This window comes from Sulfobacillus sp. hq2, assembly GCF_002903155.1.
Taxonomy (GTDB): Bacteria; Bacillota; Sulfobacillia; order Sulfobacillales; family Sulfobacillaceae; genus Sulfobacillus; species Sulfobacillus thermotolerans.
Map to the genome: position 1 here is coordinate 173,015 of NZ_NWUL01000047.1, position 57,671 is coordinate 230,685.

The 57,671-nt window shown below is 53.1% G+C and carries 55 protein-coding genes, 1 tRNA gene, 2 pseudogenes, 1 CRISPR repeat array and 1 riboswitch (2 of these 60 running past the window's edge); of the genes and pseudogenes, 17 read left to right on the top strand and 41 right to left on the bottom strand.

Features of this window, described 5'->3' with window-relative positions; translation table 11 throughout:
* A CRISPR array of direct repeats spans positions 1-793; the repeat unit is 37 nt; unit sequence GTCTCCCGGCACTAACCTGTCGGGAGTGGATTGAAAC (it extends 316 nt beyond the left edge of the window).
* 136 nt (positions 794-929) lie between these two features.
* A pseudogene (locus CO251_RS18110) lies at positions 930-980 on the bottom strand (hypothetical protein); the annotation flags it as partial.
* Between the two features lie 18 nt (positions 981-998).
* On the opposite strand from CO251_RS18110, the gene CO251_RS17825 reads away from it, so the two are divergent.
* Entirely contained in the window at positions 999-1,172 is a 174-nt protein-coding gene (locus tag CO251_RS17825; RefSeq protein ID WP_158246366.1) for a hypothetical protein, read from the top strand.
* Positions 1,173-1,257: 85 nt separating this feature from the next.
* Here CO251_RS17825 and CO251_RS17830 read toward each other — a convergent pair whose 3' ends face one another.
* Together CO251_RS17830 and CO251_RS17835 are read right to left on the bottom strand one after the other, a co-directional pair.
* Positions 1,258-1,506 (bottom strand): hypothetical protein, encoded by a 249-nt coding sequence (locus CO251_RS17830; protein ID WP_103376492.1) that lies wholly within the window; start codon positions 1,504-1,506, stop codon positions 1,258-1,260.
* Complete coding sequence (locus CO251_RS17835; protein WP_103376493.1) at positions 1,503-1,808, bottom strand: transposase; 306 nt, start codon at positions 1,806-1,808, stop codon at positions 1,503-1,505. Before CO251_RS17835 ends, CO251_RS17830 begins: the two co-directional genes overlap by 4 nt.
* 86 nt (positions 1,809-1,894) lie before the next feature.
* On the opposite strand from CO251_RS17835, the gene CO251_RS14330 reads away from it, so the two are divergent.
* Positions 1,895-2,176, top strand: coding sequence for a DUF917 family protein (locus tag CO251_RS14330; protein WP_103376494.1), 282 nt, complete (start codon positions 1,895-1,897; stop codon positions 2,174-2,176).
* Positions 2,177-2,566: 390 nt separating this feature from the next.
* Here CO251_RS14330 and CO251_RS14335 read toward each other — a convergent pair whose 3' ends face one another.
* From CO251_RS14335 to CO251_RS14380, 10 genes are all read right to left on the bottom strand, one after another.
* A complete protein-coding gene (locus CO251_RS14335) occupies positions 2,567-2,953 on the bottom strand; it encodes a PTS-dependent dihydroxyacetone kinase phosphotransferase subunit DhaM (protein WP_103376495.1) in 387 nt (128 codons plus the stop codon).
* Positions 2,950-3,573 (bottom strand): dihydroxyacetone kinase subunit DhaL, encoded by a 624-nt coding sequence (dhaL, locus tag CO251_RS14340; RefSeq protein ID WP_103376496.1) that lies wholly within the window; start codon positions 3,571-3,573, stop codon positions 2,950-2,952. Before dhaL ends, CO251_RS14335 begins: the two co-directional genes overlap by 4 nt.
* Positions 3,566-4,576 carry a dihydroxyacetone kinase subunit DhaK gene (gene dhaK / locus CO251_RS14345; RefSeq protein ID WP_103376497.1) on the bottom strand — a complete coding sequence of 337 codons (1,011 nt, stop codon included), beginning with the start codon at positions 4,574-4,576 and terminating at the stop codon, positions 3,566-3,568. The genes dhaL and dhaK overlap by 8 nt, the downstream gene beginning before the upstream one ends.
* Positions 4,577-4,590: 14 nt before the next feature.
* On the bottom strand, positions 4,591-6,099 hold the full coding sequence (gene glpK, locus CO251_RS14350; protein WP_103376498.1) for a glycerol kinase GlpK: 1,509 nt from the start codon (positions 6,097-6,099) through the stop codon (positions 4,591-4,593).
* Positions 6,092-7,018: an MIP/aquaporin family protein gene (locus CO251_RS14355; RefSeq protein ID WP_103376499.1), complete on the bottom strand. Its 927-nt coding sequence runs from the start codon at positions 7,016-7,018 to the stop codon at positions 6,092-6,094. The genes glpK and CO251_RS14355 overlap by 8 nt, the downstream gene beginning before the upstream one ends.
* A gap of 261 nt (positions 7,019-7,279) precedes the next feature.
* The gene (locus CO251_RS14360; RefSeq protein ID WP_103376500.1) at positions 7,280-7,537 is read right to left on the bottom strand and encodes an HPr family phosphocarrier protein; all 258 of its coding nucleotides are present in this window, start codon (positions 7,535-7,537) and stop codon (positions 7,280-7,282) included.
* Positions 7,538-7,546: 9 nt separating this feature from the next.
* Entirely contained in the window at positions 7,547-8,161 is a 615-nt protein-coding gene (locus CO251_RS14365; RefSeq protein ID WP_369825289.1) for a glycerol-3-phosphate responsive antiterminator, read from the bottom strand.
* The gene (locus CO251_RS14370) at positions 8,142-9,344 is read right to left on the bottom strand and encodes a (Fe-S)-binding protein (protein WP_103376502.1); all 1,203 of its coding nucleotides are present in this window, start codon (positions 9,342-9,344) and stop codon (positions 8,142-8,144) included. Before CO251_RS14370 ends, CO251_RS14365 begins: the two co-directional genes overlap by 20 nt.
* Positions 9,331-10,515, bottom strand: coding sequence for a hypothetical protein (locus CO251_RS14375; protein ID WP_103376503.1), 1,185 nt, complete (start codon positions 10,513-10,515; stop codon positions 9,331-9,333). Before CO251_RS14375 ends, CO251_RS14370 begins: the two co-directional genes overlap by 14 nt.
* Positions 10,512-12,035: an FAD-dependent oxidoreductase gene (locus tag CO251_RS14380; RefSeq protein ID WP_103376504.1), complete on the bottom strand. Its 1,524-nt coding sequence runs from the start codon at positions 12,033-12,035 to the stop codon at positions 10,512-10,514. The genes CO251_RS14375 and CO251_RS14380 overlap by 4 nt, the downstream gene beginning before the upstream one ends.
* A gap of 218 nt (positions 12,036-12,253) precedes the next feature.
* Between CO251_RS14380 and CO251_RS14385 the strand changes: the two genes are divergently transcribed.
* From CO251_RS14385 to CO251_RS17265, 3 genes are all read left to right on the top strand, one after another.
* Complete coding sequence (locus CO251_RS14385; protein ID WP_103376505.1) at positions 12,254-13,852, top strand: putative PEP-binding protein; 1,599 nt, start codon at positions 12,254-12,256, stop codon at positions 13,850-13,852.
* Between the two features lie 160 nt (positions 13,853-14,012).
* Positions 14,013-14,190, top strand: a riboswitch (cobalamin riboswitch).
* A 105-nt stretch (positions 14,191-14,295) separates the two neighbouring features.
* Complete coding sequence (cobT, locus tag CO251_RS14390) at positions 14,296-16,062, top strand: nicotinate-nucleotide--dimethylbenzimidazole phosphoribosyltransferase (protein WP_103376506.1); 1,767 nt, start codon at positions 14,296-14,298, stop codon at positions 16,060-16,062.
* Between the two features lie 146 nt (positions 16,063-16,208).
* A complete protein-coding gene (locus tag CO251_RS17265; protein WP_146039099.1) occupies positions 16,209-16,892 on the top strand; it encodes a hypothetical protein in 684 nt (227 codons plus the stop codon).
* A gap of 150 nt (positions 16,893-17,042) precedes the next feature.
* Here CO251_RS17265 and CO251_RS14395 read toward each other — a convergent pair whose 3' ends face one another.
* A complete protein-coding gene (locus CO251_RS14395) occupies positions 17,043-18,626 on the bottom strand; it encodes an APC family permease (protein ID WP_103376507.1) in 1,584 nt (527 codons plus the stop codon).
* Positions 18,627-18,641: 15 nt separating this feature from the next.
* Positions 18,642-19,745, bottom strand: a complete 1,104-nt coding sequence (locus tag CO251_RS14400; protein ID WP_103376508.1) for a histidinol-phosphate transaminase — start codon at positions 19,743-19,745, stop codon at positions 18,642-18,644.
* A 488-nt stretch (positions 19,746-20,233) separates the two neighbouring features.
* On the opposite strand from CO251_RS14400, the gene CO251_RS14405 reads away from it, so the two are divergent.
* A complete protein-coding gene (locus CO251_RS14405; protein ID WP_158246367.1) occupies positions 20,234-21,967 on the top strand; it encodes a peptide ABC transporter substrate-binding protein in 1,734 nt (577 codons plus the stop codon).
* A 172-nt stretch (positions 21,968-22,139) separates the two neighbouring features.
* Here CO251_RS14405 and hutI read toward each other — a convergent pair whose 3' ends face one another.
* The 5 genes from hutI to CO251_RS14430 are packed head-to-tail and all read right to left on the bottom strand — an operon-like array spanning position 22,140 to position 28,645.
* Positions 22,140-23,396 carry an imidazolonepropionase gene (hutI, locus tag CO251_RS14410; RefSeq protein ID WP_103376510.1) on the bottom strand — a complete coding sequence of 419 codons (1,257 nt, stop codon included), beginning with the start codon at positions 23,394-23,396 and terminating at the stop codon, positions 22,140-22,142.
* Between the two features lie 51 nt (positions 23,397-23,447).
* Positions 23,448-25,151, bottom strand: coding sequence for a urocanate hydratase (gene hutU, locus CO251_RS14415; RefSeq protein WP_103376511.1), 1,704 nt, complete (start codon positions 25,149-25,151; stop codon positions 23,448-23,450).
* Between the two features lie 36 nt (positions 25,152-25,187).
* Positions 25,188-26,528, bottom strand: coding sequence for an amidohydrolase family protein (locus CO251_RS14420; protein WP_242968628.1), 1,341 nt, complete (start codon positions 26,526-26,528; stop codon positions 25,188-25,190).
* Positions 26,525-27,766, bottom strand: coding sequence for a Zn-dependent hydrolase (locus CO251_RS14425; RefSeq protein WP_103376512.1), 1,242 nt, complete (start codon positions 27,764-27,766; stop codon positions 26,525-26,527). The genes CO251_RS14420 and CO251_RS14425 overlap by 4 nt, the downstream gene beginning before the upstream one ends.
* Positions 27,767-27,784: 18 nt before the next feature.
* On the bottom strand, positions 27,785-28,645 hold the full coding sequence (locus CO251_RS14430) for a MurR/RpiR family transcriptional regulator (protein WP_173677116.1): 861 nt from the start codon (positions 28,643-28,645) through the stop codon (positions 27,785-27,787).
* A 262-nt stretch (positions 28,646-28,907) separates the two neighbouring features.
* Here CO251_RS14430 and CO251_RS14435 point away from each other — a divergent pair, with 262 nt between their 5' ends.
* Together CO251_RS14435 and CO251_RS14440 are read left to right on the top strand one after the other, a co-directional pair.
* A complete protein-coding gene (locus CO251_RS14435; protein ID WP_103376513.1) occupies positions 28,908-30,278 on the top strand; it encodes a cytosine permease in 1,371 nt (456 codons plus the stop codon).
* A 74-nt stretch (positions 30,279-30,352) separates the two neighbouring features.
* Positions 30,353-30,940 (top strand): GNAT family N-acetyltransferase, encoded by a 588-nt coding sequence (locus tag CO251_RS14440; protein WP_103376514.1) that lies wholly within the window; start codon positions 30,353-30,355, stop codon positions 30,938-30,940.
* A 264-nt stretch (positions 30,941-31,204) separates the two neighbouring features.
* Here CO251_RS14440 and CO251_RS14445 read toward each other — a convergent pair whose 3' ends face one another.
* Both CO251_RS14445 and CO251_RS14450 read right to left on the bottom strand, forming a co-directional pair.
* Entirely contained in the window at positions 31,205-32,074 is an 870-nt protein-coding gene (locus CO251_RS14445; protein WP_103376515.1) for a DUF6671 family protein, read from the bottom strand.
* A 206-nt stretch (positions 32,075-32,280) separates the two neighbouring features.
* Positions 32,281-32,823 carry a methylated-DNA--[protein]-cysteine S-methyltransferase gene (locus CO251_RS14450; protein ID WP_103376516.1) on the bottom strand — a complete coding sequence of 181 codons (543 nt, stop codon included), beginning with the start codon at positions 32,821-32,823 and terminating at the stop codon, positions 32,281-32,283.
* Between the two features lie 229 nt (positions 32,824-33,052).
* Here CO251_RS14450 and CO251_RS14455 point away from each other — a divergent pair, with 229 nt between their 5' ends.
* The 6 genes from CO251_RS14455 (at position 33,053) to CO251_RS14480 (ending at position 39,224) form a co-directional block, all read left to right on the top strand.
* On the top strand, positions 33,053-33,271 hold the full coding sequence (locus CO251_RS14455; RefSeq protein WP_146039100.1) for a hypothetical protein: 219 nt from the start codon (positions 33,053-33,055) through the stop codon (positions 33,269-33,271).
* Positions 33,272-33,317: 46 nt separating this feature from the next.
* On the top strand, positions 33,318-34,733 hold the full coding sequence (locus CO251_RS14460) for a DUF2079 domain-containing protein (protein ID WP_103376518.1): 1,416 nt from the start codon (positions 33,318-33,320) through the stop codon (positions 34,731-34,733).
* 842 nt (positions 34,734-35,575) lie between these two features.
* Positions 35,576-37,030, top strand: coding sequence for an NAD(P)/FAD-dependent oxidoreductase (locus CO251_RS14465; RefSeq protein ID WP_103376519.1), 1,455 nt, complete (start codon positions 35,576-35,578; stop codon positions 37,028-37,030).
* 41 nt (positions 37,031-37,071) lie between these two features.
* Positions 37,072-37,458 carry a GtrA family protein gene (locus CO251_RS14470; RefSeq protein ID WP_158246368.1) on the top strand — a complete coding sequence of 129 codons (387 nt, stop codon included), beginning with the start codon at positions 37,072-37,074 and terminating at the stop codon, positions 37,456-37,458.
* A 271-nt stretch (positions 37,459-37,729) separates the two neighbouring features.
* Positions 37,730-38,746 (top strand): hypothetical protein, encoded by a 1,017-nt coding sequence (locus tag CO251_RS14475; protein ID WP_146039101.1) that lies wholly within the window; start codon positions 37,730-37,732, stop codon positions 38,744-38,746.
* A gap of 109 nt (positions 38,747-38,855) precedes the next feature.
* Entirely contained in the window at positions 38,856-39,224 is a 369-nt protein-coding gene (locus tag CO251_RS14480) for a DUF5666 domain-containing protein (RefSeq protein ID WP_103376522.1), read from the top strand.
* Here CO251_RS14480 and CO251_RS17840 read toward each other — a convergent pair.
* Positions 39,221-40,636 (bottom strand): hypothetical protein, encoded by a 1,416-nt coding sequence (locus CO251_RS17840; protein ID WP_242968629.1) that lies wholly within the window; start codon positions 40,634-40,636, stop codon positions 39,221-39,223. The two genes, CO251_RS14480 and CO251_RS17840, sit on opposite strands and share 4 nt — an antisense overlap.
* 226 nt (positions 40,637-40,862) lie before the next feature.
* Between CO251_RS17840 and CO251_RS14490 the strand changes: the two genes are divergently transcribed.
* Entirely contained in the window at positions 40,863-41,978 is a 1,116-nt protein-coding gene (locus CO251_RS14490; RefSeq protein ID WP_103376523.1) for a low specificity L-threonine aldolase, read from the top strand.
* A gap of 55 nt (positions 41,979-42,033) precedes the next feature.
* Here CO251_RS14490 and CO251_RS14495 read toward each other — a convergent pair whose 3' ends face one another.
* Together CO251_RS14495 and CO251_RS14500 are read right to left on the bottom strand one after the other, a co-directional pair.
* Positions 42,034-42,591 (bottom strand): GNAT family N-acetyltransferase, encoded by a 558-nt coding sequence (locus tag CO251_RS14495; protein ID WP_103376524.1) that lies wholly within the window; start codon positions 42,589-42,591, stop codon positions 42,034-42,036.
* 297 nt (positions 42,592-42,888) lie between these two features.
* Positions 42,889-43,122: pseudogene (locus CO251_RS14500) on the bottom strand (hypothetical protein); the annotation flags it as partial.
* 476 nt (positions 43,123-43,598) lie between these two features.
* Between CO251_RS14500 and CO251_RS17845 the strand changes: the two are divergent.
* Both CO251_RS17845 and CO251_RS14510 read left to right on the top strand, forming a co-directional pair.
* Positions 43,599-44,045, top strand: coding sequence for a hypothetical protein (locus tag CO251_RS17845; RefSeq protein WP_242968630.1), 447 nt, complete (start codon positions 43,599-43,601; stop codon positions 44,043-44,045).
* Positions 43,940-44,263 carry a DUF4232 domain-containing protein gene (locus CO251_RS14510; protein ID WP_242968648.1) on the top strand — a complete coding sequence of 108 codons (324 nt, stop codon included), beginning with the start codon at positions 43,940-43,942 and terminating at the stop codon, positions 44,261-44,263. The genes CO251_RS17845 and CO251_RS14510 overlap by 106 nt, the downstream gene beginning before the upstream one ends.
* A 708-nt stretch (positions 44,264-44,971) precedes the next feature.
* On the opposite strand, the gene CO251_RS14515 is transcribed toward CO251_RS14510, so the two are convergent.
* The 16 genes from CO251_RS14515 to CO251_RS14585 all read right to left on the bottom strand — a co-directional run.
* Positions 44,972-45,047: transfer RNA gene (locus CO251_RS14515), tRNA-Ala, on the bottom strand.
* 133 nt (positions 45,048-45,180) lie between these two features.
* A complete protein-coding gene (locus CO251_RS14520; RefSeq protein WP_103376528.1) occupies positions 45,181-45,537 on the bottom strand; it encodes a VOC family protein in 357 nt (118 codons plus the stop codon).
* Positions 45,538-45,567: 30 nt separating this feature from the next.
* The gene (locus tag CO251_RS14525; protein WP_103376529.1) at positions 45,568-46,398 is read right to left on the bottom strand and encodes a M55 family metallopeptidase; all 831 of its coding nucleotides are present in this window, start codon (positions 46,396-46,398) and stop codon (positions 45,568-45,570) included.
* A 2-nt stretch (positions 46,399-46,400) separates the two neighbouring features.
* The gene (locus CO251_RS14530; RefSeq protein WP_103376530.1) at positions 46,401-47,669 is read right to left on the bottom strand and encodes a PIG-L deacetylase family protein; all 1,269 of its coding nucleotides are present in this window, start codon (positions 47,667-47,669) and stop codon (positions 46,401-46,403) included.
* Positions 47,638-48,036, bottom strand: coding sequence for a biotin/lipoyl-containing protein (locus CO251_RS14535; protein ID WP_103376531.1), 399 nt, complete (start codon positions 48,034-48,036; stop codon positions 47,638-47,640). Before CO251_RS14535 ends, CO251_RS14530 begins: the two co-directional genes overlap by 32 nt.
* A 49-nt stretch (positions 48,037-48,085) precedes the next feature.
* The gene (locus tag CO251_RS17465; RefSeq protein ID WP_158246369.1) at positions 48,086-48,235 is read right to left on the bottom strand and encodes a hypothetical protein; all 150 of its coding nucleotides are present in this window, start codon (positions 48,233-48,235) and stop codon (positions 48,086-48,088) included.
* Between the two features lie 20 nt (positions 48,236-48,255).
* Positions 48,256-49,803 (bottom strand): acyl-CoA carboxylase subunit beta, encoded by a 1,548-nt coding sequence (locus tag CO251_RS14540; RefSeq protein ID WP_369825290.1) that lies wholly within the window; start codon positions 49,801-49,803, stop codon positions 48,256-48,258.
* 43 nt (positions 49,804-49,846) lie between these two features.
* The gene (locus CO251_RS14545; protein ID WP_103376532.1) at positions 49,847-51,100 is read right to left on the bottom strand and encodes a Glu/Leu/Phe/Val dehydrogenase; all 1,254 of its coding nucleotides are present in this window, start codon (positions 51,098-51,100) and stop codon (positions 49,847-49,849) included.
* Positions 51,101-51,193: 93 nt separating this feature from the next.
* Entirely contained in the window at positions 51,194-51,475 is a 282-nt protein-coding gene (gene yajC / locus CO251_RS14550) for a preprotein translocase subunit YajC (protein ID WP_103376533.1), read from the bottom strand.
* Between the two features lie 65 nt (positions 51,476-51,540).
* Positions 51,541-52,542 carry a hypothetical protein gene (locus tag CO251_RS14555; RefSeq protein WP_103376534.1) on the bottom strand — a complete coding sequence of 334 codons (1,002 nt, stop codon included), beginning with the start codon at positions 52,540-52,542 and terminating at the stop codon, positions 51,541-51,543.
* A complete protein-coding gene (gene sigI / locus CO251_RS14560) occupies positions 52,535-53,272 on the bottom strand; it encodes an RNA polymerase sigma-I factor (RefSeq protein WP_158246370.1) in 738 nt (245 codons plus the stop codon). Before sigI ends, CO251_RS14555 begins: the two co-directional genes overlap by 8 nt.
* A gap of 29 nt (positions 53,273-53,301) precedes the next feature.
* Entirely contained in the window at positions 53,302-54,312 is a 1,011-nt protein-coding gene (ruvB, locus tag CO251_RS14565) for a Holliday junction branch migration DNA helicase RuvB (RefSeq protein WP_103376536.1), read from the bottom strand.
* 14 nt (positions 54,313-54,326) lie between these two features.
* Positions 54,327-54,920: a Holliday junction branch migration protein RuvA gene (gene ruvA / locus CO251_RS14570; protein WP_103376537.1), complete on the bottom strand. Its 594-nt coding sequence runs from the start codon at positions 54,918-54,920 to the stop codon at positions 54,327-54,329.
* Entirely contained in the window at positions 54,917-55,405 is a 489-nt protein-coding gene (gene ruvC / locus CO251_RS14575) for a crossover junction endodeoxyribonuclease RuvC (RefSeq protein ID WP_103376538.1), read from the bottom strand. The genes ruvA and ruvC overlap by 4 nt, the downstream gene beginning before the upstream one ends.
* Positions 55,406-55,670: 265 nt before the next feature.
* Complete coding sequence (locus CO251_RS14580) at positions 55,671-56,417, bottom strand: YebC/PmpR family DNA-binding transcriptional regulator (RefSeq protein WP_103376539.1); 747 nt, start codon at positions 56,415-56,417, stop codon at positions 55,671-55,673.
* 49 nt (positions 56,418-56,466) lie between these two features.
* A protein-coding gene (locus tag CO251_RS14585) for an NAD+ synthase (protein WP_103376540.1) crosses the window boundary here: on the bottom strand, positions 56,467-57,671 show its 3' portion. Its footprint extends 502 nt past the window's final position; only the last 1,205 of its 1,707 coding nucleotides appear in the window; its start codon lies beyond the right edge, outside the window; its stop codon occupies positions 56,467-56,469.

Consider the following 57,671-nt stretch of genomic DNA (forward strand, 5'->3'; position numbering starts at 1 on the left):
TTGAAACCGGTATTTGGTGTCGGCAGCTAGCACGTTCAGCATGTCTCCCGGCACTAACCTGTCGGGAGTGGATTGAAACCCGTCACCAGCGGGGAGACAATCACCGGCACTAGTGTCTCCCGGCACTAACCTGTCGGGAGTGGATTGAAACGATTCCCACGCCCGTAGCTTCGTCTACCGTCACATGTCTCCCGGCACTAACCTGTCGGGAGTGGATTGAAACCCTACAGTCCCGACCACCACACCATTGGCCCCGAGTCTCCCGGCACTAACCTGTCGGGAGTGGATTGAAACATTGGATTGACAAAAATCTAGGCAGTTTATTTGTCTCCCGGCACTAACCTGTCGGGAGTGGATTGAAACGGGTTTTCCCTTTGATCGTAGCCGAAAAGACCCCGTCTCCCGGCACTAACCTGTCGGGAGTGGATTGAAACCAAGTTTATGCCGTTTTGCGGTTTTTGGGGCGATGTCTCCCGGCACTAACCTGTCGGGAGTGGATTGAAACTTCCCTGCGGATTTCACGAGGCTGGTGGTGGCCGCGGTCTCCCGGCACTAACCTGTCGGGAGTGGATTGAAACGCTGAGTTTTTGGGGTTTGATGTTTCCGATGTTCCGTCTCCCGGCACTAACCTGTCGGGAGTGGATTGAAACTTCGGCAGGGGGGCTTCCAATGCCGTGCGGGTTTTGTCTCCCGGCACTAACCTGTCGGGAGTGGATTGAAACCATACGGCGCCGCGCCTCCGTTACCGTCATCCCCGTCTCCCGGCACTAACCTGTCGGGAATGGTGGACCTATGCCAATAAAATGGACACCCGAAATTAAGACATTAGCTGGCTCGCGCCCGATACGCCGCCTCCGCTTCGGCTGGCGTGCGATCCCCAGGGCACTGTGGATTCGCTGCTGATTATAGAAAATCTCGATATCGGCAAAGATCGCGACTTCCGCTTCCGCCCGTGTTCGACATGTCGTCAGGTAAATCAGCTCCTTCTTGAGGAGACTGTGTCAGGATTCAATCATGGCGTTATCGTAACAATTTCCTATGCGACTTATGCTCGCGGTCATGCCGTATTGCTGAAGCCGTTCCTGGTACGCCGCGGCGGCCTATGGGCTGCCGCGGTCCGAGTGATGCAGCACGCCGGCGGGCCGCCGGCTGTGCATGACCGCGCGGTCTAAGGCCCGGATAACTCAGTCTTGCGTCATGCGCCGATCCACCGCCCATCCCACCATGTTTCGGGTGGACCAAGTCCTGAAGGCTCGCTCAAGAGAGCCATCCTTCCTCCGTGGCGATATACGTGATGTCCGCCATCCACACGGCGTGCGGGCGATCGGCGGTAAATGTTTGGTTCAAGACGTTCTCGTGCACCGGCAACGTATGCCGAGAATTTGTGGTGGCTTTATATTTCCGTGTCACGCGAGAGCGCAACCGATGGTCGTGCATCAACCACGCCACCGTTTTTTGACTGATGCGCTCGCCTTCCCGCCGTCGAGACGGGGAAGCGGTGTTCATGAATGAACTGAAAGATTACTTCCGATCATTGGTGACGAGGCGCATCGCTTTTTTAGGATCGCCTTGTCCTCTTCGAGATCTCGAATACGCCGCTGCAAATCGCGCAGGGCTTGGTCTTCCGCCTTCCGATGCCCACTCCCGACAAAGGGTTCGACCGGGTCGGCTTTGTAGGCGGCAATCCACCCATACAACGTTTTGCTGGGAATACCGAGTTCGCGAGTCACTTGGACGCCACTCTTTTGTTGGGTCAACACGAGCTGCACCGCTTGTTCTTTAAAGGCGCGACCATAATGATTGGCCATCGGATATTCACCTCAATTGAGAATGATTGTATCATCTTGTCTCAATTCGAGGTGTCCACAAATTAGACTAACATCCAATTCAAGGTATGCCCCTAAATAAAGACATTTTGTATGTGGATTTCCAAAACGAGAACTTAGTCGTGCGTCAAGGGACTCATGACTTTATCGCGACAGTACCCGATTTGATAACCTTAGTTGACCCCATCACTGGTCAAGCCATAACCACCGAAAGGTTGCGCTATGGACAACGCGTGGCCGTACTAATGATTCCGGCGCCACCTATTATGAAAACGAAGAATATCTTGGAAATCTGGGGTCCCCGAAGGTTTGGCTATGACATTGATTATGTTCCGATGTCCACCACCTAACTCTAACAAGCACCTAGCGATCCCAAAGAACCCCACATCTCTATAAACCACATTCTTGGACTCTCACACGGATCCTCTAAGGACCAAGCGGAAGGGTGTTAACCTTTCCGCTTATTGTTATGGCGCGTCTCACGCAACACTGTGCGCCGCGACATGTCGTCCTGCTAGCAGAAGTTTGCGTTTGCACATTGCCGAGGGTAATTTGTAATCCAGTCTTGTTGATGAGGTTAATCTTATGAAACGCCACCTGTGTACCATCGTAGACCAACCCGCCCGCTCATAGACTCCATTCCTGAATCGTAGCGATGTCAACGCCGCCATGCAGTCAAACAGATATGTCCCTGGGGCATTAGACTCTCCCGCCATCGTTGGGTTACTGCCAACCAAGTGTCACCTTTTACGGATCGTATAAGCCTCTGTTGCCGCGGTGATAGCATCTGGGATTGCAGCTCCGGTGCTAAGCGTCATGGCAGCCGCGATGGTACCTTCGACGAGCGGCGCGTCGACAATATGCACAGGTATTGAACTTGATACGAGGTCAATGGCTGTTTCTGCCGAAATAAAGGCACTGCCAAGGTCCCCCAAAATTAGAATGCCATCCACTCCTTGCGCCAACAAGGACGTTATGCCGCTAGCTACCATGGACGCTGTGACTCCTAAACTATCTTCACCCCCTGCAGTTTCTATTGGAACCACCGAACCGCTGAGCTCTCGCGTTAAGTCCGCCAAACCGTTCACTAATTTTCTGGAATGAGAGACCAAGAGCATGCCCGTCATACAGACCCTCCTATAATGCGCCCTAAACACTGCCACCAAAGCGCCGAAGACGTGGCGCCTGGGTCAATATGACCCACACTGCGAGCGCCCAGATATGCCGCGCGCCCCTTTTTGGCCTGCAACGAAGCCGTGGCTTCGGCCCATTCTTTCGCGTGTGCGGCAATTTCAGGCACAACTACGGTTATAGGTTCAGCGTCTTGTGCCAGCGAAGACAGGGCCGGAACGAATACGTCCAGCATGGTCTTGTCACCCACCACGGCCTTGCCCCTTTGCTCAATGCTATCAACAAACGCTTGTATGGCCTGTGTGAGCGTCTTGTCGTCACATGTGTCCGTGTCTGGAAACACTTTGGCCGCCGCGAGAAGCCCGGAGCCCCAAAGGGCTCCGGATGCTCCGCCAACCGTGCTTAAGAGCGTCATAGCGACCAGCTTGCAGGTGGCTTGCAATGTTGCAGGTGACGCCGCGTGCATTTTTTCAAGAACTTGCTGTAGGCCTCGGTCTAAATTCGTGCCGTGATCCGCATCCCCGATCGCCGCATCCAATTGGTTCAACTCGTCTTTATGTTCGCTCACTGCCTGGCCAAAACAAACCCAGAGTTGTTGAAATTGTGTATTAGTCATTGTGAACTCCTTGTCGCAGCTGCGGTGTGTCGCAAGGTGCTGCCAACAACGCCCTTAAGGTATCGTCCAAGGGCAATAGCGTTAGGGAAGCACCGGCCATTTCCAATGACGTCATAAACTCACCGGTCCACACCACATCTAGTGGCATGTCGTGCCCCTTGGCCCACAATGAAACCTCCCGTGCTAAAGACGCTAACTCCAATAAGGGCGTGGCGCCCATGCCATTGACCATACAAGCTAAGTGATCTCCCGCCTTAAGCGGCAAGTCCTCGGCAATCTTCTCCAGCAAGGTCTGGGCCAATTCGTGCGCCGGACGCAGTTTCTGGCGCTCAATGCCTGGTTCTCCGTGGATCCCAATGCCCATCTCGATTTCATCATCGGCCAAGGTAAATGTGGGTTGACCAGCTTGCGGCACGGTGCATGGCTCAAGGGCAAAGCCCATAGAGCGGACATGGGCAATCACACGGTTGGCCACCGCTTCTACTTCCTCTAGTGACGCCCCTTGCTCTGCTAATGCGCCTGCAATTTTATGCACAAAAATGGTCCCCGCAATGCCGCGGCGGCCCGTGGTAAACGAAGAGTCTTCCACGGCGACATCATCGTTCACGACTACGGTCGCTACTTTAATGCCCTCGGCTTCCGCTAGTTCCCGCGCAATGTCAAAATTCATGACATCGCCCGTATAATTTTTTACCACCAACAAAACTCCTGCCCCATGATCGGCTACGCGAATGCCTTCCAAGACCTGATCGGGGGTTGGTGAGGTAAATACCTCGCCTGCCACGGCTGCATCCAGCATGCCGTAACCCACATAACCGGCGTGAGCCGGCTCATGGCCGGACCCACCGCCGGAGACAAGCCCTACGCGTCCGGCTGGCTTCGGGGTGGCCCTTGTCAACACATGGGTTCCGGGGACTTGCTTAAGGTATTGGGGAAAGGAAATAACAAGACCCTCAAGCGCTTCTGCCACTAACGTGTCCGGACTGTTCATAATTTTTTTCAATGTCGTCGCCTCCTTTACATCTCACTGGGCTCAATCCAGTTCTTCGCGCGCTCGACCGCTCGCTGCCACTGTTGATAGAGATGATCCCGCGTGTCTTCCGCCATAGAGGGGTAAAACAGTGCATCCCGTTTCCATGCTTGGGCTAAAGGCTCAAAGCCCGGCCATACACCCGTCGCAAGACCTGCTAAAAATGCCGCTCCCATCGCCGTTGTTTCCGTAACTTGAGGCCGTTCCACCGTGCAATTTAATAAATCTGCTTGAAATTGCGCCAAGAACCTGTTCGCGATAGCGCCCCCGTCGACACGCAACATACTGATCTGCCGTCCAGAATCTTTCATCATCGCCTCCAATACATCGCGGCTCTGATAAGCAATCGACTCCAAGGCTGCGCGCACAATATGCGCGCGGTTGCTTCCACGGGTCAGACCAACAATCGTACCACGCGCATAGCTATCCCAATACGGGGCCCCTAATCCCACAAATGCTGGTACGACGTAGACCCCGCCCGTATCCGGCACAGACAAGGCGATACCTTCTGTTTCTTTGGCGTCATGAATTAATTGTAATTCATCGCGCAGCCACTGAACGACCGCACCCGTGATAAAAATTGAGCCTTCTAACGCATACGTCACCTGCCCGTTAATGCCCCATGCAATGGTTGTGACAAGGCCTTGATGCGAAGGAACCGGCTCCGCACCCGTGTTCATCAGTAAGAAGGAACCCGTACCGTAGGTGTTTTTGGCCGTACCCGGAGTCCAGCATCCTTGCCCAAACAATGCCGCCTGCTGGTCACCAGCAATGCCCGCTATGGGAATTTCTTTCCCAAACCACTGAGTGTCCGTGTATCCCGCAATTCCGGAGGAATCGACAACCGTGGGGCACATATTCTGCGGCACTTGCAAAATATTGAGCAAGTCGGCATCCCACTGAAGCGTATGAATATTGTAAAGCAGTGTCCTTGATGCGTTGGAATAATCCGTGACATGCTTCTTGCCACCTGTCAGTTTGTAAATCAACCAACTGTCAATTGTCCCAAAGGCCAAGTGCCCCGCTTCAGCGTCTTGGCGCGCTCCTGGCACATGGTCTAAAATCCATCCCACTTTTGTGCCCGAAAAATACGCATCCAAAACCAAACCGGTTTTTTCTTGAAAGGTTGACGTGAACCCTTGGGCCCGTAGCCTATCACAGACATCGGCTGTACGCCGACACTGCCATACAATGGCATTGTAGATGGCTTTGCCTGTCCTCCTGTCCCAGACCACCGTCGTTTCCCTCTGATTGGTAATGCCAATGGCCTTGATCTGCTCAATGGGCACGTTAGCTTGAGCAAGACACGCTTGAATAGATTGCCATTGCGATTGCCATATCTCTTCAGGATCATGTTCTACCCACCCCGGTTGGGGATAGATTTGCCTAAATTCCTGTTGGCCGGTGGCGACCGGCAAGCCCTGCTGGTCAAATAAGATCGCACGACTGCTCGTGGTCCCTTGATCGAGCGCTAACACATAGATCGCTTCAGACATTGACCGTTCCCCCTTGGGCTTCAGATTGAGGCTCGGGATCCACTAATCCCACAGCCGCTTTTGAGGTCATTCGCTTCTCCAGCGTCAATTCAATGAAGTATTTGTATACCACCACACCAATAACCGCCCCCACGAATGGTCCTAATATCGGAACCCACCAATAGCCAAAGGGTCCCGGAAAGGCATTCGGCCCCCATCCGGCCAACCATGTAAATAAACGCGGGCCAAAGTCACGAGCGGGATTGATAGCATAGCCAGCATCGACGCCGAATGACATACCAATAGCGGCCACCGCCATTCCCACAATAAAAGGACCGACATTGCCTTGCACTCCTAAATTTTTCATGTCCGTAATGGCCAAGACAAATAATATCAAGAAAAATGTGCCGATAACCTGGTCTAGAAAGGGACCAAACATGTTGGCGTGAAAATACGAGGCCGGAAATGTGCTGAAAATGCTAAACGTTGTCAATCCGCCGGGAGTTGATCGTGAAATCACATGATGTGCTGCGTTCCATGCATTAATAGCAGGATAATAGTCCACATAAACGATGGCTGCTCCTGTAAATGCACCGAGGGTCTGCGCGATCCAATAAGGAACAACCTTCTTCCAAGGCAACGCTCCGCGCAGAGCCATGGCTAACGTTACCGCCGGATTAATGTGGGCGCCTGTAATCCCGCCAGCCACGTATATGCCCATGACCACCGCCATAGCCCAACCCCAAGTTATTAATAACCAACCTCCAGCACCTTGGAAAATCACCAGTGTTCGGCCTGACATGGTTAGCCCTACTACCGCCACCGCAACACTACCGGCACCAAAGGCTAACAGCACCATGGTACCCAGGTACTCTGCTAACAGCTCACCCCAGGTCGTAGCGCGCCACCCGGTCTTGCCATATTTTTGCTGTGTCGACATGGTTTATTCCTCCATTGTCCTTGTTTAATTCCAACAAATAAAAATAAGCCCGCACTCAAACAGTGCACGGGCTTTCTCTTGTCTCTTGCCGTTCTATTTGTATTAAACAACGTCTTGTTAATTTATGCAAGACTCGTTTTATGTTGATGAGATGAATAATTCCGTAAATTTTTCATCTAACATAGGTGTTATGGCTCCCTCTTAATGAACAAAATTCAAATCAAAAGGAACGCCCTTAGACGTTCCCCGTCCACTGTCCATTTATTGCAGCAGAGGCTGTAATGCCTCCTCACACCGCTTCACAATAGCTTCATCGTCTGTCTGATAGTGTACAACGATTGCATCACCTGCCCGTACTCCAAGAGCCAAGACATTAAGAATGCTTTTGCCATTAGCTTGCTTTTCTCCAAAGGTGACTTGCACTGCTTCCGGACATAGCGCCATAGCCTGAATAAACTGCGCTGCCGGCCGGGCATGTAATCCTTGGGGGTCGGCAATCACATAAGAACGCGTAATCATAATCTCTGGTCATCCTTCCTGATATTGATTGGACTGATGCGGCGCCGTCAGAGAGGCCCGGTCCCATGATTGATGCCACAGGCGCTGGCTGCTGGTCGACACACTGATAGCGCCAGCGTTTAAGGCACCGGCCACATGTTCAGTCGTCGTAATAAGGCCTCCGGCTATCAAAGGCTTAGCGATGCGCTGGCACAGATAGCGAATGAGGACGGGCAACAATCCCGGCAGCACTTCCACGGCATCGGCATCGACATGCGCGATTTGTTGAATGCCAGACTCGACCGATTGGCTATCTAGTAAAAAAATTCTTTGGATGGCGGCCAAGCCCAGCTTTTTCGCATGCGTAATCGTATAAGGATGCGTCGTGATAATACCGTCAGGCGCCGCAAACTCTTGAAAAAAGCGAATTCCTTCAAAATCCCCATTGAGACCCTTAACCATATCGACATGCACAAAGACTTTGCAACCCCAGCGCTGCAACCGCGCCACACTTTCTGCGACACTATCAATTGTCCCCCCGAGAATGAAGACCCAGCAGGGACTGGATGGAGATAGGTCCTGCCATTGATTGGGATCTCGAATGGCCTGAATGATCACAGGCATATCACTTTTCTTGAGAGGCAATGTCCCCACTCCTTTGTGTCAGTGACAAAAAGCGTTGATAGAGCCAGTAGGCGGGATGTTTCGCCAATGCTCCTGTAATCTGCGTGAGATGCAACGCACACGTTCCGCTATCGACGATAATCCGATCATGGGTCTCTGTGACCTGCTCAAGCGCCGCCGCTCCCAAGGCATGAGCCGTTTTTTCATGCTCCTCTTTGAACGCATAGGATCCGCCCGCTCCGCAACAGGCCAAATTCAATGGTTGAGTGGCAGCTAAGCCCGCTTTGTCGGCAAGTTGCTCTAATATGCCGTCCCCACGCGACACACGGCTTCGGCACGTGGTATGAATCCAAGACGTGGTTTCCCCCTGTTCCTGTTCTGCCGTCATCCCCTTATGCATTGCATCCCAAAACCATGCAGGCGCCTTATCTAAAGCGAATTCCGAAAAGGATAGGACAGGTACAGGCAACGACAAATTCCAGTACAGCGGCCATTCTTCCCTGAGCGTGCTGTCACACGTCGCATTGAGTGTCACAATCTGCGAGAGATCCGTGAGACCTGGGGTCATGGCGTCATAGGTTGAGCGTGCAATGCGCTGTCCTTCCTCAGGTTGGCCGGCAGCATAAGCGGCGGCACCACAGCAATGACTAGCGTGCGGCAACAGCCGCACCGAAAACCCCCAAAGCTCCAATAATGCTTGAGCCGCTGACAGGACATCTTGGTCAAACCCCCTGCTATAACAGTCTACAAACAACCCCACAATCTGCCTAGTATCCGCTTGAGGTGAGGAAGACAACGGGGCCACACGTCTTTGGGGACGAGGCCAGCGACTTTGTGTGCCAAAGCCTAAGGGGCGGACCAAAAAGTTGGGGGCATTCGCTAGGCGCGGATAGCGCGCCACCCAGTGCGGATGCGCCAAAATACGGTCTCGCAAGTTGATACGCCACGTTTTCTTCTTAAGACTCTTATGTTGCGCAATAAGATGTGCGATGGGCACATGCACCGGACACGATGCCTCACACAACTGACAAAATGTGCAGTCATCGACGTGCTCGCTGGGTACAGTCAACGGGTTGGCTTGATACGCTCGAAACCAATCGGGCCCCAAGGCCTTAGGTCCGGGAAACTCCAAGTCCTGACCATAGACCGGACAGACACTAATACAGATGGAACATTTGATGCAGGCATCATCATTTTCCCACATGCGTGACGCTCCTTTCGGAGTTACAAGATCCAAGGTTGGAGAAAATCCCGGTCCGGCATAAACTCTGCCACACTGTTGCCAGAATCATGGCGCCTCCATTTCCATCTTGGTTGGGATTCCACCCCCCACATTGACTCCCGCATGCGGTCATCTCCGGCGTGCCGTAGTCGGCCGCTTGTCCCCATGAGTACAGATCAATGGCACGACCGGGTGGGATTCTTCCCACCACGGTGTCTCGAAGAGGATCTCGCAGGCGTCCGTCCACCATCACCTCAAGCCCACCTCCGAGAATGCCGCCCGTGGCGACAATCACATGGTCACTGTGCCACTGGCGCCCATCCGCCAAAGTGACCCGCCCCTTCTCGACTGAGGTGGCGCGCCCTGTTAAAAACGGCACGCCTTGTTTTTTGAGATACCACACCCAACGGTCGCGGATGCGCATCCCCCCTAAAGATGGCGTGACGAGGGGGTATTCAAACACCATCTGACCCAACGCCGTCGTCAGAGCTTGCAAGTTGTGCTCAGCCCTCCTGCGCCCTATCACTTGCGGCAGCAAAATCGGCCAGGTTTTAGGAATTTCTGGGGCCACCTTCTGGATTTCTGACACTAACCAACTTAGTCCCTCATCGGTATCCAGGTAGCTAGCCCACCGAATCGGCCCCCAAGAAGGTGTCCAAGGGGCCGGGTTAGGCAACACATGAAACCCTGCGTCCACGCTCGTTTGCTGCTGATAGGTGTGGCATTGAAAATCCGCCATGGAATCCGCCAAGCCTTGAAATCCGATAAACCAAACGGGCAGAAAGGTTTTTTGAACGTATTGCCACTGTGGCACAACAAACACCGGTTTTGACTTACCGGTGCACGTTATCGTCCACCAATTATGTGACGGGATATCGGCCGCAACAGGAATGCCAGCCGCTCGCTCAAAACGCACCAAGCTTTCCCAGAGGAAAGCCCACGTCTCAGCGGGCAGCATCAGCGGTTGACGGTCGAGTAAAGACCACGGGTTGCTGATATCGTCACTTGGAGCATGAAAATCAAAGCTACCGCTCCACAAAGGCAAACTGCCTTCCGAATCTGCCACGATCACACAGTCTTGCTGAACTTCCTGGATAAAAGAGGCGGCTAATAGCGCAGCAGGCCCTTGCCCAATAATGGTTATCGCGCTCATAGCGTCACCCCTTCTGAGCTAGGCCATGAATTTTTGAGCCCTGGTGAGTTGCCCGCCCACTGCGGGTCCCCTTCCGCCAGCGTTTGGAAGCGGACGGCCTGCTGTAGTGCGTATTCACGGGCATTGGCTCCCCACAACACGGGAAGCATGCCTTTGGTGCGCTCGGCGCGCAAGTCCTGTAGTGCCGCACCTGAATCTTCACTGGGAAACAGCGCATGATGCAGCGCGGTGACGCGGTGAGCACAGAACGTCCCTTGACACGGCCCCATCGCAAACCATGTTGCCGTACGCCATTCGGACAACGATCCATCAATGGCTGTCAATTGCGACGCGGAAACTTTTTCACATTCGCATAGGTAAGGCTCAGAAGCCGAAAAAGATGTCACTGGACGCGGCGTTAACGGCACCTGGGCGGTCACACAAGGGGCCGATATACCAAGATACTGCGTCACAATATCAGCCGTGCGCTCGGCCATTAAACGAAATGTTGTCCATTTGCCTCCGACAACCGAAAAACTGCCCGCCGGACCCTTGCGCCGCTGATGATCAATCACTTTAAAGTCGCGGCTGACTTCGCGTGAAGTGGCGGCGTGCCCCTGTCCATCATAAAGCGGACGCACGCCGGTAAAGGCACGCAGCACGCGCCAAGAATCTAAACCGGGCACCAACTCACGTCCCAGGTCCATAAGGCGCAAGACCTCAGAGGCTTGAATATCTGGAGCGATAGGAGAATCTTGCGCAACATCGGTCGTCCCCAGAATCGTCACGTGCTGATGGGGGACAAAAATGTCCCCATCCCCCGGGGATTTTAGACGATTCACCACCACCGGAAACTTGCGGTGCGCAAACAAAATCATTAATCCATACGAGAGATGCATCGGGATCGGATCTTCAAACAGGTCGGCGACGGCTCCGGCCCAAGGGCCGGCCGCGTTGACAACGGCGTCACACCCTACCTCGACTTCCCCATTCGGACCTTGAGCACTCACGCTTGTCACCCGACCGTTCACGGTCTGTATTGCGGTAACGCGGTGTTTGCTCAATAATGTCCCGTCATGGGCAAGCACGTCTTTAGTCAGCATTTGCAAGAGATGAAAGCCTTCCAAGACCCCATCGGGCACCCAATACGCTGACGCCACCCGTGTTGTCAAGTCCGGATACCGCTGATGCACGGCGCGAGGATCCAATGCCGTCACGGGAATGCCGGCACGATCACAGCCCTTCAGCCACGCCTGTTCGAACCCGGGATCATCATCCTCCGAACGAACAAATATCCCACCCGTCTGCTCAATCGCGTCCGGAGCCACCGCCCGCAACAACGTATTTTCACGGTAACAATCTTCAGCAGCGGTCGGATCGGTCACAACGTAGCGCGCTCCACTGTGCAAGAGACCATGAAAACGCCCCGATGTCCCAAAGCCTGGTTCCCACTGGTCCACCACCGTGACCTTCACGCCCCGCAAGGCCAGGTCCCTTGCCACCCCCAATCCAGTAGCGCCCGCCCCTATCACCACGACCATTTTCCTACCTCCCATTAAAAAAGCCCGACGACACCTGAGGGGTGTCGCCGAGCTCTCTTTATCTCTGCTCAGACAAATACCGTGAAATTTTCGACTCGCTATTGACTTCATAAAATATTATGAATCATAGTGAAAGCATTGTAAAGTGCCTCGTGGTTGGGAACACGAATACATCCTCAACGCTCTCCCACAATTTATCAAGAGAAGGTGACATATAAATGCACTATTCCTGTCGTGTGTTATCTCCCGGGAGCACCACTGGCCCTATTCATATCGTACAAGCCACCTCAGAAGCGCCTAGCACATCCACCAACGTGCAACAAGCCCGGGAGAGCGCTGCCTTGCAATTAGAGACGCAGGCCCAGCACGTTTCTACCGGGGCGGATATCTTGTTAGCCCAAAAATCCATGTTAGAAGATCCCGAACTCCTTGCCCGCGTCGAAGCGCTCATCAGCAGCGGTGTTAGCGCGTATAGTGCCATCGCTCAGGCTTGCGACGAATTTGCCAACACCTTGCTGCAAGTTGACGACCCGTACCTCGCCCAACGTGCGGCGGATATTCGCGAAGTGGGTCAGTTATGGCAAAATGCGTTGGCCCCTGTTCAAGAAGATGCCTGCCCACAAGGCTCTATTGTGCTCTGTGAGACCCTTTTGGTCCAAAACATTTTGACATGGGCCGAAATCCCGGTCGCTGGGGTGATTTGCACGCAAGGCAGCCCCCTGATGCACGCCGCCCTCATTGCTCAAAATCTTGGGATCCCTGTAGTTGTTATGGACAAAGCCGCCATTCGTGACATGCATGAAGGACAAGTTGTCAGCATCGATGGTGCCAATGGCGTGGTCGATACCGAGGCCCAAGCTCCTGCTTCAAGCCCCACTGAGCAGGGATTGCTAGGTCATACAAACCCCATCACCCTCCCAAGCGGGCGAACGGTTGAGGTGCGCGCCAACATCGCATCCCTCGTCGAAGCCGGCCGAACCACAGCGGTTGGCGCAGACGGGGTAGGGCTTTTTCGCACGGAAATGCTGTTAGAACAAGCCGGCCGTCTCTTATCCATCTCCGAACAAGAAGAGATATACCGTGATGTTCTTCGGAAGAGTTCAGGACCAGTGATATTCCGAACTTTTGACATTGGAGCCGATAAATCGCTGGCCTTTTTAGACATGCCCTCTGAGCCGAATCCTGCCTTGGGCACACGCGGCATGCGGTTATACCGGACCCATCCTACCTTGTTTCAGGACCAATTAACCGCCCTTTACCGGGCCTCCGAAGTCGCTCCCATGTCCATTATGTTTCCGATGGTAACAACCACCGAGGACTGGGATTTTTGTCGCGATCAGGCTAAGCGCGTGGCTTCCACGGTGTCATCATCCCCGGCCAATGACGTTAGCCTCGGCGTCATGATCGAGGTGCCGTCCTTAGGATTTTTAGTTCCCGAACTTGCCTTACATGGCGCCCATTTTGCCTCATTAGGCACGAACGACTTGTCGCAATACTTCTTTGCCACCGATAGGGAATCGGACGCTTCTTATCATAGTGGTCTCGCCCTGCTCCGCTTCATCCACGCCATTGCAGCGAGTGCACGCGACGTTCAGTTGCCATTAGGTGTTTGTGGAGGATTAGCGGCCGATGTCCCGTGGGCCATTTTGTTTGCGGCCATGGGCATTTATTCCTTAAGCGTGCCTCTTCCTTCTGTTCAACCCATAAAGGCCGCTCTATCCCGCCACCAGGAGTACGAGAAGCTGGTTGCACAAGCTATTCAAGGCGCCCATGATTATGCACGGATAATGGACTTGCTAAGACAAGAGGGACCATAAGGACAACGATAACGGGGGTTTCGCGCTTTATTCAAAAGGCCTCCTCTGCAAACAACCATGAGCCCAGGACATGTGGAGAGCTTTTTTGCTGGATTCGAGCAAGCCTTCTTGTCTTTCTTTACCAATTTTAGGTTTGTTGGAATTTCTCCTGTACGCTACAATGCTCATAACGTCATTGGGTGCCCGAACGGGAGAATAGGAAATCCGGTGGAAGTCCGGAGCGGTCCCGCCACTGTAATCGGTGAGACGCATCAACACGTCACTGCCCCTTTTGGGGTGGGAAGACGATGCTACGATGACCCGAAGCCAGGAGACCTGCCCAATTGACAAAGGCTACGAGGGCGTGATGGTAAAATGCCTGACCTATTAAGGTCGGGCATTTTTTTCACCCCATCTTGGCCCAACTCGTTCTAGAACTTACGGTGACTAAGGAGAGAACAACGATGGCAACAACTTTAACTGACCTCGATCAAGTACTGAACAACATTTTGCCTAAGGACCGATTGATTCACCGCGACATGCAAAATCATTTAGATGCCTTAATCAAACCTCCTGGGAGTTTAGGCCGGTTAGAACGCTTGGCGTGTCAGCTCGCGAGCGCCGAGCGCACCCTCAGACCTGCTGTCGATCCAGCGATTACGCTCATTTACGCAGGCGATCACGGCGTCGCATCGCTCGGGGTATCACAATATCCGGCAAGCGTAACAGCCCAGATGCTCAGTGCCTATCAACACCAATTTGCCGCCATTTCCGTTTTGGCGCGTCATGCTGGGAGTGTTGTAAAAGTCATTGACGTCGGCGTGAACGGCGAATGGACCAATGACGATCGTGATAAGATCGTTGTCTCTCAAAAAATTCGGCCCGGAACCCGCAATTTTGTGGACGAGTCCGCCATGACGCCGGACGAATGCCTGATGGCGCTTACTATAGGCATTCAACGCGCAGAAGCCGCCCATGCCCAAGGCTACCGTGCGATTTTATTAGGAGAAGTGGGCATTGGCAATACGACCATTGCCGCCGCCTTAGCGTCGGCGTTATTAAATGAATCGCCCCGCACCATGACGGGACACGGCACGGGCATTGACCAAGACCATTGGGAACACAAAATCCGAACGGTTGAAGCGGCACTGAAACGCCATCATCGACCGGATTTAGAGCCTTTTGACGTCCTTACACGACTCGGAGGGTATGAAGTTGCGGCCATGGTGGGAACCATTTTGGGCGCAGCCCAGCACCATATCGTAACCATTTTGGATGGCTATCTCACCGGTGTTGCGGCCTTGCTCGCGGTGCGTTTAGCCCCCGCCGCGGTCGACTATCTTGTCGCCTCCCACCAATCCGCAGAACCGGGCCATGGCCGGGTACTAAGCGCTTTAGGCCTAAATCCTCTGTTGGAATGGGGCTTGCGCTTAGGGGAGGGCAGCGGCGCCGCATTAGCTTTGCCCCTGCTGCGTCAAGCCTGCGCCATCGCTAGCGAAATGGCCACATTTGAAGAAGCCGGGCTGACTGAAACCCCTGCCCCCCTTGAATCGCCTTGGGCCATCACACGCCATCAGTTTTCCTGGCCTGAGCGTGCAGCCGTCTACCGGGCCATTGAAAGCCGTCGCGATATCCGGCAGTTTCGTTCCGACCCCGTGCCTCCCGAGATTTTAGAGCGCTTGTTGTGGGCGGCCCATCATGCGCCATCTGTCGGCTTTTCACAGCCGTGGGACTTCATTCTAATTACAGATCCCGCCATCAAACAACAATTAAAAAGCTTAGCAGATCGCGAACGACAAGTTCAAAAGCTGTACTTTGATGACGACCGCGCTCAACAGTTCTTACAGCTGAAATTAGAAGGATTACTCGAGGCGCCCATTGTCCTAGTGATTACCGCCAACCTCGAACGCGGAGGACCCGAAGTGCTTGGCCGCCACACGATGGAGGAAACGACTCTCTATTCTGCCGTATGTGCGGTGCAAAATCTTTGGCTTGCCGCCCGCGCGGAAGGTGTCGCCGTGGGCTGGGTAAGTTTATTTGAACCGCGTCACCTGCGCCAAGTTCTGGAAATCCCTCCTGGTATTCAACCCGTTGCCGTCCTGTGTGTCGGCTATACTGATCATTTCCCGCCAGAACCACAACTGAAAACAGTTCGGTGGGCGGATGCCCTCGCCGTCAAAGAGTTAGTGCATTGGCAAACTTGGACCGGAACAACGCCTCCTACGCTATAAGAAGCAACGCACACTAGGCAAGAGCCCTTCCGGGGCCGTGTCTATCCACAGCACGGCCCCTGTCACAAATTTCTTGTAACCGGCACGGGAACAGCCGCGTTGTTCTAGACAACGGCATTATTTTGCCACCAAGGAGGCCTCATAACATGTTCACACGACAATATGGCATCATCAGCGCAGCCATATTTTTGGGCAGTATAGTCCTCGTCGGCTGTGGCACCAAGAGGCATCCCGTGACCGGTTCTCACCATAATCATTCACGAACTGTGAATCCATCCTATTCCACATCCCCGCCGACCACACCGTCATCACGTCCCGTATCCTCATCTCCCTCCTCCACCTCTTCGCCTATCACGCCGAGTTCTCCATCTACGGCGCTGCCATCCGCGCTACCCAGTTGGTCCTCCAGCACGCACGCGGAAAGCGCAATTCTGTATACCCATCAACAACAATCATTTATCATGCAGGCGGCCCAGTCCATCGGCTTGCCCGCGGCGGCTGTCCCTATGCGCGGGTTCGGGTCGCAATACCAGTACACGCAAAGAATCCTTATGAGCGGGGGAGGATCTATGCTCGTAATACAATATAGTAACTTTAGTGTTCAGGAGTTTACCAGGCCAATACTCACAGGTCGCACAGTCTTAAGAACGGTGCCCCTCACGATATTGGGTTCTTCGGTTACCGGAACGTGGAATCAAGCCGCATCCGCGAGTCAGAGCGCACCGCCTTTAACTTTTCATAGGCAAGGCATATACTACCTCATTCAAGGTTCCCGTACCTTATCACAAACACAAGTCTCTACCATTGCGGAATCTTTAACCAAACTCTAACGCCTATTCTCTGGGAATGGCACGGCAAAACGGTCCTCATTTAAGAAGAGCGTTTTGCCCTCTACTTGACGAAGTCACACAAGACTTTAGCTGGCAACGCATTGAAGGTATTGTTAAACAGACGTGTCTATCCCGCTTCTGCGGATGTCTTTAATTCCTGGTCTCTGCTGTGTCACACCTAGGCATCTTGTTGGACAGCTTCAAGCTCTTGTGGTGCGGGAAAGAATTTACTGCGGTGGGCTGTTCAGATTGGGTCCGCTGAACGTTTTGCCAATAGTTTCGGTATAAGGCGATCCCAATTACCGCGAACAAGGCGACTTCAAATAGTGGATTGTCATACCATGGATTGGCTATTTCAGGAATCACAACAAGAACCCCCATACCACCGCCAATCAGGATCATCAGTGTCCCTAAGGCGACTCGCAGACCCGGTCGCCCAGCAAGCCAGCTCTGATTGGCGGCAAATAAACCTGGTGCCATGCGCGGCATCATAATAAGCCCGAGTCCCAAAGCAGCGTGTACGATAGCACCTGCTAACACACTTGCGGCCACTCCAAAAGGCGTCCCGGTCAACCCGGTTTGGATTAAGACCACGCTAGCCAGTGCCGCCCCAACAGTTAAGGCCCGTACCGGCGTTTTCTTCGAGGATAAATGCTTAAGACCTTGCGGCACGAGTCCGTCTTCGGCAAAGGCCAACAACATCCGCGATTGGCCCATCATTCCGGGCAAGATTGTCTTAAACACAATGGCCGCAACGGCGAAACTTAAGAGAATAGCTGCCCACGCGGGTAAAAACAATCCCGTTAGTGCAGAAGCATTCGCCAATGACTTGTGGCCCGTCGCGATAAGGCCCGCGATAACCGACCAAGGCGCCATATGATAGAGCGCCAAGGCAAATGTGACGTACAATATCGCAACCAAGCCCAGCACCACCAGGACACTGCCACTCACCACTTTGCGTGCTTGACGCACCTCGCCGCCCGCATATGTCGTGCTGCGCAAACCTGCATAAGCGAAATACAATATGGGCAAGGCCTCCAAAAATGCTGCCCAATGCGGTGAAGAACCCGCGTGTGCATTTAAAAAGGCGAAGGACAGATGGTCGTGTTCAGCCAGCTTCTGCGCTAAGGTGCTGGGCCCATGAGAAAACCCGACAACAATGACCGTACTAGCCGCCACCGCGATAACCGCCGTCGCCACCTTCACTAATGTTCCGACATGCTTGACGCCTCGGGCATGAATCGCCCACGCTCCCCATATCATTATCAACCCCGCAACGACCGTGCCCATGGGTGTGGCCAGCCATGTCCCCAGACCAGAAGCAATAGGCATCAGGGCAGCGGACAAAAAAGACGGCGCGGTATAAGCCAAAAACCCCATACTGGCGGTTGCGCCAAACCATGAGACGACATGGACAATGAACCCGGCTTGCGGCCCCAGACTACGCGAGACAAAAAGATATTCTCCGCCAGCACCCGCAATAGAGTGAGAAAAGAACCAATAGGTCAAGGCCAAAACGGTGGCGAGTAAAGCGTCCACAATTAAGGCCAACGGAACATGAGGACCAATGCCAGGAACCTCGGCTTGCACCTGGGCGGTCAAATAAAAGATCCCAGCCCCCACCTCACTTGTAATGCCTAATCCAATGACGGCTAACCATCCCAGATCTTTAGCGAGCTGCTGGGGCGGTTGCAATCGACCAACATCTTGTCCCAATGCACGATTTTCTGCCATGGTTGTCCATCCTCTCTATCTGGCATCAATGGTCGACGGTGCATAAAGATTTGTGGTCACCAAACTGTTTTTAATCACGCGTAAGACCTGGTCATTCTGTTCCGGGGTGCCAATCGTAATGCGGGAAAAACCCGGTAAGCCCATTGTCTGACCGGAGCGTATCGCAATATGGGCACTATCCATAGCATGGCTGTGATCCTGCCATGCCACACTAATAAAATTGGTCTGAGTGGGGTAGACCGAAAGGTTCCACGCGGTCATTTCCCGTACCATCAACTCCCGCTCGCGGCGGATGATGGCTCCATATTCCCGGTATGCCGCCTCTGCCGCCGAAGACAGTGCCGCTTCTGCGCCTTTTAAGGCTAAGCGGTTGGGCATAGCCCGACTCATGCGGCGCTGCACCGCCTGCGCCACGGCCGCATTCGCAGCCAAGAGATACCCTAAGCGCATACCCGCCATCCCATAGTACTTAGAAAAGGTACGGGAAATTAAGAGGTTGTCATAGCGTGCTAATAGCGTTTCAGCCCCAGGCTGTCCTTTGGCATAGGCATCGGTCATTTCCCAATAGGCTTCGTCCAACAATACCGCCACCTCTGAGGGGACCTCGTCCAAAAACGCTGCAATTTCGGATAAAGGGAGGTATCCTCCTGTGGGATTATTGGGATTGCAAAGGATGATAAGGGATGTTCGCCCATTAACAGCTTGTAAGGTCCCGAATAAGTCTAGGCACCCATCACTGCGAAGAGGAACGTGGCGAACCACGGCTGACTGTGTTCGTGCGATGGCTTCATATAAAGGAAACGAGGGCTCAGGAATAATCATCTCGTTAGGCACTTGGGTCAATCCTCGAATCAGATGTTCAATAATATCACCCGACCCAGATCCCAAGACAATCTGATCCGGAGCAAGGCCCAACCGTTCAGCCAACACGCGTTTTAAAGACGAACCACTCGGGTCAGGATAATATTGGCCTCGCCATGTCAGTTCCTCCACGACGGCGGCCCGCACCACGTCAGGCAATAAAAAAGGCGATTCATTAGCGTGAAGACGAATAAACTCTCCTGTTAAACGCAAGGCCCCACGATCTAAAGATCCTTCCGGCATCACATTCCACCGCATCAGCTTTTGCTCCCTTCTGTAGTCGCTATACCGCCGACTTTCTCCCTCTCTTTTTGTGGATTTTTCTGTTATATTACCGAATTGTCTTCTATTTTTCTTGTAATCTATTACACAATTTACTCAGATATCTAACATTATTATGCTTTCTATGTTAGATATTTGCAGAAAGCGCTCGCGTCTTTAGAGAAATGGAAATCCTCGATCTATCATTCGCATGCTTTGCTCTTGTTTAGGCATTGATTGCCGCACTATTCTCAACATATCGGAAGAAAATATGATAAATTTATTGTGTTAAATGCACAGGAATTCACCCGGGCCCTTCCTCTATGCTCTTCATTACTCCTTGCTCGGAACCATGCAAGGATAGGTACCTTTATAATTTTTTGACTCCGTAAAAATAAACGCGGCAGTATACGCCCGTCCGTATGATGTGGACAAGAACAGCATCTGAGTATCAAACTTTGCGACCAGAGCGGAGGCGCATTCCTATGACAATGAGAAAGATCTCGAAAACCTTCGGAGTCATCACCACCAGCGCGTTGTTGTCGGCAGGACTTGCGGCGTGCGGCACCAACGCGACCTCGCCACCTGCGGCTGTGAGTAAGGCCGGGCATATCACGAAAGGCGGCACCATTGTCGACGCGTTGGGCCCTCTCATTTCAATCAATTGGTACAATCCACTGCGTCCCAACGCTGACAACAGCCTCTACGATGCTTGGGCGGCATCACTGATGTACAAAGGACTCTTCCATATCGCATCCAATGGCACCATTGACTATGCGCGTAGCATCGCTAGCAGCATTCATTGGAACAAGACGGGCACCGTTTATACCATAACCATGAATAAGAAGTGGCATTGGTCCGACGGGACTCCCGTGACGGCGCAAGACGTCTTGTTTACGTGGCACTTAATTAAAGCCGCGTCTTCTCCGAATGCGCCGGCCCCATGGCCATATTCTGGAGCAGGGTCTGGCGGCATCCCCACGCTCATTCGCAGTGTCACGATTTTAAATTCCCATGCGTTTCAAGTCACGCTCACACAGCCCGTCAACCAAATTTGGTTTGAATATAACGGACTTGCGGATTTGTTACCCTTACCAGCGCAATCGCGGAACCAATATCCTAACAACGTCAACCAAGAATTGACGTACTTAGCCAATAACGCTGATAATGTCTCTTTTTTTCATGTCGTCGATGGCCCCTTTCGCATTGTCAATGCCGTGCAAAACAATTCCTGGACCTTTGTGCCCAATATTCACTATGATGGTCACAAACCGTATATCAACAAATTGATTTTGGCGTATGAGACGTCGGAAACGTCTGAAGTCAACGGACTAAAAACGGGAACCATCCAAGTCGGCTACTTGCCGTTATCCATGTATTCCATTCGTCAGCAATTGCCCCAAGACAAACTCTATACAGCCTATACGTATTCCATTGCGCGCAATCCGTTAAATTTCCGCAGCCCCCAAGTCGGGAGCATTTTGCGCCAACTGCCGGTGCGCCAAGCGTTGCAAATGGGCATTGACCAACCCGCAATTATCAACACGCTCTATCATGGCATGGGCGTGTTGGGAACTGGTCCTGTCCCCCTTCATCCCCCGACATTCCTGGCCCCCCAACTCACGCAGCCCATTTACCCCTTCAACATTAATGCCGGCAAAGCCTTGCTAGAGAAAAATGGATGGCATTTAGTCAACGGCGTGATGACCAATCAGCAAGGTCAAAAGCTCGTTTTCAACATGCAATTTGCTGCAGGGAGCAACACTACACTAGACATGGCTCAGCTGATGCAGCAAGATTGGGCCAAAGAAGGGATTAAAGTCTCTCTGACACCCGTCGAGTTTGTACAAATGCTGCAATATCACGCCCAACCCAGTAAATGGGAAATACAAACCGGGCTCAACTGGAGTTATGGCGGCAGTTATCCTACCGGTGGCGGGATGTATGAATCAGGTGGCGGATACAATTTCTACGGCTATAGCAATTCAGAAATGAATAAGCTCATCGCCGCCACACACCAGCCCCAACCGTCCCCACAAGCGGCTCAGCAAGCTCTTGATGCCTATCAAGTGTTTGCGGCCAAGCAATTGCCTAATTTGTGGATGCCCATGCCGGAAGATCTAGGAGAAGTCGCGCAGAATGTTCATGGCGTCAAGGAATCCGCGAATAATTTTACCAACGCCATCTCGCCCCAATATTGGTGGATATCCCCTTCCTAAGCATGGGATCAGCTTTGACACAACACGGTTCTCATCAAGAGACAGCACGTTTAGAGGTGTGCTGTCTCTTTTTTCGATCTCTAAAAATCCCAAAGAATCCTCGGATGCCCCTAAAGAAAGCAATGCCCATAGCCAATGTCCGTATCCGGCGGTACCGCGGTAATCAATCCCGTTATACCCCACCCAATCCCTTCTCGCCGACCACCCACTGCCCTCGCACCATGACCCGCGCCACAGGATTGTGACCCGCGCGGTATGGAATCATCGCCAGTTCATCGGTATCCAAGATTAGTACATCAGCTTGTTTCCCGACTTCCAGTGAGCCGATTTGTTGATCCAATCCCAAGACATAAGCGGCGTTAATCGTCACCGCAGACAGCGCTTCTTCGGGTGTGAGATCAAAGAGATGAACCGCTAGCGACATCGTCAACGGGATGCTCGAGATGGGCGCAGTCCCGGGATTGAAATCGGTGGCAATCGCCACCGCTCCGCCAGCGTCAATTATTTCGCGCGCTGGCGGGCGCACCGTTTGCTTCATACTATATGTTGCCGCTGGCAACAGTACCGCCACCGTACCGGATGAGGCTAATCGCTCCAAATCCTCAGCAGCCAAGTAGTCAAGATGATCGAGACCACGCACCGCTAGGTCGAGTCCCATCTTGGTTCCTCCCATGCGGCTCAATTGGTCCGCATGCAGTCTGGTTAGCAGCTGACGCTGCGCGGCCTCTACGAGCAATGGCTGCGCTTCACTAGCAGTAAAAGCGCCCTCTTCGACAAAGGCATCGACAGCGTCCAGTAGCCCCTCATCGTAAGCCGCCGGCCAAAGCTCGTGCATCACTTGATCAATCCATAAGGATCGTGACGTCTCGGGCGGCGGCGCATGCAGAAAAAGTCCGGTGGAAACAATCCGTTGCTTGACTTGCTTGCGCAGCGTCTGAATGAGGCGCAGCTGCCGCAACTCGTCGCGCACGCTCAGGCCATAGCCACTTTTCATTTCCATGGTGGTCGTTCCTGTCGTCAGCATCTCACCAGCCAGCGCCCGAACAAAGCTAGTGACCTGGTCATCTGACGTTTGCCGCAATTGTCGACTTGAGCGAACAATCCCGCCCCGCGCATGGGCAATCTCTTCATAGCGCTTGCCGGCAAGCCGCAGGCGGTATTCATCGGCCCGCCATGCAGCAAAAGGGAGATGGGTATGGCAATCTACAAATCCTGGAATGACCGCACGTCCCTTAGCATCCCACACGGCATGCACTCCGGGATATTGCGCCACAATGTCCTTGGTAGGTCCCACCGCCTGGATGATATCGTCCTCTATCATTAAAGCACCATCTCGGATCGGCGGTTCTGCCGGAAGTGCTTGGCCTCGCCGGGGTGCTCTAGAGGTCTTCACCGGAAAAATCGTGCCATGAATAATGAGCTGACGCATGACATCGCTCGCTTTCCGTTGTGTTTAGCATTCGCCTCGCGCTAGGGGATTCTACGCGCGAGTATCCGAGGGGATGTTGGATGCCGGACCCACAAAAGGCGCTCGCATGCGCGCACTGTGCGCCAGCATGGTTTTTTCCGCTAAAGAATAGCCTGCATCGGCATGACGAATGACGCCGATGCCCGGATCATTGAAAAAGACCCGCGACAAGCGTCCCGCACTGTCATCACTCCCATCCGCCACCACCACGGCGCCCGCGTGCAAGGAATAGCCGATGCCGGTGCCTCCGCCATGATGGAAGGACACCCAGTGCGCGCCCGCTGCCGTATTAAGCAAGGCATTGAGAATCGGCCAGTCCGCAATCGCATCCGAACCGTCTGCCATTTTTTCGGTTTCCCGGTATGGCGAGGCCACCGAACCCGTGTCATGGTGATCACGTCCGAAGACGACGGGTGCCGACAATTTACCCTGAGCCACCCACTCGTTGACCCGCACCGCAAATGCGTCACGTTCGCCCAGACCCATATAGGCAATCCGGGCCGGGAGACCCTGGAACTGAATATATTGCTGAGCCAACGTAAACCACCGCCGCAAAAGGGGATTATCCCCAAACATATCGAGGGCGAGTTGATCGAGTTGGTATAATTCTTCCGGTCTGCCGGACAATACGGCCCACCGGAATGGACCTTTGCCTTCACAGAATAAATCGCGCAAATAGGCCGGCACGTATCCTAAAATTTCAAAGGCGTCGGTTACGCCCTGATCAAACGCTTCACGCCGAATGTTATTGCCATAATCAAAAGTTTGGGCCCCTGCACGCTGCAGCACCAACATATTTTCGACGTGGTGGGCAATAGACTGCCGGGCTTTCTGCAGGTATTGGCTCGGGTCTTCAGCACGCAGAATCGTGGCTTCCTCCACAGTCAATTCATCGGGAATATACCCGACCAACGGATCATGGGCCGCAGTTTGATCCGACAAGACATCCGGCGTAATCCGTTCCGCCACAAGGTATTGCAATAATTCATTGGCGTGGCAATGCACCCCAATAGAGAGTGCGCGTCCTTCCGCCTTGGCCTGTAACGCGATGTTCACGGCTTCGGGGATACTCTCCAACCCAACATCCAAATACCCTGAATCCAAACGCTTTTGAATGCGGCGTGCATCCACTTCGGCCAATAACGCCACCCCATCAAGCATTTTCACAGACAGAGGCTGAGCGCCCCCCATGCCCCCTAACCCCGCCGAAACATAGAGGCGTCCGCGCAGTGTACCGTCAAAATGCTTGGTCGCTAAAGCCGCTAGGGTTTCAAACGTTCCTTGAATCACACCTTGACTCCCGATGTAAATCCACGATCCTGCGGTCATTTGACCGAACATGGTTAAACCCATTTGTTCCAGCCGGTCAAATTCCTCCAGGGTCGCCCACTTCCCCACAAGATTAGCATTGGCAATCAGCACACGCGGCGCTCCCGGCTGCGTCTTAAAGACGCCGACCGGCTTTCCCGATTGGATGAGGAGCGTTTCATCATTGTCCATGGTCAGCAAGCTTTCCACAATCTTGTCATAAGCGGGCCATGACCGGGCCGCCCGCCCGCGTCCGCCGTACACAATGCGCTGTGCCGGATTTTCCCCAACTCGCGCATCCAAGTTGTTCATGAGCATCCGCAATGCACCTTCTTGACCCCATCCTTTACAGTGAAGTTCGGGGCCAGTGGGGGCTTGAATTTCGCTGTGACGCGTAAAATCCTGCATTGACAAAGACCTCCTTTGATATGTGTCCAAACCCTTTTATTGCCCGCTCCAGCGCGTGCTCACATTTTGGACCTGCTGAAACAACTCGTTGGCATCTACTGTGACAAGCTCGCCGTCTGTAACCACCGCCCGTCCGCCCACCACGACATGCCGAATAGCTTCTGGACTCATGGCATACACAATATTGGCTAACAGCGTTTGGGGCGACCACGGTAACAACGAGACATGCGTTAAGTCCACCGCCACGAAATCAGCCAAACGGCCTACCGCGATGTCTCCGGCGTTCACCTGAAGCATCTGCGCCCCAGCTGTGGTACCCATCGCCCATACGGAGGACGCGTCCAACGCGGTGGCATCCAAGGTGTGGACTTTTTGTAGCAAAGCGGCCATCCGCATTTCTTCAAAAATGCTCGCACGGTTATTGCTACATCCCCCATCCGTACCTAGGCCCGCTGTCACCCCGGCCGTTCGTAGCGCTCCAACCGGCGTCACTCCGTCTGCTAAAAACATATTGCTAGATGGGCAATAGGCAAGGTGAGCCTTGGCTTCGCCCAATAGGGCAATATCGTCAGCATTGGCCCATGTTAAGTGAATCGCAATCATGCGGTCGTCCAGCGCGCCCATTTGCTGCAAATGCGCGACCGGCGTAAGGCGCGTGCGCGCTTGACACTCTTCGACCTCGAAAGGCTCTTCGGCGACATGAATATGCCAAGGCGTATCCATCTCACGCGCCAGGGCTACCCCGGCCTGAATCATCTCGTCCGATGCCCCGTGCACACTGTGCGGCGCTGGATGAATCGACACCATCGGATGCCCTTGATATTTGACCGCCAGCGCCCGCGTGCGGCGTGTAGCTTCTTCTGGCGTCTCCCGGTAAGCGGCAGGTGCTCCCTCCCAGTCATAAAACGTCCGGGCTAAGACCAGCCGAATACCCACGTCAACTGCAGCCTGAATCACGGCCTCATCATTTTCAAGGCCGTGGGAATGGACGTAAAAAAAGTCTGCGACGGTCGTAATCCCATGCCGCAGCATTTCGCTAAAGGCCAGCTTAGCGCCCCAGTAAATCGCTTGCGCGTCTAAGTGCGGCGTGACCCGGTACAGCGCTTGATCACGCCAGACTAAGAAGGGTTCATCCACGGCTAAACCGCGCAATAAATGTTGAAAGGAATGCGTATGCGTATTCACGGTGCCCGGCACCATAGCCAAGTGCGGCCAATGATAAGACACCGCATCCGGATATTGGGTTAAAATTTTTTCTTTGGGGCCAACCGCGACAATGCGGCCATCTTGGGGACTGACCACGACGCCAAAGGCCTGCGCAAAGGCCCCTTGATGCCATACCCACTCCGGATAATAAGCCACGAAAGCGTCTATCACCGGATTCCCTCCTTAGCCAGCGTTTCATCCCACTGCACGAGAAAGTCGGTGAGCACCTGCTGGGCCGTGAGAATATCATCATCCTCACACGCTTCATCGGGACAGTGGCTTTTCCCATTGTTGCGGATAAAGAGCATCCCCGTTGGCACACGGCGGGCCATATGCGCCGCGTCATGGCCCGCCCAGCTCGCCATAACCGGGGCCGCCATCCCACGGTGGGCAATGGTTTCAGCCAATAAGGTTTGCATGCTTTGATCCATGGGACTAGGCGGCTGGTTCAATATCACATGACGATTCGCCGTAATCTGGTGGCTACGGGTCCATGCTTCCACCGCCTCCCAATACCCTTGAGCGACCTGTTGCAAAAGGTCCATGTCGGGCGATCGCCATTCCACGATAAATTCGACCCGAGAGGGCACAATATTCACCGCGTTTGGATAAACGTCCACAAATCCCACGGTGCCCGTGACTCGGCCCGTATAGCGGGCCAACCACTGCTGAAAAATCATCATAACCTGCGCAAACGCTTGCACGCTGTCGTGTCTGAGCGCCCAAGGTGTCGTCCCGGCATGATTTTGCTCGCCCACTAACGTCACGGCGTGCCGAATAATCCCCGTAATCGTGGAGACTACGCCCAGAACTTCCCCGCTGTCTTGCAGGCGTGGCCCTTGTTCGATATGCGGTTCTACAAAGCCCCGGACATCGTCCAGTGACAAATCGTGAGCATCAGGACTGGCCCCTGCGGCCTCAAGGGCCTTCATGACAGGCCGACGCTCATCATCCGTGACCGAGACAATATCTTCCCACGACAAAACCCCGGTTAAAAGGCGGCTCCCCAAGGTAGACAACCGAAATGCATTGGGTTCTTCGCCGGTAAACACTAAAACGGCCAACGTATGTTCGGGGGCATATCCGGACTCCTTTAAGCTCTGAATCGCTTCAAGCGCCATCAGTACCCCAAGCGCACCGTCATAGGCACCCCCGTGAGGCACGGTATCCAAATGCGATCCCACGGCCAACACCCCAGAGCGCTTGCCGGGGTAACGCGCCCATATATTGCCCGCCGCATCAACGTGCAGGCTTAGCCCCGCCTGCTGAGCTTCTGACACAAACCACTGGCGGGCATCAATCTCCGCTGCACTACCAAACGGGCGGGTAATACCGCCTTGAGGATCTTGGCCAATCACGCGCAATTGCTCTATACGCGATAACAAGCGTTGTGAAGAAATCGCGGACATCCATCCATCTCCTTGTGCTCAGTGATGCGGGCGCGTCCAGTACACCCCTAAACGCTGATCGCGCTCTTCAAGCTGCTCCAAGCGCTCACGCACCGCAGGAACCCTTTGTGCCACTTGGCGCGTTAGGTAATTGACTAAAAACATTGGCGCGACATACGAGTCAAAGAGAGACGCATTGGAAACCGGTACGACGAGCGCTGGATCGGCCCAGGCCATGGCTGGCGACATCCAACGGTCGGTCAACACAGCCACTGGCACCCCACTGTGCAGCGCCTGTTGCAACCAGTCTAGCAATGTCTGGGGATAGCGCGGGAACACCCATCCCACAATAACCGTGCCTGGTTGCGGGGTGAAATTATCCCATAGGACCGAACCCGGCGTCGCCACTTCAATGCCGTTTCTCACTTTGGCTAAACAGTAGGCGGCATAAGGAATAAGAGTGCTAGAAATACGTGCACCCGCCAGCACGACCCGTTCGGCTCGCGCCACGAGATCGACCAACCTTGCCATCGATTCACTCTCAAGAATTTCAGGCAAATTCTCGAGATTAGTAATCTCCTGCACCAACAGGGGATCGGCATCTTCAGGAAGGCTAGGACGCAGGTAAATTGTGCGCTCTGGTGCTTTCCACTCCTCTCGCACCACATTTTGCAGCGCGTGCACAAAATCACCATACCCTGCAAACCCCATCGCGGTGCAAAAGCGGGTAATGGATGCCTGGCTGACGCCCGTCTGTTTAGCCAATTCGGCAGAACTCATAAAGGACACATCTCGTAGGTGATCATCGAGATATTCCGCAATTTGCTGGTTGGCAGGCGAATCATCCGCAATGCGCCGGATACGCTCAGCAAAAGACTCAATGGTGCTCGCGATCTCCATATAACGTTTAACTCCATTCATATTGTTTGGACTTCATGAAACTAATCAATCATCCACATTATAGCACCTTCCAAGACGACGTCGATAACAGACGCCATTAATCCTAAATGTTTTTTGTTATTTATTCTAAATTCCAGATAATTAACTTGCATTTCCGACTTCTATTGATAATATGATGTATGGATTCATTTATGTATCGCCTCATTAAAGTAACATCTCTTTCATTCCGAACACCAGTATCCACAAAGGACGTGACAACGAGATGAAAGTGGAAACCCATTCGATTGATTATATTCCACCGACAGAGCGACACGGAAAAGTCAGCAACCTCTTCTTTATTTGGTTCACCGCAAACATGCAGATTACCACCATCGTTACCGGCGCACTGGGTATTGTTTTAGGATTAAATCTAACGAGTGCAATTCTAGCCATTCTCATAGGCAATGCAGCCGGTGCCGTCTTTATGGCGTACCATTCTGCGCAAGGCCCGAAATTGGGCATTCCTCAAATGATCCAAAGCCGCGCCCAATTTGGATTGTATGGGGCCATCTTGCCACTGCTCTTGGTTATTGTGATGTACCTGGGCTACTTCGCAACGAGCGCGGTCTTAGGGGGGCAGGCGCTGGCCGCATGGCTTGGGATGCCCATAGATCTAGCGATTATTCTCGTCAGTCTCATCAATATTGTTCTCGCCATTGTTGGCTACGACCTGATTCATCAGTATGAAAAATGGGCCGGATACCTCTTTGCAATAGTTTTCGTCCTCTTGACCATTCGGTTATGGACAATCTATCCCGTTCACGCCCCAACCGCCGGACACTTCACATGGAGCACATTTCTGCTAGCCATTTCCATCTCGACGACGTGGCAGATTACCTATGCACCATATGTGGCTGATTATTCACGGTACTTGCCGCAAGACACGTCTATCCGACAATGTTTTGGCTATACCTATTGGGGATCGGTGATTGGCACCGTCTGGATGATGTCTATCGGAGCCGTCATGATGAGTTTTGCGGCAAAAGCCTTTAACGCCAATACGGTGGCCTTCGTTGCAGACAGAGTCGGAGGATCGCTCTCTGCTATCGTTTTTCCCGTCATTGTCCTGGGGATCATTGGGGTGAATGTGCTGAACCTCTATGGCGCTTTTATGTCTACCACGACAACTCTCCACGCCATTAAACCATGGCGCTTTGGTGCACTATCTCGCATTAGCATCATCCTCGCAGCCGGCATCGTCGGAACAGCCCTTGCCATTTGGGGACAGGGAAATTTCCTCAACAACTACAGTAACTTTTTGCTTTTAATTCTCTATGTACTCATTCCCTGGACCGCCATTAACCTGACCGACTTCTATTGGGTCCGCCACGGGCAGTATGATATTCCCTCCATCTTGCACGCGGGTGGCCAATATCCCAAATTTAATAGGCGTTCCTTATTCACGTTCGTCCTTACGACGGTCATCGAAATTCCCTTTATCAACACAACCCTCTACGAAGGCCCCATCGCCAAGGCAATGGGAGGCGCTGACATTTCATGGATTGTGGGACTCATTGTCGCCAGCACCCTATATTTTGTGTTGATGAAACGCGAACGGATTGCCATCCCATCTGCAATGAGCAAACCCTTGTAACATTGTGCGAGGCACTGAAAAGTCTTGAGGGCGTCCTTAATATTAGAGATAATTGGGAGTAAAAAGGAGTCCTTATGAATCCGCTTCTCATAGACTTTCCCAACGCTTTTGAAACGGAACGCCTCCTCATTCGAAGTCCATTATCCGGGGACGGTCTCATGGTCAATGAGGCCATCGTCGAATCCTATGAGGAGCTCAGGCAGTGGATGCCGTGGGCCCACACGCTACCGTCGGTATCCGACTCAGAAAGCAATGTCCGCCAGGCCTCTGCTGAATTTTTACTCCGCAAGAACTTACGCCTGCATCTTTTTCTCAAATCGTCAGGCCAGTTTGTTGGCAGCAGCGGTCTGCATAATCTCAATTGGGAGGCCGGATGTTTCGAGATCGGTTATTGGCTTCGCACCTCCGCAGTGGGCCAAGGGCTGATGACTGAAGCTGTTCAAGGCATTGTAGACTGGGCGGCTCACCATTTAGATGCTAAGCGGCTTGAAATTCGTTGTGATCCCCGCAACCACCGTAGTCAACACGTGGCCGAACAGGCTGGATTTCATCGCGAAGCTGTGCTTCATCAAAATACGCGGGATCCCCAAGGTCTTTTGCGAGACACACTCATCTATGTCATGTTGCGGTTACCCAACGGTACCTGGGGCTATCCTTATTAATCACATTAATCACGTGTTGCCTTAACCAATACAGGTATTTCTGCTCTGGCTGGGCTATCACCGCACCAAAGAGCGAGCAAAAATGTCCTTGCCGACACCCTCGCCCTTGAGGTTGTCAGAAGATCATTCTGGGTCATTCGCTAGAAGCCTAAGCGCGCAGTGGGCGTGATAGCCGACTTAGTTTTCGCCTATCACGCCCACTCTCCTAGATTCTTTAAGGCTTAGAACACGCAAGAGGCCCGAATGAGAGTAAGCCGTTATTGGTTATGGATTGCAAAAGGAACAACTCGCCGCAGGCGCTACCTGCAGACCGTCACTTCGCGGGTATTGTTCACGGTAGGTGCACACCGCGCAGCCAAACACCTCTTCACTAATGAGCTGGGTAGGAAGCCCACATTGCTCGCAGGGCAGACCTTTGACCACGTCGACCACGCCAAATCCCGGTGCGTGACAGGAAGGACAACGCGATGCGAGCCGTCTGCCTAACTGGGCCGCTAACGCATTTAGGACGCGCTGCCGCATGGGATTCACATGCGCTCGCATATCCGTCTCCACATGAGCCATCCCATCTGCCGATGCTGCGCTGCATAAGGCGACAGCATTGCGAAGGCTAGGCACATCAGAGATCCCCTTGAACAATAAATCCGGTTGAAATCCCGAGTGTGGCCGCACAATCAACGCATGCGAAGGAAATTGCACCTGGGTTAAAAATTCTTGCAGGTCATCCACAGATTTCGCCGCCTGATGGCCATAATTGGTTTCGACACTCAGCGTTTGCTCAACAATTTCTATGCCTCGCTCTTGATCAATAAACGCGAGCAATTCATGATCCGACGGCACAAAAAGCAGCTGCGGATGAGGCCCAAAACTCCCCTCACTCGCCAAACCTAACGACAAGCCTGTCAATTCCATCCCCCACCGGGCTTTGCGTAACGCAACGTCCCGCGGTGTGCCATGTCGTTCAATTTCTCCACTAAACGTCCCCAACAAGTCCGTATCGATGTTTTCAGGAACATAGAGATCTAATCCGACAGCTTGCTGTAAGGGCGGTCCCAATACGATTTCCTTTTGATGCTTGGTCGCTAACACCGCCTTCTGACCCTGATAAGGGTGCGGTTCATATGGGTCACTCATTAACGCCCACGCTCCTCGCTTCTTAAGCCCTGTTGAACCAACCCGAAGCATTCTGATATCCTTCGTGCGACTCATATGTCGCGACTATTATAGCGTACAAAAGGCCATAGGTGCTTCCTCTTCGGTTTTCCATGTGCGCTTAGACATTATTTCATGACACCAATCCTTGGCCTACCACGGGGAAATCGCTACGAAGAAGACTAGTCTTAGCGCCGTGCATCTAGACTCACCGCTATTCCTTCGAGTTCCAGTAAATGCGCTTTCACCTCTAACCCTCCTCGGTAGCCAGTGAGCGTTCGATTCTTGCCGATAACGCGGTGGCAAGGCACGACAATGGGGATCGGGTTGGCGCCGTTGGCGGCACCAACAGCCCTAACCGCTTGCGGGCTTCCAATACGGGCAGCGATATCGGAATAACTTTGCACCGTGCCAAAGGGAATATCCCGCAACGCGTTCCAAACACGGCGTTGAAACGTTGTGCCACGCATATCCACAGCACAGGTAAAGTGCTGACGCTGGCCGTTAAAATACTCCTGTAGTTGAGTCGTATATGGTGCAAGTGCTATGACATTGTGCTCGAGTACAGCCCCAGGAATATGCGCATCAATCCACTGTTCTAACGTAGCAAACGTGTCGTGAGGGAGCGTAATAGCACACAATCCGGACTCAGTCGCTGCTAAATACAACGACCAATCCCCTTGATCTAGCCGGCTCCAATAGACAGCTTCTTGAACAAGGTGCTTAGCCACAGCTTTCAAATCCCTTCTCCGAAATAAACTTCCCAAAAGGGGGGCAAACGCTGCCTCTATGCTCACGTCGCCATCGACTCAATGACTAGCCCACGTACCAACAGGTTTCCATGATGGGCTATGACCTTCCAAACTATTTTACGACATAAGCGTTCCATATCCATTAGAAAAGTTGGCCTATGATATCCTAAACTTACCAGTCGGACTCACAAAGAGGAGCGTGATCTTATTGAACTTTAGCGGGTTTCCCTTGTTACCGTTTGCTGGATTCGGTTCGTTGGGTGTCTTCTTGGTCGCCGTGGTCGTCTTTGGCATTCCTGCTCTTCTGATGTGGCTCTGGAATCTCACCTTGCCAGACCTCTTTGGGTGGCCTCGTCTTCGCTATTGGCAAGCGTTTCGCTTGGAGCTGATTTGTGGCTTGCTCTTCGGAGCCTTTCATATCATGTAAACTTGGCATAGTCCCCTCACACTACGCATGAAACGGAGCATTTCCTGTGAACGAATCTCTAGCCAATCCTATTTCTCATCCGAAACGCTCTGTCCAAGCGGTTGCCATCGCAGTGGCGCTTGCTTTGTCCCTTGCGGCGGGAGTCATATCCCTATGGCGTCTAGAAAGCTGGCACGCCACGGGCATGGACATGGCATGGTATAGCCAAGCCTTGTGGCTCATCAGTCAAGGACACTGGCGCGCATACGACACGGTGGTGGGATATCCCGCGTTAGCCGATGCCGGCAGCTACATTCTCTATCCCTTAGGAGTGCTCTATGGCTTAATCGGTCAGCCAGGCATTCTTCTCATTCAAGTCCTTGCCCTGAGTACAGGATTTTTGGGGATTTTTTATTACGCTCAGAAGTATCAACTCACCGCCTTAGATCTCATAGGCTGGCTACTCCTTTATGCCTTCTATCCTGCTGTGATAGGTCCTGCCTTTTTCGATTGGCATCCCGACGTGATGATGATTCCAGGATTCTTTCTGGCCATTTGGGCTTTTGAGAATAGGCGCCTTAGACTATTCGTGATAGGGCTCCTCATCGCCTCAGCGACCAAAGACGTCGGTGCCGCGGTGACCGCTGTTTTTGGCGTTGGTCTTCTGCTTCACAAGGCGACGCGTTACGGCATTATCGCTATCTTGATTGGATTAGGAACTGTGCTGCTCGATTTTTTCGTGGTCTTGCCCTGGATCTATCCCCATGGCGTCGCGGTTTGGGCTGTCACCTATGGGTGGCTTGGAGTAGACCCCACGGCAGCCATCGTTCATCTTTTGTCACATCCCGGGCTTATTTTCGATGCTTGGACCCGTCCCAACGTGGTTGCTGCCGTTGTCGTGCTTCTTCTGGCATTCGGCTTTGTTCTACCGCTGTTGAGCGCATTCTCCTCACCTTATGGACTTCCCATTTTATCCGTTTTCGCCTTCAATGCGCTGTCTGGATTTGACCCACAAATCTATCCTTTTCACCAATATTGGATTCCCGCCGTCCCCTTCTTGTTTGCCTCCGCCCTCACATTCTGGCCAAAGATTCGTTTACAAACCAAATGGCTATGGCCGTGGGCCATGGCTGGTTTATTGCTCTTCACCTTTACCCAAGCTTCCGGTCAATTGCTCACCTATCATCAACCCTACCAAAGAGTCTTGCGAAATATGTCGCACCGCATCCCGCCGAACGCTCCCGTAATCGGGATGAACAAAGATATCGCGTTATTGGCCAATCGGTCCCACATTCGTTTAATTGATGGGAGCGATATTGCAAGCAGTAGGCCTGGCACCTACGCCTTCCTAGATATGAACGATATGTCGAATGAACTTGTGTCTGCGGCGGCACTCCACCATTGGTTCCATATATTGCGGGCGAATTCCCATTGGAAAGTCATCGCGCACCAACACAACATTTGGTTATTTGAGAAGAGATGACAAGCCAAAGATCAGAAGTCGACTACACAAGCGATTTGCCTTGTGTCTGCGTACCATGGAAGGAACAATATCTGAACCCCCCCCCCATTCCAGACGCCAGATCGCAACCACCCCGCAAACACACCCGCGACCTCATCTGAACAAGCGTTATGATAACCACGACATACGCGACCTATTTCCACCATATTATGACAAAAAATGTATAAATTTCCCCTATTTTCCTTGAGTTGTGGTACTATTTGTAGTAGACATCAAATGCAAATGAATGGTATATCTTGTAAGCTGAATATCAAAGGTGAGATCCATTGTGACGCACAACCTGATTGATCTAACTATCTTATACCTCATCATCATCGCAACGCTTGATTTTTTTGTACATGGAGAACAACTCGTAGATAAGGCCGTCATGTTGGGTTTAACAAACGGCGTGCGAGGCGGCCTTGACGTATTATCCTCACTTCATTGTCCATGCCTTCTTGGCTGCAGACCTGCCCTAAAGGGTCTATGTAGTTTAAATCATATAACTCCGAATCAAACCGGCGGTCATCTGGGTTTCATTCCTCTTGGAAGCCGTCACACAAAAGGCATCCCACCAACGTCACGCTATTCTTCAACGCCTTGGAGATTACAAGAATTTGCGCGTTTCACGCCCTGTTCTCCTGTTCCGCCGTGTTAAGGGGCACGTCCCCACATGGCATAGCATGTAGCGGCCATACACCCAAGATTTCGCCACACTATGACAGTCGCTAGACATAAGTAGAGCCATTGGACCGTGTTGATGTCTTGCGCCTCGCATCTTGGGTTAAGGTGAATCAATTTCAGTGTCAGAGGAGACCTAAAACATGAGAGTGGCCATTATTGGAGCCGGACCTGCCGGGTTAAGTGCGGCATATGAGCTCTCGCGACATGGACAGACCGTAAAAATTTTCGAACAAGACCCGCGTTTTGTGGGTGGGATCTCACGTACGGTCGAGTATAAAGGCTATCGTTTTGACATCGGAGGCCACCGATTTTTTTCCAAAAGCCCAGAAGTCGAAGCCTTTTGGGCGAAAATTCTAGGCGTCGACCTTCTCGTAAGACCACGTAAATCACGCATATACTACCAAAACAAATTTTACGATTACCCTCTTAAGCCCCTAAATGCCTTTTCCAACATGGGCCTACTCAATACCTTCTTATGTCTTATGGATTATGCTAAGGCCCAAGCCGCACCGCATCGAGAATTAAAGACATTTGAAGACTGGGTCGTACGCCATTTTGGTCGTCGACTCTTCACCATATTTTTTAAAACGTATACAGAAAAAGTGTGGGGCATTGCGTGTAATGAGATCAGCGCCGATTGGGCTGCGCAGCGGATAAAAGGCTTAAACTTGATGAGCGCGATAACCCACGCGCTATTCCCCAAACGAGAAACGAAGCAAGACATGGTGAAGACGCTTATTGAGGAATTTTACTATCCCCGTTTAGGCCCTGGCATGCTCTGGGAAAAAGTTGGACAAATGGTGGTAGAAGAGGGCGCGGAATTGCTCATGGGTCAGAAAATCATCAGCCTATCTCACCAAAACGGCCGAATTGTGGCCTTGGAGGCCACAGATGCACATGGTCATATCACCCAGCATTGTGTTGACCACGTAATCTCCTCCATGCCCATACGCTCTCTGGTTCAGGCTTTGCGTCCCGCCGTGAGTTCCGCTACATGGGAGGCTGCTAGCGCCCTGCACTACCGCGATTTCATTACAGTCGCGCTCATTATCAACACCTCCAATTTGTTTCCCGATAACTGGATTTACATCCACGATCCCTCAGTCTTAGTCGGACGCATACAAAACTTCGGCAACTGGAGTCCGGCCATGGTCCCCGATCCGTCCACAACATGTCTTGGGATGGAATACTTTTGTTTTGAAGGCGACGGGTTGTGGAATCAGAGCGATGACGCGCTGCTAGCGCTTGCCGAGTCTGAGCTGCGCCGCATGAAGCTCATCAAACAGGAGCACCTTATTATGGATGGACACGTCGTACGCGTGCCGAAAGCCTATCCGGTTTACGATGAAGGATATCAAGAGCGGATTGCCACCATCCGACACGAATTAGCGCACATCGCTCACAACTTGCAGCTCGTGGGCCGCAATGGCATGCACCGTTATAATAATCAAGATCATGCGATGATGACAGGGTTTTTAGCCGCTCGCAATCTATTAGGTGGAGATTACAATTTATGGGCCGTCAACACCGATGCCGAATATCTCGAACACACTCAACAAGAACGGTGGGTACCTCAAAAGGTCGTCAAAGCGTAAAACAGCTTTTCATTGCCCCCGGTCTTTGTCTGGCTGCTCTATTGCGCGTCTCCCTAATCCGCCAAGCCATAAAATATGCGCTCTCAGGCGGTATCGCCGCCCTGGGGGCATGGACAACGAGCTTTGTTCTTTACAACCTTAGCCATTGGTCCTACCTGGCTTGTCAAAGTATGGGCTTTCTCGTAGGCCTTGCTGTCAACTATCCTTTAAGCCACCGTTGGACGTTTCGCAGCCCATCCGCTATGCTCTCGCGTCAATTACCATTGTTCATTGGCGTCGCGCTCATGGGGCTAGCTCTGAACGAAGGCGCTGTGTGGGTCGCGGTCGCCTCCGCACATATCGCAGTCCCCATTGCGATGGCAATGGGATTATTCACCGCCTTTCTCTGGAATTTTACCGCAAATCGCTGGATCACCTTCGCACAGTGACGACGCACCACTGAAGACGGCCCCGGGGGGTGCTTCCTTGGGCTTTTGTTAAGGCCGCGCTCACCCTTTCACGGTGCACCACCCTCCACCTTTATCCAAGACACCCAAAACCGCTGTCTTTCCCATCAATTGTATCGTCCAATTCAAAGATTCAGCAGAAGTTCAGGGCATTTTCAGGGCGACTTCAGTAAGAGTGGTTAAGATGACACTGGAAGTGCAATCAAGTCTGCCTTGCATTCTTCCACAAATTACAACGAAAGAGGGCACATTTGTGATGACCAATCGCACCAAGACCCTAATTATTGGTCTATCCGGCCTCATGGTCGTCGGAGGAGGCGCCGTAGCATTCGCTCAGTCCTCACCAGCCCCTTCCCCAGCCATTCAACTTAGCACAAACACCGTCATGCCCCATACGAAAAAACATACCCACTATAAAGGCCTAGCTGTCCGGGTTACAGCGATTAGCGGACAAACGCTGACCGTGACGCATGGCAAGAACGCACTGTCTCACACCATATCGTTAGCTAATGCCGCGATAAAAGCGGGCCCCTATAGTGTCCTTGCTAATACTATCAAAACAGGAGAACACCTGCGCATTGTTAGCTGGCAAGGCTCGCATCCCCAGATCTTTCTGGTCCCGGTGGTCCACGGCACCTTACAAAATACTAATGGAACTTGGACAGTTGTGGGCAAAAAGAAAACCTGGACGCTGACCGCAGTCAGTACCGCACAACTCGTTGGTTTTTCGACTCTCACGCCAGGGCAAAGCGTGACCGCCTACGGTGTGACGTCCTCGACAAGCCTCGCCCCGACGGTTTTGGCAGCACCGGCTAACCGGACCCTCGCCCATGTTACAAGTGCTGCCAATGGCCTTATTACGCTCACGACCAAAAAATGGGGAACCGTATCTTATACGGTGCCTTCCCCGGCGCCTCATTGGCTTGACCACCTAAAAGTCGGTCAACACGTCCAGGCCATTCTCAACCCGCAAACCCACGCTGTCTTGGCCCTGATGCCCAAACACCTCGCGCCATGGAAAAAAGTTGCTGATATCGCACGACACAATGTCGTGGGAACCTTAACGGGAAGCAATACCTCGGCCCTTAACCTCACGACCGCTTGGGGCCAAGCCACCGTGAATATTGCCGCAAAAACCGTCACTATCGTCTACCCCGGACATCCCACAGCATCCTTGTCGCAAATTCCAGCGGATGCCATGGTCGCCGTTCACGTCACCGCCCATAAGGTGCATATTCGTGTCATGCATGACGCCTCCACGGCTAATTAAACTATTGTGGAGCAAGGGCGCTCTAACGCCCTTGCTCCACACTCCCTTGGATCAAAGATAAATCTGCTCATTGCCGTCCTTTTTATATCAACAGGAGGTTAAAACCCCAATGCGTCGATCACTTATCCTCCGCATCACCCTTCTTGCAGCCGCTACAGGATGGCTTATCACGGGATGCGGAACAACACCGAAACCGAGTTCTGAAGCACCTACGCAGACCGTCAGCTCTCCCCATACTTTTTCTCATCCGCGAGATGTCCATGTGAAAGGTCATGTCACCGCTATCTCCTCGACATCGCTCACCATTACGACGAAAAAAGACAAAACGAAAGTGTTCGTGTTCACACCTCACACGCGATTTACATCACAACACAAACCGATTGCCGTCACATCAGTCAAAGTGGGCAATGTCGTTATGGTCAAGGGTCAACACCAAAAGGGCCACCAATTGGTCGCCCTTATTGTGCACGTCTCTTAAGAAGGGTCTTGGGGATATGCAATTTGGGGCGAATAATGGGTGCCGGGGAGCCCAAGAATGTGCGAGGGCAATCCGATTCCTGGATAGCCTTTCAACGAAAGAACGGCGGACAGATTCACCGTACGTTGCCCCGTCATCAGATTAATGGCCATATAACTGCCTGCCGCAGGATTTCCTAACACCACCTCATCCCCTGTAAAGTTGATCACGCTAAAGACCGGGCTGGGGCCGGGGCCAAAATACACTGGCACATGATGATAGCTTGCTCCCAATACTAAGCCATTCGGGTAATTTTGATAGATATCGAAAACGAACGAATGCCCATCTAAATATCCAGAAAATCCCTCCAGTGGCACAAACGCCTTGCTGGAAAACACCATCGCCTTATCGGTAGGGCTTTGATATCCCTGCGCAATGGCGGGCACGATTTGCGTACCGGTGAGACGTCTGACATGAACCCCCGCAAATTCCGGTGTCGAAAATGTGGCCGCAGCGTCCATCGACGGCATCGCCCCGGAAGGATATTCGCGCATGGACATCGCCATTTCCATGGCGCCGGTGGCAGAATGATAGTCATCAGCTTGGTATAATACCGAGCCTTCCTGCCATATCACGGTGGTATGCGCCCCGTCCGGCGCATTCAACACTTCGAGCACCCCGCGGGTCTCCGGCAACAAATGACGGTGCAGATATAGCACCACCTCTTGCGCCTTTTGCACATCCCCTAAGACAGATCCTCCCACCACTTCTAACGTCCAGTCGCCTTCGTGCCACTCGACCAGTCCACTATTCCAACGAGTTCCTGTCAACCCGGTTCCGAGATTCACCGTTTGGGGCGCCGAAGACGGTGGTTGAATATAGAGCAACTGATGCAAGGTGGCAGCGGCTCCACTCGGGGAACCATATTCTGTGGCGCCAAATCCGCCAAGCACATCTGCTAAACCACCGTTAACGCCGGAGTCATCCTGGGGATTGTTTAAACCCATGGGTGTCTTGGTCAGCTGAAGATTCACCCGGTAGAACGTGGGGGAAGCGGTGGCTGATGCGGCAAGGTAGCGAGAGGTCGCAGGAATCGCAATGGTTTCCGGGGCTTGCAAGGCCACTTGAGTATGCACTTTTACGTAATTCATGGCCTGCATCACAACCGGATTAAAGGGTCCCGTCACCGTTGGCGCTGTTGTTGTGACCACAGACGTTTTAATCGCGGATGTCCCATTTGGTTGGCTTGCAAGATTTGGTGAAGGAGACGTAGGACGCGGGGTCGCCGTCGACTTGTTGCGTGCGGGCGATGTTTGGGTTCGTGACGCGGCTTTGTTCGGTTGCGGTGGCACGGCCTGATGCGTAGCACCGCATCCGGTCAAAACCCAGCCGCATGCCGCGCCCACCGCCACCAAACTGAAAGTCTTCATCATTTCGCACCTCCGATTTCTGCAATATAGAACGTAGTGCACCCGTTGGAGGTTACACACAACGTCTTCTGCTCCCCCTTGGCTAATCACGGCGCCACGATTACGGAAAAAGCGCTATACTTCTCAAGAGAATAACCAGGTCCAGCCTAGGACCCCAAGTAAAAAACGAATGCATCGTCTGCAGGAGCCGCACGTCTTTGCCCTCAGATGAACCCGAAGGAGCTGACCGATGCCGAATCCCAATGCGCTTTTGACTTCGTTTAAAGAAACGTCCCATCAAATCAGCGGCCATGGCCGCCGGCGAGTCCAGATATTAAAAGAAGCGTTAGCGGACACTGAGGAAATGACGGACGCGGACTATTATGGTCAAGGCGTGATCATCGAGGAGTTTCAGAACAAAATCGCCGAGTACTTGGGTAAAGAGAGTGCCGTATTTTTTCCTAGCGGGACCATGGCACAGCAAATTGCCTTGCGCATTTGGTGCGACCAAAAAAATCTTCACAAAGTTGCGTACCATCCCCTATGCCATTTAGAAATTCACGAAGAAGGCGGATTGCGCCACCTTCACCATATTGAGCCGATCCTCGTTGGTGCCCCCGATCGCCTCATCGACCTAGCGGACGTCGTCAACTTGCCTGAATCCGTCGCTGTTTTACTGCTCGAGTTACCACAACGGGAAATTGGCGGTCAACTCCCCCCGTTCGAAACGCTCCAAGACATCGCCCATGTCTGCCGTGAGCGAGGCATCGTTCTGCACTTAGATGGCGCACGGCTGTTCGAGGTGTTGCCCTATTACCAAAAAACTGCGGCTGAGGTGTCTGCCCTCTTTGAGAGCGTCTATGTATCCTTTTACAAAGGGATCGGTGGCATTGCAGGAGCCATCTTGGCCGGACCTAAGCCATTCACAGATCAGGCAAAAATATGGAAACGCCGCCATGGCGGCGACCTCATCAGTTTATATCCGTACATTCTATCCGCCGACTACTTTTTTCATCGGCGTGTCAACAACATGGCCCGTTATTACGCCCAAGCGCAAGAGTTAGCCGCACGCTTTAATCGTTTACAAGGCGTTTGGACTATGCCTTTGGTCCCTGTCAGCAATATGTTTCATGTCTACATCGACTTGCCCAAGGAACAGGTCGAGGCGATATTAGAGCAGCTTCACCGCGCATCCGCCATCGGTCTGACAGGAGTTTTACGCGAACAGGGAACCCACAGCCGCTCTTTTGAGGTCAGTGTGGGTGACCAGCTCGGCATGATTCCTGAGCTAGCCTTACGCGATCTCTTTGACCAATTCAATACGTTGCTATTGGACGCGGTGCGCACCAAGGAATCCGTTGACTAGCGTTGGCCCCTAAAAAGGGCCCCGGTAACCAATCTTACCGGGGCTCCCGTCCCATTTAGGACATTGCTTCGTCTTCCAACAGCTCGTGGCGCAATAGACCCAATATCATTTGATCCATAGGCTGCCCGTTAACTCGTAACGCTTCACGTAAGCGTCCTTCCACTTGAAATCCGACTTTAGCATAGGCCTTCAAGGCACGGACATTGCCAGGCCACGTGTCTAATTGTATGCGGCGCAGTCCAAATCGCTGAAACAGAAAGCGACACATCGTTCGAACTGCATCCGTCCCATATCCCTTGCCCCAGTAAGATTTATTCCCAATCAGAATCCCTAGAACGGCGCTGCCTGCCACAACATCCATATCCCGATAACTGACTTCACCGATAAAGTCATCGTCATCCGTAAATATTCCCAAACAGCCAGATACTAGGTGATGGTCCACTAAAATACTCTGCTCGAATGCCGCCATAAATGCTTCTTCCGGTACAAGGCTAGACGCATATGACTCTCCCGTAGCCCAAAACATGACTTCAGGGTCGAGACGCCAATGGTAATACGTACGCCACATATCGCGGGTAAAAGGACGCAGGGTGATTCGGGTTCCTTGGATCAAGCAAAATGCCTCCCACGAGAGGTCCTGACCGCTGCCACACCGAAGAAATTGAGGATAATGCCCCGTGACCTACAATCTCACACTCTCTCTAATTTTTTATGACTCATGGATCCTTCCGGTCTTAAGTTCTTTAGGCATACCACGCTTTGCATCATGGCCATCCCTCCCCCATTCGGTATTTGTAGGATATTCATTGAGTTCATAAAAAACAAGGCCCAAGCAATCAGGCGGTCCCTAAGCACTATTACATCGATGTCATCTGGTCTTGTAATGCAATGAATTGTTCGAGAAGCGGCGTCAAATCCGTGCGGATTGTTTCCCGCACCGCAACAAATCAATTCCACCATAATGGTGAACTCGATGGCGTAAGCCAATCATGTCACGCCACAAGATGTGTGAGTATCGATCTTTTAAGCGCCAGCTCAACTGGCTCGGTCCGCAGTGTAAAATCGTGGTAAACGCATCAACCATGGTTTCGATGATGACCTCATCATCCCGCGGGGCGCTCAAACGCAGATACTCCTTCGTGTTGAATCTTCGGTTGCAATTTTGGGAGAATTTCCGCCCAGGTCGACAGAGCGGCCCAAAATCTCAGCCATCTGTTCCTCAAGACGACTTAACAATCGCCCGTTGTACTCCGCCAGCCCGCGGGCCGATTTCGAGGAAAAGGATGCCTGACTCCGGTCTTGGGGGATCAAAAACTATCCAAACGTTAGGCCAGGCCCCCATCGAATGAAAGTGGACTCTTTTTCGAATTTTTGACGCGAAATCTCGGCAACAGGCTCAGAACGGCGAGGCATGTGCGAACATGGTTGCACAGAACAACCTCCGTGGCGGTGCCAAGCATCGCCCCACTGAGCATTGCGCTCCTCCCTTCGATTATGATCCCCGTCGCGCATGTCTGTTGACCGCCGTTTCCTTCTCTGTGCGTAACCAATTCGCTCCATCCGTCGTTGTTTAAGCAGATGAGTCAGACGGCTTGAGACGCGCCTCGGGGAGGCATTCTAATGAGACGACACGTTTCAATCGTTGCGACCGTGGCCGTTGGTGTGTTCTCGCTTGCGGGATGCGGAGTCAGTCGCCACCTCGCAGCCAATCCGACGGGCAATGGAACGGTCCGCGTTTCGCATATCGTTCCCCGCAACGGATTGAAGCTACCGAGGTCGACGACGCCCTCTTCGACAGGGAGCACCACCGTAACCACCACCACGCATGGCCATTCCACGGGGACCCTCAAAGTGACCATTGTGCATAGCGCCGTGGCTGCCGGCGCAGACGGCGGCGTTATCCATTTTACAATATTGGCCATTCGCCCGTATCGCTCCGCGGATGGTCCACCGTCGTCGGTATTACGGCCTCCGGGAACCAATCTCATCTTGCCGTTCGCCGTGATTCGACCATGTTTGGGCCCTACTTTGGGCACGGTATCCCGAACGTACCCACAGTTACCCTGAAACCCGGGCGTTCGGCCGAAGAGACATTCATCGGGTCTGATATGCCGGGTCAGAACGGCAAGGCAGCTACAATCTATCACCAATTACGGATTACGCCGCCGGGCAGTACGCGATCGTTTGTGGTGTCGGCGTGGCTACCCTATGCCGACGCTTATTTCTCCTCCAGTTCCGGTATCGAAGTGTCTGTGATTGCACGGACTAAAGAGTTTAATCCGTAGCCCGAGCTGCGATTCGATATTTCGACGATCCTTGCGGTTTACTCTAGTTAGGCGATTGGCCAAACGGTTCTCAAAGCGCTTCCCTGCTGTCGCCGGATGGTAACAACCGTCGCGTCTTATTCACGCCCGTGACGGACCTACACCATCGATCCCGAGCCCCTGTCGACTACCCCGTATCACACGCGGAAAACGGAGCCGCGTGCGGGCCTGTCAAAAGGAGTGTCTGCTCAGAAGGATTGTACGCAATGTAAACGCAGTTATCGGCTACAGTGGTGGCGACACTTTGCCGACACTTTTTGAAGTCCGAAAAGTGTGATGGCCCAAGGGATTGGCGAAATCTCCACAAGATCGCGGTGAAATTCTGACAAAATGCGCCAAACGCGGAAGGACAGCTGGGTACGACACGAGTGAAGACTGTGTCGACGGCATGCGCAGACACGATAGGTCACTACCCATTGGGGAAGACGAGGATGAGGATGAACAAAACCGGGAAGGGGACCCTATTTCAATCACAGAATACAGATACTCTTTCTTTTTAGGTGGATTGTTAAGACAACGGGAAGAGTACTTCTTGGGGAACCTTCGAATGTTTGAGACGTCCAAATAGAAAAATACCTAAAGACCCATTCAAGCTCGGAATATCTTACAGTCCAGAATAAAACTAAGCGACGGAATAAATGGCTAGGATAAAAAATTGAAGAGGATAACTGGTGGAGACGAGGGGAGTCGAACCCCTGACCTCTAGAGTGCGATTCTAGCGCTCTCCCAACTGAGCTACGCCCCCAGTGCATTGCCTATTATAGTGGCCTGTTCGAGTTCTGTCAACAAAAAGGTGCCGTCTTTTTGCGTCATAAAATGGACGTGAACTACTCCGCATAGGTTGGACGCAATGTGGACATCTTATGCTTTAACAATGCCTAGTAAACTTGAACGAGGCCCCATACATTGCCAAAAGGATCAGTCATTTGACAGACCCAACGTTGGTCCACCCCAAAAATTGGCCCACGAAACAGCCCACAGCCTTTGGACTGTAGCTGCGCGATACTCTGATGGATATCCGCCACCCGCCAATAAGGCACAGGCCCTGTTGAACGGGTCGGCGTTTTGTCATCGTATGGGTGAAGCCCAATGCTCACCCCACAGAGTCGAAATGCACAATAGTGGGGGTCATCAAAAACGGGGTCGACTCCTAAAAAATCCGCGTACCACGGTTTAGCACTTTGCACGTCCGGCACAAATAACAAAATTTCTTCAAGGCCGAGAAAAAGACTCATGGACCCCTCCTATGCCAAACGCATGGCATTTTAGTATAGCGGGCGGCCCGCAGCCAATGCCATGATGGTGTAAAAAGCGCGGTAAACCTCTAGCATGCTGTGAGATGTATACTGCACCGTACGTCCCCCGGTGCGTTGGGTGCCCGGGCAATACGTGGCACGGTCGGCCATATCCGTCGTCATCACCGTCACTTCTAAGGTCACAGGTGTATCAGGAATAAAGGGAGACAAGCGCCCACTGTGCCACTTCGCTAACGCATCATGTACGCCTTGACGCAAAGCCATCGCACTTTCCAAGCCACTTAACAGGTGGGCTGCCCGTCTGTTGGTGGCTGTTTTCACGCTCACCGCAGTGACCCATGGCAGCAATTGCGACGCTTCGGCACACACTTTGTCATCGCCACTGACGAAGCCGACTGGGACCTGATAATGACCGGCCACGGCAGCATTCAGCCCCGTTTCCCCGACTTCCACGCCATTGAGCCGCACTTGAAAAATCTCGCCTGAATAGGTATGGTCCATCACGGCCTGCGGCGTTCCCGCCATAGCGTGATAGCCGACAAAGAATGCCACATCCGCCTGATCTACACCTTGCACCATCGACCACGGCTTACCCCCGCCTGAGATTAACGTCACCCCTTGCGGCATCGACGACCATAGCACATTGAGCATCCCATCGTGGGAATCATTGACGACAATGCCTGTCACTGCAGGGTCCTCTTGCACAGCACCAATAACCGTCGTGATATCTTGCATCAAGTAGTGCACGGCTTGGCTGTAACGCTGCCCCTGAGGAAGTAATTGGTCACGGTCCACAATCCCGCTGATGCCCTCCATATCGACAGAGATCCATACCTTCACGTCTATCCCTTCCTTTCCGGGTCGGCGGACAGCCACGGCCAGAACCCCGTGCGCCCCGTGATTTTATTATTCCGGTAAAACACAATGCCCTTCAGCCACTCCCGTTCTGTCCCCGTTTCTGACACAGACCACGTGAGGTCCACATGGTCTGCCGATGGCGTTACCAGCAGTCCCGGATCATCTCCGCCCTGCATTCCAGACGTCCACCCCGAAAACTCTAGACCCTTTCCCCACGCATACACGACGACCCGCGCGGACCATAGTCCCTCGAGTTTGACCCTGCATTGCACATGGTCCTGCCCTTGCCTATGTCGCCAACGGCTAGCCACAATACCATAATCACGACGCAAAAATTTCGTCAAAGACTCGGCCCGTGGCTGGGGCCAGACCGCTTCCTGATCAACGACCGTAGGCGTGACACGGCCGAAAACCTCCGTCTTACGCGCGAAAGCCAGAAGAAAGGGCTTGATTAATTCCACTTGACTCTCATAAGACAGCAGCGAGACCCTTTTGGCTTCAACCGTCGGGGCGTCATAGCCAAACTCCTCCCAGCGCAAACCAGGATAGGTGGTAAGCGAAGGTGGAACCTCCTGACGCATTTCCGGGCGATATGCTAAAGGCAAGGGCCACCCATTCCAATGCACCAAATATCCCAAATGTACCGTATGCTCCGCCCACGACAAACCTTGGGCGCGGCACGCCATCAGGGCGAGGCTCCCAAAAGCCGATGTCGCCCAGTGGTCGGGGTGCTGGTCCAGCATAAGGGGGGTAACCACCCAATCAGGCTGAATCTCGGTGAACAGTCGAATAATGGCATTCAGTAATTCGGCCCCGGTATAAGGGGTGCCGTAAGTGGGTGACTCGATGTACGGACCGCGGCTGCAACCCGTGGTCGGGCTGACGAATAAAGCGGCCGCATCATAATGCAAAAACAAATGATCCAGGCCTCCATCAGGAAACCCTAAAAAGATCACCCGTTCTTTAGGCACTCCCAAGGCCGCCATGGCTTTTTGCGCCTCAATTTGGCGCTCATAACCTAGGTGAATGTATTCTTCCGACGTAACGGTCAGCGAAAGATAATAGCGTTCGGCATCTTGTACAAAGCCGTCACCAGAGGTCATCAAAACGACATAGACATCATAGCCCTGCCGCACTGCCTGATGGATAAAACCACCCGCGCCTAATGCCTCGTCATCAGGATGAGGCGCCATCACCAAGACCCGCCGCCGTCCTGCCATCTTACGCTCGGTCGATGACAAGTAAGACGTCATTGGCGTCGACTGCACTGCCTTTTTGAACCTTTACGCTCTTGACGCGTCCTGGCACCGGTGACGTGACCTCATTTTCCATCTTCATCGCTTCCAAAATCACCAACACCTGCCCGACCTCGACCGAACTTCCTTCTTGCACTTTGACGTCGAGGACAGATCCCGGCAACGGCGCCTCGATGATCGTCTCCCCATCTTGGGAGACGACAGCAGCTGGCTTCCGCGCAGGTTCCGCCGACGCTTTGGGCTCCCTAACCGGGGCAGGCTGCGCGGAGACTTCCTGACGCGGAGCGCTGGCCTCTTTGACTTCTTCCGCCTCTACTTCATATAGAACCCCATTCACTCGAATTCGAAACTTGCGTACCGCCATCTCCTGTGCCTCCTCCACCAAATTGCATGTCATTAAACCCTTGTGTTCGTTACCAACCAACCCATCGCCATTCCGAAGGCTGGGGCCAGACTTCGCGAATCTTCACGGTGAATGCCGTCTGTTCTCGTTCATCTTCCATCATGAGCGCGACAGCCATCATGACCGCGGCGAGGTCATCGGGCCTTGTCGATTCCGGCATAATATCCTCCCTTCACCGCGTTACAGCGGCATATTGCCATGGCGTTTATGCGGACGATCATCGCGTTTGTTTTGCAGCGCCATCAGCGCTTGTGCAATATGTCCTCGCGTCTGCGCGGGTTCAATCACCGCATCCACAAAACCACGTGCCGCCGCCACATACGGATTGGCAAACTCTTCTCGGTACTCTTCAGCCTTTGTACGGCGCATCGCCTGGGGATCTTCTGCGGCATTGATATCTTCACGAAAAATAATATTGGCGGCCCCTTCCGGTCCCATAACCGCTATCTCTGCCGTCGGCCAGGCAAAGACCCAGTCTGCCCCCAGTGAGCGGCTACACATCGCCAAATAGGCCCCTCCGTAAGCTTTGCGCAAGATCACCGTCACCTTGGGAACCGTCGCCTCGGCATAGGCATACAAGACTTTGGCGCCATGGCGAATGATCCCGCCAAACTCTTGGGCGGTTCCTGGCAAATAACCTGGCGTGTCCACAAAGGTGACCAGCGGAATATTAAAACTGTCACACAGTCTTACAAACCGCGCCAGTTTGTCCGAAGCATTGATATCCATCGTGCCTGCCAACACGCGGGGCTGATTGGCACAAATGCCGACCGAATGTCCGCCAATGCGCGCCAATCCAATCACAATATTGTCAGCATAGCCGTTTTGAATTTCTAAAAAGGAGTCCGGATCCACAACACTCGCAATGATGCGCTTCACATCATAGGGCTTATTCGGGTCCAAAGGCACCGTCTCGGCCAACGCCTCATCCATGCGGTCCAAAGGATCCGTGCACGCCGTGACAGGCGGCAGCTCACGGTTATTGTTCGGCAAATAGCTCAAAATCGTACGGACTAGTGCCAAGGCTTCGGCATCATCAGCCGCGGCCATATGAGCCACGCCGGATTTGCGAATTTGAGCCTGAGCTCCTCCAATTTGCTCCCCGGTCACATTTTCTCCCGTCACCGTCTTAATGACTTGAGGACCAGTAATGAACATCTGTCCTGTATGTTCGACCATTACAATAAGGTCCGTCAGCGCTGGGGAATAGACTGCCCCGCCGGCACTTGGCCCCATAATCACCGTAATTTGGGGAATAACGCCTGAAGACCAGGTGTTGCGCTTGAAAATCTCCCCATAGCCAGAGAGCGCATCCACGCCTTCTTGAATGCGTGCCCCACCCGAGTCATTTAATCCGATAATCGGAGCTCCGGTTTTGAGCGCTAAATCCTGCAAACGGACAATTTTTTGAGCATGCATCTCGCCAAGTGAACCACCCGCGGAAGTGAAGTCTTGCGAGAACACATAGACCACGCGGCCGTGAATACGCCCTACACCTGTCACCACGGCATCTGCTGGAATCTCTTGCTGATCCATGCCAAATGCCCGAGCGCGGTGGCGGACATGCGCGCCAATTTCCTCAAATGAGTCCGGATCAAGCAACGCGGCCACCCGTTCGCGCGCCGTCATCTTCCCTGCCGCATGTTGACGAGCAATGCGGCTAGGTCCCCCCATTCCGACAATCGCTGCTTGGCGTCGCCGCAACTCTTCTAAGGGTTCCTTGTCCACCACAAAACCTCCTGAAAAGGGCCCAAACAGCGGGCCCTTGTGTTTACTTCAACCAGCCCCGATAACGCATCGCCTGCGCAATGCGTTCCACCGCCACTAAATAGGCAGCCTTTCGCAACGTCACCCCAAAACGTTCATGCATGGTATGCATTTCGGCCATGGCGCGGGACATATATTCTTCCAGGCGGCGGTTAACCTCGTCTTCGCTCCAATAAAATCGTGTCTGATTTTGCACCCACTCGAAATAGGAAACCGTCACGCCGCCAGAGTTACCAAGAACGTCGGGAATGACCATAATGCCTTTATCAAACAAAATGCGATCGGCCTCAGGCGTTGTGGGCCCATTGGCCCCCTCTCCCACAATGCGCGCCCGAATCTTGCCCGCATTGTCCGCTGTAATCTGGTTTTCCAACGCTGCTGGAAAGAGAATGTCAACGGGCAACTCGAGCAGTTCCTCATTGGAGATGGGTTCTGCACCCGGGAATCCTGTAAGAAAGCGGTGCACTCTTTGGTATTCCAATAACTCAGGAATATTAATGCCACTGGGATTGTACAAGCCGCCATCCTTGTCCGAGATGGCTAACACCTTGGCTCCCATAGCATAGGCAATATCGGCCGCCACCGACCCGACATTGCCAAATCCCTGAATAGCAATCTGGCTTTTGGCAAAATCGATGCCCAGTTCTGTGGCCAACTGTTTTGTAGCAAATACTAAACCACGACCAGTGGCCGCAACGCGTCCTGCCGATCCCCCAATTACCATCGGTTTGCCCGTAATCAAGCCAAACGTGTTTTCCCCACGTATCCGCGAATATTCATCAACCATCCACGCCATAATCTGAGGATTCGTGGAGACATCTGGTGCCGGAATATCCTTATCGGGACCAATGACCAAACTGACGGCACGAATGTACTCGCGGCTGAGGCGCTCAAGTTCGTGGTCGGACAACTGATCCACGTCGCAGGCAATTCCTCCTTTGGCACCGCCATAAGGCAATCCAAGCAATGCGCATTTCACACTCATCCACATGGCGAGCGCCTTGACTTCATCCATGTTGACTGCCGTGTGAAAGCGCAAGCCGCCTTTGGTCGGTCCCAAAGCATCATTGTGCTGCACACGGTATCCGTTGAAGACTTGTAAATTGCCATCGTCCCGTATAAAAGGGACTGCCACTTCGAATGATCGGAGTGGCTGTTTGAGAATTTCATAAACGGCTGGCTCTAACCCTAGCGTATCCACGGCCTCTTTAAACGCCTGTTGTGCCCGCAAGTACGGGTTAAGTGACGAATCCGCCACTGTTTCCGCCTCCCCCAGTGTGTCTCATCGAATCCGGTCTGGTCCCGAATTCGCCCGTATTATAGCACACCTTAGAGAGAAAACCGGAATTGCTCAAGCGTCTTGATATTTTCCGCCGATTCCTGTTTTGAGGACTTTAATCTTGACATCGTCCGCGATCTTCAGAACGACCACTTTGTCATCAATAGAGGCCACCGTACCAATCAGACCGCCTACCGTTACCACTTGATCGCCCTTTTGCAAGCTGTTTTGCAGCTTTTGCCGATTTTTTTGATTCCGTGATTGCTGCATGAACATCCAAATCGTCATGCCGATCAGTACGGCGAAAAAAACCCAGTACAGTGTGCTCGTGCCATGCGTTGTATGCGTGGTCATCTCCCCATTTCCTGTCAGTCATTTCTGCGCCTTATTGTGGCAGATTTTCCTAAGACTTCGCAAGTCTAACGTTTCCATTTGGCATAACCTTGGATATGAGCCAAGGGGTGTAAGGCGAAATGTCCCCGGGATAACGGCCGGTGTATCCACCCTGGTGGCAGCGCGTGTCCTGTCACAGCGGCTGCCGGAGCAGGCTTTGGCACGATCGGAACAATGTGTTGCCTAATGGCCGAATGACGGGTAAAAAGAGCGCTAGATACCGGCGCTTTAACCCGAATTCCTGGTGCTACGGGCTCTTCCAAGGGATGTCCCAACTTGTGATGGGGGTTGTGCAAGATGGGTTCTACTAAAGATTGCAAGGGTTTGCTCATGGGAACCGGACTGGCCCAAGGCACATGGTGTTTGGCCCCTTGGACCTCGCTCCACAGCAATGTGCGTCCCACAGAACTGGGTTGCCGCGCAATGGCCGTTAAGGAGGAATGACTGACGGCCGAGACAACCACTAGCCGCCCTTGCCACAATCCGCTTTGTTGCAACAGGTGACGCTCAGTGGTTTGCACCTGCGCAAACCAGGTTTGGCGCTGCACGCCAAAGGCAGCCGCCAACACGACAAACGGATGGTGTGCGTTGAGGTAGCCGTCTTTGCGGGCTTGGCGGGTTAAGTCAGCCACCGCGCGGACAATGGGCAGCCCGGTAATCGGAATTTGGGAGAGCACACGACGGCCCCTCGCATCTTTCCCACTGGCGCTGACCACAATGTGGTTGGGGCCCGCGACCACCATGCTCATGCTCGAATTCATGTCCAAGCTCACAACCGCCGTGGCTTTCAGCGGTGTGGGAGACTGTGGGCCGTGAGTCAAAAGAAGGGCTAATGCGCCCACCGCGGCCGCAACGCCCCACAGCGCCCGCTGCCATGGCGAGTGCTCGGGGAGACGATATTCCTGGCCCACCTCTAGATGATGCCTTAACATGCGCACGCGCTTAAACTGCCCCCCGGGCAATAGGAGTGTCACATGGTGAGGTTCTACCGCAATAACCAGCGCCTGACGGTGCAAGACGTTATTCATCTTGTATTCGCCCCCGCACATAGTGTTGCAAGTAGGGCCAGTCCGAAACTAAAATCAGCGTAATCGCAATAATGTACTTGCGGTGCCGTTCAATGACTTTGCGGCTTATCCCCGTCTCCAACACTAAGTCCTTAATCGGTAACTCCTTACGCGTCCAAAAATATTCTCGGTGCCGGGCACTATGCGCAATGTGATGACTCACGGCGATCGCACGCTGGCGCGCATCTTGGTGCCGTGGAGAAATTTTGGGTAACTCGGCTACATGCATCCCAAACGCATGAAGTGCCTGTTCCAATTCCGCAATTTCCTGCACCCTCACCTCTTGGCTCAGCTTGTCGCGCCACACTCGGTGAGCCATGAAGTCAATCTGTGTTTGCAACACATGCCCTTGGGGATCCTCGTGTTCGAGTTCGCTCAGCAAGACCTCCGCCGGCCCCGAATTTTTCTTCCGGTAATAATCGATCAAGCGGCGCTTAATCACTGTCTGGGCAAATCCCACAAAACTGCCCTTGGTCTTGGTGTATGCGCCAATGGCTTCATTGAATGCCAACATCGCCACCGAAATTTCCTCATCAACGCCTTGATGCAGATAGCGGCCCGCTACCTTGCTAGCGGTCTTTAAGATGAACGGAACATATTCCGAAATGAGTTGATCTCTAGCGGCCACATCGCCGCTTGATGCGCGTGCGAGCAGAGAAATCGAGACATTGGCCGCTGGATCCGACCGCATTCCCACTCCCCCTCTCCTCATGCTCTGGTCTATTCGTCCGTTAACTCCGGTTCGGCCGGCAAGCCCAAATGCAAATATGCCCGGCGGGTTAGAATGCGCCCACGTGGCGTACGTTGTAAAAATCCCTGTTGCAGCAAATAGGGCTCGACGACTTCTTCAATTGTGCCGCTTTCTTCTCCGACCGCAGCCGACAAGGTTTCTAGGCCCACCGGGCCGCCATGATAGCGTTCCGCAATCGACACCAACAGGCGCCGATCCACTTGATCGAGCCCCATCGGATCGACGGCCAATAGTTCCAATGCCTCGGTAGCTAGGACAAGCGAAACCTGTCCGTCTCCCCGCACCTGCGCATAATCCCGAATCCGCTTTAGCAACCGATTGGCAATGCGAGGCGTGCCCCGGCTCCGCCGCGCAATCTCATAGGCCGCATCCGGATGCATAGGAATCCCTAAAACCCGCGCAGAACGGTCCACAATGTGAGCGAGCTCTTCGGGATGATAGAAATCGAGATGCAACAGCACCCCAAAACGGTCCCGCAACGGCGACGCCAACATGCCAGGCCGCGTCGTCGCCCCAACTAAGGTGAACCGGGGCAAGTCGAGACGGACCGACCGCGCCCCAGGTCCTTTTCCCAAGACCAAATCCAGGGCAAAATCTTCCATGGCCGGGTACAGCACTTCTTCAACGGGACGGGACAGACGGTGGATTTCATCAATAAACAACACTTCGCGATCATCAATATTCGTTAAAATGGAGGCGAGATCGCCGGGTCGTTCAATCGCCGGCCCCGATGTATAGCGGATGCCGACGCCGAGTTCGTTGGCAATAATATGGGCCAGTGTGGTTTTTCCCAAACCCGGCGGGCCGTATAACAACACATGGTCCAACGGCTCTTTGCGTGCTAGACTCGCTTCGATAAAGATGGACAGTTTCTCTTTGAGTTCCTCTTGGCCGATATACTCCTTGAGCCGATCGGGGCGCAGTGTCCCTTCTGTCTCAGCCTCTGCCCCCGAATGACCAGAGACTACCCGGTCTTGCATCGTCCTTGCCCCCTTTATCGCCTGTCAAGCGTACGCAATGCCTCACGAATCCGGTCAGCCAAATCTCCTTCGGCCGCCGTTTGCCGAGACGCCGCCTGGGCTTCCTCCAAGGAATAGCCAAGAGCCATTAACGCTTCCCCCACGTCATCGAGTTTGACCGAGCGGGGCAAAGATGGCCCAGCGTTCGGAGAGTGGCGGCGGGGCTTGTTCTGCCATTTTCCCGAAAGCTCCAACAAAATACGCTGGGCCAATTTGGCTCCCACTCCTGGCGCATCCTTGATGGTTTGCCATTGTTCTTGAGAAATCGCCTCTTCCAGGCCATCGACGCCTAGTACCCCGAGCACGGATAAGGCGGTCTTAATGCCCATGCCCCCCACCGCAATCAGGTCCAAAAACGTTTCCCGCTCCTCGACCTCCAAAAAGCCAATCAACCGCCAATTGTCTTCTCGCACCACCAAGTGGGTATAGAGATGGACGGGGTTTTGGACGTCCGGCAGTGCTGCCAAGGCCCGTTTCGACATATCCACCCGAAATCCAATACCGTGAACATCCACCACACACGCATCGTCATCTTTGTGGACAATTTTGCCGGTTAGTTCGCTTATCATCGCAGCACCTCCCGGAATTTCACCCATTCCAACCCCGTCATCGCAATCGCTAACGCATCGGCGACATCGTCGGGCTTGGGCACGGCCTCCAGATGCAACAACCGCGTGACCATCATCTGCACTTGGTGCTTGTCGGCCCGGCCATAGCCGGCCACTGTTTGCTTCACTTCCGCCGGTGAGATTTCGACAATAGGAATATTGCGCTGGCTCAAGGCCAAGAGCACCACCCCACGTGCCTGTCCCACCGCCAAGGCCGTTTTCGTGTTTTGCCCAAAAAAAAGTTTCTCCACCGCCCCATATTCCGGCTGATACCGGTCAATCACAGCGATGAGCCCCTCATACAGATGTTTTAGGCGCTCGGGTGCGGACAACGTGGAGGAAGTCAGCACAGCCCCGTAATCATGGGCCAAGGGCTCATGGCGCACTTTGTCAATAATGCCCCACCCGCATATGGCCGTGCCCGGGTCAATTCCTAACATCCGCATAACACACCCGCTTCCACAATGTCCCTGCGCTGCTTATAGCGTCTTGCTTTGTTAAATACCACAGCGGCAGGGAAAAATCCTCTATTTTTTGTCAGGACATATGTTCTATGCGACTTTAGGGCATGCGCTGCGTTTATGCCAAGAAGGAAAAATACGCCATTGTTCTCCCCACCTATGGGGTGAAAGACTTCTGGCGCCCGTCTATGAAAAGCGGCTTACTGGGGCGTAAGCCCCAGTCACGCTTGGGTCTCACAAAAAACCCTTATTAGGCTTCGTCCATCTCAAAGTCTTCTGGGAACTCCGCGTTAAAGAAGACTTTTTCGACATCATCATGGTCTTCTAGTAAATCAATCAGGTCTAACAGTTTGTGGGCATCGTCACTGCTCACTTCGGTCGTCGTTTTCGGCAATTGCACTAATTCCACATCATCCACTTTAATGCCTTGGCTTTCAAACGATTCCCGCACCTGATCCAGCACATCAGGAGCCGTGAGGACGACAAATTCCCCGTCTTCTCGGCGCAAATCGTCTGCCCCCGCCTCAATCGCCACATCGAGCAATTCCTCTTCGCTCTTGTTCGTCTCGGTAATGGTCAGTCGACCTTTGGACTCAAACATCCAGGCCACACAGCCTGTTTCCCCCAAAGCCCCTCCATGACGGGAAAAAATATGCCGCACTTCTCCCGCGGTGCGGTTACGGTTGTCCGTCAAGATTTGCAAGTAAACCGCCACACCGCCGGGCCCATAGCCCTCGTAGACCACTTCTTCGTAGTGCACGCCCTCTTCCTGACCGGTAGCCCGCCTAATGGCCCGGTCAATATTGGCTTGAGGCAAGTTGTTGTCTTTCGCTTTTTGGATAGCCAAGCGCAAGCGGAAATTCGTATCGGGATTGCCGCCTCCTCGCTTCGCCGCCGCCATAATCTCTTTGGTTAGGCGCGAGAAGACGGTCCCCTTCACCGCGTCCACTTTGGCCTTTTTGCGTTTAATATTGGCCCACTTCGAATGCCCCGACATCGTGCAGTCCTCCTTAAAAACAAGTACCGTCTCCTATTGTCTTTACGCCTCATTCAAAATGGCGAGTGATTGGCATGCGCCTGTCCCGCCCAAACGCCCGCGGAGTCACTTTAATCCCTACGGGAGCTTGACGCCTCTTGTATTCATTACGGTTCACCAACTTAACAACCAGATCTACAAGAGCCGGGTTTAAGTCACGGGCCTTTAACGCCTCCGGAGACAAGTCTTCTTCAATATAACCCTCTAAGATCTGATCTAATATATCATAAGGCGGCAAGCTATCTTCGTCCTTTTGATTAGGCCGCAACTCAGCACTCGGCGGCTTTGATATCACGCGCTTGGGGATACGCGTCCGCTCCTGATTGAGCCACCGCGCCAGGCGAAATACTTGGGTCTTTAGCACATCTTTCAATACAGCAAATCCCCCTGCCATATCTCCATAAAGAGTGCTATACCCCGTGGCCATTTCGCTTTTGTTTCCCGTGGTCAACACCAGCCAACCAAATTTATTCGACAACGCCATCAACAAAGTGCCGCGAATTCGTGCTTGGAGATTCTCTTCGGTTAAATCCAAAGCACGCCCCGCAAACACCGGCCCCAACTCATCCAAAAACGCCGTCATAATATCCTGAATCCCTAGCTCCCATGTCGCAATACCTAAATTCTTGGCAACCGCCAATGCGTCTTCCCGGCTCTCCGTCGACGTAATGATTGACGGCATCAACACCCCATGCACTCGCTCACTGCCTAAAGCATCCACAGCAATCGCCGCCGTCAAAGCGGAGTCAATGCCGCCTGACAAGCCAATGACTACGTCCTGAAAATGATTCTTCTCGACATAATCCGCGACCCCTAACACGAGAGCCTGATAAAGTTCGGCATCGTCTTCTAAAACCGGCGTACACGTGAGGTCATAGCGTGGAGCATCTAAATGGCCCAAGGAGCCTATGCGGACAACCCCTACCTGGTCAGAGACTGGGCCCAAGCGCCATCTTGGGTCGATAAATCGCCGGTGCTGACTAGGCGTCGCGTGCAGGGTCAACGACAATTCGTCTTCGTCAAAAGCGCGCGCTCTGGCGAGCACCTGGCCGTCGGGCCCAAATACCGCACTTTGCCCATCAAACACTAATTCGTCTTGCGCTCCCACCAAATTCGTCCACAGCAGATATGAGGCCACGTCATCCGCACGCGTAGCTAACATCCGTTCCCTGGCCGCCCGTTTTCCCCGAGAATAAGGTGATGCACTGATGTTGA

What these genes read in the sequence shown, in the direction of transcription:
- ruvC (WP_103376538.1), bottom strand. Translation starts at nt 55,405, where the DNA reads ATGCGGATGTTAGGAATTGACCCGGGCACGGCCATATGCGGGTGGGGC.
- CO251_RS14405 (WP_158246367.1), top strand. Translation starts at nt 20,234, where the DNA reads ATGACAATGAGAAAGATCTCGAAAACCTTCGGAGTCATCACCACCAGC.
- sigI (WP_158246370.1), bottom strand. Translation starts at nt 53,272, where the DNA reads ATGCGGTCGGATCCAGCGGCCAATGTCTCGATTTCTCTGCTCGCACGC.
- CO251_RS14425 (WP_103376512.1), bottom strand. Translation starts at nt 27,766, where the DNA reads ATGTCCGCGATTTCTTCACAACGCTTGTTATCGCGTATAGAGCAATTG.
- hutU (WP_103376511.1), bottom strand. Translation starts at nt 25,151, where the DNA reads ATGCAGGATTTTACGCGTCACAGCGAAATTCAAGCCCCCACTGGCCCC.
- CO251_RS17835 (WP_103376493.1), bottom strand. Translation starts at nt 1,808, where the DNA reads ATGGCCAATCATTATGGTCGCGCCTTTAAAGAACAAGCGGTGCAGCTC.
- CO251_RS14530 (WP_103376530.1), bottom strand. Translation starts at nt 47,669, where the DNA reads ATGACGTCTTACTTGTCATCGACCGAGCGTAAGATGGCAGGACGGCGG.
- cobT (WP_103376506.1), top strand. Translation starts at nt 14,296, where the DNA reads ATGGCAACAACTTTAACTGACCTCGATCAAGTACTGAACAACATTTTG.
- CO251_RS14465 (WP_103376519.1), top strand. Translation starts at nt 35,576, where the DNA reads ATGAGAGTGGCCATTATTGGAGCCGGACCTGCCGGGTTAAGTGCGGCA.
- hutI (WP_103376510.1), bottom strand. Translation starts at nt 23,396, where the DNA reads ATGCGTCAGCTCATTATTCATGGCACGATTTTTCCGGTGAAGACCTCT.
- glpK (WP_103376498.1), bottom strand. Translation starts at nt 6,099, where the DNA reads ATGTCTGAAGCGATCTATGTGTTAGCGCTCGATCAAGGGACCACGAGC.
- CO251_RS17465 (WP_158246369.1), bottom strand. Translation starts at nt 48,235, where the DNA reads ATGCCGGAATCGACAAGGCCCGATGACCTCGCCGCGGTCATGATGGCT.
- CO251_RS14395 (WP_103376507.1), bottom strand. Translation starts at nt 18,626, where the DNA reads ATGGCAGAAAATCGTGCATTGGGACAAGATGTTGGTCGATTGCAACCG.
- CO251_RS14535 (WP_103376531.1), bottom strand. Translation starts at nt 48,036, where the DNA reads ATGGCGGTACGCAAGTTTCGAATTCGAGTGAATGGGGTTCTATATGAA.
- ruvA (WP_103376537.1), bottom strand. Translation starts at nt 54,920, where the DNA reads ATGATAAGCGAACTAACCGGCAAAATTGTCCACAAAGATGACGATGCG.
- CO251_RS17840 (WP_242968629.1), bottom strand. Translation starts at nt 40,636, where the DNA reads ATGATGAAGACTTTCAGTTTGGTGGCGGTGGGCGCGGCATGCGGCTGG.
- ruvB (WP_103376536.1), bottom strand. Translation starts at nt 54,312, where the DNA reads ATGCAAGACCGGGTAGTCTCTGGTCATTCGGGGGCAGAGGCTGAGACA.
- yajC (WP_103376533.1), bottom strand. Translation starts at nt 51,475, where the DNA reads ATGACCACGCATACAACGCATGGCACGAGCACACTGTACTGGGTTTTT.
- CO251_RS14440 (WP_103376514.1), top strand. Translation starts at nt 30,353, where the DNA reads ATGAATCCGCTTCTCATAGACTTTCCCAACGCTTTTGAAACGGAACGC.
- CO251_RS14370 (WP_103376502.1), bottom strand. Translation starts at nt 9,344, where the DNA reads ATGTGGGAAAATGATGATGCCTGCATCAAATGTTCCATCTGTATTAGT.
- CO251_RS14330 (WP_103376494.1), top strand. Translation starts at nt 1,895, where the DNA reads ATGCCCCTAAATAAAGACATTTTGTATGTGGATTTCCAAAACGAGAAC.
- CO251_RS14445 (WP_103376515.1), bottom strand. Translation starts at nt 32,074, where the DNA reads ATGAGTGACCCATATGAACCGCACCCTTATCAGGGTCAGAAGGCGGTG.
- CO251_RS14580 (WP_103376539.1), bottom strand. Translation starts at nt 56,417, where the DNA reads ATGTCGGGGCATTCGAAGTGGGCCAATATTAAACGCAAAAAGGCCAAA.
- CO251_RS14520 (WP_103376528.1), bottom strand. Translation starts at nt 45,537, where the DNA reads ATGAGTCTTTTTCTCGGCCTTGAAGAAATTTTGTTATTTGTGCCGGAC.
- CO251_RS17265 (WP_146039099.1), top strand. Translation starts at nt 16,209, where the DNA reads ATGTTCACACGACAATATGGCATCATCAGCGCAGCCATATTTTTGGGC.
- CO251_RS14385 (WP_103376505.1), top strand. Translation starts at nt 12,254, where the DNA reads ATGCACTATTCCTGTCGTGTGTTATCTCCCGGGAGCACCACTGGCCCT.
- CO251_RS14435 (WP_103376513.1), top strand. Translation starts at nt 28,908, where the DNA reads ATGAAAGTGGAAACCCATTCGATTGATTATATTCCACCGACAGAGCGA.
- CO251_RS14555 (WP_103376534.1), bottom strand. Translation starts at nt 52,542, where the DNA reads ATGAATAACGTCTTGCACCGTCAGGCGCTGGTTATTGCGGTAGAACCT.
- CO251_RS17830 (WP_103376492.1), bottom strand. Translation starts at nt 1,506, where the DNA reads ATGAACACCGCTTCCCCGTCTCGACGGCGGGAAGGCGAGCGCATCAGT.
- CO251_RS17845 (WP_242968630.1), top strand. Translation starts at nt 43,599, where the DNA reads ATGAGACGACACGTTTCAATCGTTGCGACCGTGGCCGTTGGTGTGTTC.
- CO251_RS14335 (WP_103376495.1), bottom strand. Translation starts at nt 2,953, where the DNA reads ATGACGGGCATGCTCTTGGTCTCTCATTCCAGAAAATTAGTGAACGGT.
- dhaL (WP_103376496.1), bottom strand. Translation starts at nt 3,573, where the DNA reads ATGACTAATACACAATTTCAACAACTCTGGGTTTGTTTTGGCCAGGCA.
- CO251_RS14380 (WP_103376504.1), bottom strand. Translation starts at nt 12,035, where the DNA reads ATGGTCGTGGTGATAGGGGCGGGCGCTACTGGATTGGGGGTGGCAAGG.
- CO251_RS14480 (WP_103376522.1), top strand. Translation starts at nt 38,856, where the DNA reads ATGCGTCGATCACTTATCCTCCGCATCACCCTTCTTGCAGCCGCTACA.
- CO251_RS14430 (WP_173677116.1), bottom strand. Translation starts at nt 28,645, where the DNA reads ATGGAGATCGCGAGCACCATTGAGTCTTTTGCTGAGCGTATCCGGCGC.
- CO251_RS14400 (WP_103376508.1), bottom strand. Translation starts at nt 19,745, where the DNA reads ATGCGGTGGAATGTGATGCCGGAAGGATCTTTAGATCGTGGGGCCTTG.
- CO251_RS14490 (WP_103376523.1), top strand. Translation starts at nt 40,863, where the DNA reads ATGCCGAATCCCAATGCGCTTTTGACTTCGTTTAAAGAAACGTCCCAT.
- CO251_RS14375 (WP_103376503.1), bottom strand. Translation starts at nt 10,515, where the DNA reads ATGAGCGCGATAACCATTATTGGGCAAGGGCCTGCTGCGCTATTAGCC.
- CO251_RS14355 (WP_103376499.1), bottom strand. Translation starts at nt 7,018, where the DNA reads ATGTCGACACAGCAAAAATATGGCAAGACCGGGTGGCGCGCTACGACC.
- CO251_RS14360 (WP_103376500.1), bottom strand. Translation starts at nt 7,537, where the DNA reads ATGATTACGCGTTCTTATGTGATTGCCGACCCCCAAGGATTACATGCC.